Here is a 57671-nt window from a genome sequence, read left to right as displayed (position 1 = left end):
GGAAGTATTGATTGGTTTAGGAGAAGGTTTGTCCAATCAAGGTATGGCTAAAAAGCTAATGGTGACGGAGTTTACCGTTAAGAAACATGTGAGCCAAATTTTAAATAAGCTGTGTGTCAACGATCGTACGCAAGCAGCCTTGTTAGCGCAATCCAAAGGATTAGTCAGCGGTTTTCAGTGAGTCTTCGCAGCCATATGGTTCGAAAGTATACCATCGCTTTATTACATATGGGTATGAGTGGATACACGAAATAGACCCAAAAATTATAATTTCGAGTAATATCATAATTTTGGGAATTCATTTAGTATTTGACTATAACCAATTAAATGACAAAAAGCGGCATTCTTCATTCCATTTGGTAGAGTGCTTCAGCTAGCTTGCAGGCTAGTTATCACCGTCGAATAGTGATTGTAGAGTGCTCTGTATAAAAGGAGTGATTGAATGTCGTTTCGATAGGTGGGGATGAGGAGAATAAAACGCTTTCATTACAAACATCTTAACTGAAAGTTTGCTTAAAAGCAATACTGTATTTCTTGATTTATCAACTATTTTTTCGGGAGGGAACCATGGAGAAATCGATCTTGGATTACTTTGTACTCATTCGCAAAAAGCTGTGGATGATTGCGTTGTTCGTTCTTCTCTCGTGCCTGACAACCTTCTATGTCAGCAAAACATTTGTTGAGCCTGTTTATAAGGCAAATACACAAGTTTTGGTAAGCAGTACGTTTAAGAGTGAAGAGAAAATAGATCTGAATGACGTATCGATGAACATGAATTTAGTTGAGAGCTACAAGGAAATCATTAAATCGGATCAGATCATTCAGAAGCTTCTGACGGACCATCCGGAATTCGGAATGACGCAGAAAGAACTGTTGAAGAACTTGAAGGTAAGCTCAACGGATAAAACGCAAATTATTAAAATCGAGTTGGAAGATCCGAGCTATGAGAAAGCCGTCACGATGACGAAAACACTTGCGGATACATTCATGACCGAAGTGCCGTCCTTGATGAATATGAACAATGTCAAAATACTTTCCAGCTCAGATCCAGCTGTGAAGCCTTTGCCGGCGAACGCTAGTATCGTAATTAACCTGGCGTTGAGCTTTGTTTTATCGGCAATGGCAGCTATTGGTGTGTTTTTCTTTTTTGAAAATATCAATGATACGATTCGCTCTGAAAAAGAGGCAGAGTTCATTGTGGGCCTTCCCGTTCTTGCTTCCATCGGAACGATAAAGAAGGGCAAAGCAGCCAAATCTTCCAAAGCGCTAAGCAGAGAGGTAGGGGAACAGAAGTATGTTACAGCTAAGTAATGTGCTGGTGACGGAATTAGATCCGATTTCACCGGTTTCCGAATCTTATCGCTCTTTACGAACGGCGGTGCGCTTTAAGAAGGTTGTACCCGCTGATCAAGGGCTGGGAATGGTGCTGATGATTGCATCGCCGAAGTCGCAAGAAGGCAAGACGACGACGCTGGCGAATCTGGCCGTAACGTATGCTCAGGAAGGGAAGTCTGTTGTGATCATTGACAGCAACTTGCGCCAGCCGGGCTTGCATAAGCTGTTTGGTATAAATAATACAAAAGGCTTGCTCCATTTTTTCCAAAAAGGGTTTGCTGTTGATGAAGTAATTACACCGACGGGAATCGTGGGCCTTGATCTCATTGTTGCCGGCGGTCAACCGGTTAATCCGTCGGAGCTGGTAGGCTCCTCCCAGATGTTGAATCTGATGAATCAACTGAAGCAGCGATATGAGGTTATTCTAATCGATTCACCGTCAACGCTTGATTATACAGATGCAAGTTTGCTCTCGGAGTACAGTGATGGCGTACTGCTGGTCACAAGGAACGGTAAAACAAAGCGGGAATGGGCGAAACAAGCGAGAACACAGCTCGAACAATCAGGAGCCCGCATGTTAGGTATGGTTTTCAACCAATAATTGAATATGTACGCTTAGGAGGATGAGAAGGATGAAGACGGTCAAGAAAGCAATTATTCCGGCTGCGGGGTTAGGAACGAGATTTCTTCCCGCTACGAAAGCGATGCCCAAAGAGATGCTCCCAATCATCAACAAACCAACTATTCAATACATCGTGGAAGAAGCCATCGAATCCGGCATCGAGGATATCATTATTGTCACCGGTAAAGGAAAGAGAGCGATCGAAGATCATTTCGATAATGCTTTCGAGCTTGAGAACAAGCTGATGGAAACGGGGAAGCTGGAGCTCTTGAAAGAAGTTCAGCGTTCAGCCAAAGTAGAAATTCATTATATTCGTCAAAAAGAACCTAAGGGACTGGGGCATGCGGTCTGGTGTGCAAGAAGGTTCATCGGAAATGAACCCTTCGCTGTACTGCTGGGCGATGATATTGTCACAGGGAAGGTCCCCTGCTTAAAACAACTCATTCAGCAATATGAATTATCAGAAAATTCCGTCATCGGAGTCCAAACCGTACCGCCGGAATTAACGAATCGTTACGGTATCATTGATCCTGGCGAGCAAGATAATCGCCTCTATCAAGTGAAAGACTTTATTGAAAAACCTAAATTAGGTACAGCACCTTCCAATCTTGCCATCATGGGGAGATATGTGTTCTCTCCTAAGATCTTTGAATTTTTGGAGCTTCAGGAAAAAGGCGCCGGCGGCGAAATTCAGCTGACAGACGCAATTCAGAAGCTTAATAAAATAGAACGTGTTCTTGCTTATCATTTTGACGGTATCCGTTATGATGTGGGCGAACGACTTGGTTATATTCTTACCACAATGGCTTTCGCACTTGAGAGCAAAGATCTTCGGTTAGATGTGCTCGATGCGATGGCTTCACTGCTTATTAAGGAGAAATATGCCCCTATTTTAGAACATTTGGGAGGTGAAGATTATGAGCTTGCGAGAACTGCAGGAGGAATATGAGTACTACTATCCGGCTGCTACGAGATTGCAGGAAAGAAAGAACGTAACTTCCTATTCCGTTATGAAGCGTGCGCTAGATATTGTTCTCTCCTTAGCTGGTCTTATTTTCTTGATGCCTTTGTTTATCGTAGTGGCAGTTTGGATCAAGCTGGAAGATCCGGACGGTTCCGTTTTCTTCAAGCAAAATAGGGTTGGCAAAGATGAAACGTTGTTCCCAATGTATAAATTCCGCTCGATGGTCGCTAACGCAGAAGCATTGAAGCAGCAGTTAATGAGCCAAAATGAAGTCGAAGGCGCGATGTTCAAAATGAAAAATGATCCTCGCGTGACTCGTGTCGGCCGAATTCTTCGCAAAACAAGCATTGATGAGCTGCCGCAATTGTGGAACGTACTCATCGGTGATATGAGCTTGGTTGGTCCTAGACCGGCTTTGCCAAGTGAAGTGAAAGAGTACACCACCTATGACAAGAAACGCTTGGCTGTAACACCTGGCTGCACAGGGTTATGGCAAGTAAGCGGCAGAAGCAATCTAAGCTTTGAACAAATGGTTGAGCTTGATTTAACTTATATTCGTAATCGAAGTGTTTTCTATGATTTGAAAATTATCATGAAAACCGTATCCGTACTTCTCGGTTCCAAAGACGCTTTTTAAAAAAAGTAGAAAAGGAGTACCGCAATGGTGCATGATCAGCCAAAACCAAGGGTATCAATTGTCATCTGTACCTATAATCGCGCGGATTTGCTTCAGATCACACTGGACGCACTGCCTGCATTAACTGCAATAGATATGGCTGAGATTCTTATTGTGGATAACAATTCCACAGATCACACGCGAGAAATCTCCGAGTCATTTGTCCTTCGTCAAGCCGGGGTGTTGCGGGTTCGCTATCTATTTGAACAAACGCAAGGACTGTCGGCTGCGCGCAATAGAGGGATACAGGAAGCAAAGGGCGATATTATTGCGTATCTCGATGATGATGCGGTTCCTTGTTTGGCGTGGATACGCACGATTGTGGACACCTTTGATCATCGGCATGATGTGTATGCCATAGGTGGCATGATTCGTCCGAAGTTCGAAAGCGAGAGACCGGCATGGCTGATCAAATCGCTCGAACTTCCGTATACGATTGTAGATCGGGGAGAAGACGTTCATGAATATCCGATAAATAAGCATCCCTTCGGAGCGAATATGGCTGTTCGCAAATCGTTTCATGATACTTATTTGTTTCCAACCGACCTTGGAAGAAAAGGAACGCTCTTGCTGTCCGGTGAGGAGTCTTGGCTCTTCGAGCAGATGCAACAGGAAAGAAAGACGATTCTTTATCATCCTTCCATGGTCGTGGATCACTTCATCCCCGACAATCGCTTAACGAAAGAATGGATCAAGCAGCGTTATTATTATCAAGGTATTACGAATGGCTCCATGCACAAAGGATTTATGAGTAAAGCATCGCTTCTCGTTAATGTTGCTTGCAGAGTAGTTTACATAGCTGTAAATGCTTTGTTTGCACATACGGAAGGTGAAAAATTGCTCATTGCTTGTCGGATGCAAAGTATAAAAGGCACATTGCTCACGATGCGTAGTCGTGTGAAAATGCGCTTGACAGGGTGATGATACGGATGACGCCGGTTTTTCCAATACAGCTCAAAAAACCGATGTACTATGCTGCGTTCTATGTCCTGCTTGCAGTGATCATGGGGGTAGCGGCTGTTTATCAGCCTATCATCAGTATGTTGGGGTTGGCCGTACTTTTCATGTGCATATATGCCATTTACCAACCGGAAAAAATGAGTTACCTGGTCCTGCTCTCAACCGCCATATCCATCAACTACATTGTGGAGGCGAATTTCCCAGGGCTGGAGATCCTTTCCCTTTACAAGCTAGGGATTCTCATTCTATTAGTTCCCAGCATGCTGCAAAATGGACTTCGCATGAAGTTCATTTACCCAATAGTAGCAATTGCGGGCATGTTGTTCATTACACTCTTTTTCTCAGAATGGCATCCGAGATTGACGCTTTCCATCACCTTGAAAGCCTTCATCGGACTCGCGCTTCCTTTCTTTTTTCTCATGATCAAATGGAAAAAGGAAACAGCGGAAAAGCATATCCGGATCATCTGTTTGCTTCCAGTGGTAAGTGTAGTGACCGGGGCAGTCCTTCAGCTGGTTCATTTGTATTCCTTTCTCAATGTAGAGTTCACGGGAGCCATCCGAGTACAAGGGGCGAATATCGCACCTCATTTGGCGATGTTAGCTTTTCTTGGGATCACCGTCGCTTTAATTGAAACCAAACGGAATCCGCTGAATGCTAAGTTCTTGTATTGTACATTGGCTGCCAACTTTGCGATTCTGATCGCTACGGGAACCCGAGGGCCTATACTCGCCATGCTAGCGATGGCCGGGTACTATTTCTTCGATATGGTGAAGCAGTATATCAAAGGGAAGCTCATCTTATTGATTCCGTTGGTCTGTTCCTTGGCTTTAATTGGTGGAGCCGTGTATCTCCAGTGGGACAATATGACGAAACGCTCCTTCGAGCGACAGACGGGCACGGGCATCGATTTATCCGGAAGGACGGAGGCGTGGAACTACTTTCTAAAGGGAGTGAAAGATTCCCCGATGACAGGAAGAGGCCTAGGCGCAGTTACTGTCGCGAACGACGGCAGTTTGTACGTCGGTTTTGTGGTTCCGCATAACGAATATATCCGCTTCTACTATGATTCCGGTTATATTGGCTGCATCCTGCTGTTTCTATCGCTGCTTGTGTTATTTCGAATGATTTATCGTGTCATTCCACAGCGAATTAAAATTTATTATGCCGCATTCATTCTGGCATTCTTTCTGTATTCCATGTCGGATAATACATTATCCACGATTCAATTCATCATTCCTTTTTGCTGGTATTTGAATGGTTTGTATATTCTCTCGACGACAAATTCGAAAAAAGAAGAGTTGATCTGATGAGTAGAGTGACTATGTTCGATGTTCATTTTGATAATTATGACTTTCTGGACTTGCTTGCTTATATGGATGACGTCATTCGCCAGAATAATCATTCTTACATTTTAACCTGCAATGTCGATCATTTAATTAAGCTCAGAAAAGATGCTGAGTTTCAAAAGGTATATTCAGACGCGGGTGCGATTGTGGCGGATGGCATGCCCATTATATGGGCATCGAAGATGCTTCGCAAACCGCTCAAACAAAAGGTGTCCGGCTCTGATTTGTTCGCAAAATTAGGGGAAGCCTTCGCGGAACGCCAATATAAGCTCTTTTTCTTAGGGTCAGCGGTCGGGATTCCGGAACAAGCGGTTAAGAATCTGAAGCTCGTTTTTCCGAATTTGAACATCGTGGGCTGTTACTCACCTTCTTATGGCTTCGAGAAGAAAAAGGATGAGAATGAGCGTATAGTTCAAATGCTGATTGATACGCAGCCAGATATCGTGTTTGTTGGCGTTGGTGCGCCGAAACAAGAAAAGTGGATTTATCAAAACTATCTCCAATATAAAGTGCCGATTTCAATTGGTGTAGGTGCAACCTTCGATTTCCTTTCGGGCACTGTCAAGCGAGCTCCGAACATTATGCAGAGAACAGGGTTTGAATGGTTTTGGCGGCTTGTGCAAGAACCTCGGCGGCTGTGGAAGCGTTACTTGGTACACGATGCGATGTTTGCCGTCCTGCTATGGCGCGAGGTTGTTAAGCAGTTCAAGCTGAAACGGGAGGGGACGGGAGTCAATAGTGGATGATTTCAGCAAAATGAGTAAACCCCCTTTGATCATGACACAGACGGGTCGCATGACGTTATTATTCACTGCAATGGCTTTAGCCGCCTCTGTCGTCATTGGTTATTCAAGTGCAACTCTGGATCCTGATCTAAGTATGCAAATTGCAATCTTGTCAATGCTGCTATTTCCTGCTTTTGTATTGGCCTTATTCGATTCACGGCGATTAATTCCCTATATTCTGCTGGTCTGGGTCATTTGTCCGGAGATCCGGCGCATACAGGATTGGATGGAAGGAACGTACCATTCGGTTTCGCTGCTAAGTATTGCACCTTTGTTAACAAGTGCCGTGCTTATTATTCCTATATTGGCTAAGTTTCACCAGATGGAATCTCGCATCTACAAGCTGCTCATTTATATAGCCATCGTACTGCTGTATGGCTGCCTGATTGGTGTAACAAAGAATGGGAGCGGGACCTTTTACGATTTAGCAAACTATGTGATTCCGTTATTGTTAATCCCTTATGCGGCTTTAAGTGAATTCGACAATAAGGCGTTGGACCGTTTAATTGTTGCTTTCTCAAACACGGCCATCTTGGTAGCTGTCTATGGCATTATTCAGTACATCGTCGTGCCTCCCTGGGATGCATTTTGGATGAATCATGTGGAAATGACCTCGATTGGCCACCCTTTTCCTTTGGAAATCAGAGTGTTCTCTACGCTGAATTCGCCTGGACCTGCGGGGATGTATATGGGGACTGCGCTTGCACCGATGATTTTAGAAAAAAAATGGCGGGGACCGTTAGGCTGGATCGGTATTATCCTGGTTACGGTTGGACTCCTTGTCACGTTAGTTCGTTCTGCCTGGGTAATGCTTTTCATCGATATCGCGATTTATACAGCTGTATCAGCCGGCAGACAGAAGTGGAAGTTGATCGCTCAATTAACAGCCGTTATTGCAGCGATGTATGTCATCATCCCGAAGCTGCCAGGAGCACAGGGTCTGATTGCGCGATTAGATACGATGACAGCCATTCAGGATGACCACTCTTATAATGAGAGATTAGATTTCTTCCATACCGTTTTTCCGATGATGTTCTCAAAACCGCAAGGATTAGGGCTAGGAAGTATCGGTGTCGGCACCAAGCTGAGCAACGGTGGGGCTTTAGGGGAATATGGCATTTTCGATAATGGATTTGTTGCGATTTTTCTAACCTTTGGCATTCTTGGTGGTTTATTGTTCCTATGGGCTTTGTGGCTTGTCACCCGTTATCTGTTATCTCAGAAACACCAACCGGGCGGCATAACGGCTTACGGTAAGTTAGGGCTCTCGGCTCTGCAAGGTAGTATCGTTTGTCTTGTTTTTGAAAATGGGTACACAGGGTTGAAAGGTTTTCTATTATGGATGGTCGTAGGCATTGGAATTATGGCGCATCGAACGATCGTTCAAGAGAGGAGGCAAATTTCGGATGCAGCAGCCAGTCAACTTGAAATTAGTCCGCATAAAGCCTCTGTTCGGCTTCATTAAAGCTTTTTTTTCAAGCAAAAGTCATTTGTCATCTTCCGTTAAAACGATGTTTTTCAGTGTGCTTATCTTGGTCATTAATATGCTAACCGGTATTTTGACAGCGCGATTTCTTGGGCCATCTGGCCGAGGAGAGCAGGCCGCTATGGTGTTATGGTCACAATTCTTAGCTTTTAGTTTCTCATTTGGTATACCTTCCGCCATTATTTACAACGTGAAAAAGAACATGAAGGATTCCGCCAAGCTTTATTCGACCGCTGTTCTCATGGGTTTGACAGCAGGCATGCTTGCGATGTGCATAGGGATACTGGTTTTACCCTATTGGCTCCGTTCGTATTCCGACAGTGTGGTCCTATTCTCGCAATGGTCCATGGTTATCGTACCTCTCATCGTATTGTCCCAGATTAATAATGCGATGATGCAGGTAAGAGGCGAGTACAAACTATTTAATCGTCTGCGATTTCTTATTCCGCTGAGTACGCTCATCGGCCTTGCTCTGCTAATCCTGACTAAAACCATGACTCCTTACACGTCAGCTGTAGCTTATCTCGCTCCGGCGGTTCCCTTTTACATATGGACCACTGTTCGTTTGCTAAGACAGTATCAATGGGTGATCAAGGATGTATTCAGCTCCTTTAAGACTTTAATCAGATATGGGATTGGATCCTACGGCAACGATTTGATGGGCAATGTTTCCTACTACATCGATCAAATTGTGATAATCGGTCTGCTGAATCCTACTGAGCTTGGCCTCTATGCCGTAGCAGTAAGCCTTTCTCGGGTCGTTAATATTTTCTCAACCTCGATTATCGTGGTGTTGTTCCCTAAAGCATCCGGGCTGCCGAAGGATAAAGTGGTGGATATGACGTTCCGTGTATACAGGATCAGCACTTGCGTGGCCTTGTTATGCTCCCTGATCATCATGCTGGTTGCTCCTTTCGTCATGCCGCTTTTGTATGGCCCTGATTTTAGAGAAGCTATCAGTGTGTTTCGCATGCTGCTCCTTGAAGTGTCCATTTCAGGTGGAACCATGGTTTTAGCGCAAGCGTTCATGGCTTTAGGCAAACCCAAGATCGTTACCATTCTGCAAGGAATCGGGCTGCTGGTTGTCATCCCACTACTGACAGTGCTTATTCCGAAGTTTGGACTCGCCGGTGCGGGAATGGCCATTTTGTCATCGGGTATTCTGCGATTTATCTTTATTTTAATCAATGTCAAATTCACCTTGAAAACGAAACTTCCAAGATTACTGTTGAATAAAGAGGATATCCGTTGGTTGCTTTCAGCAATAACAGCATATAAGGCCAAATAATTGGACATTGGGGGAGGGGCGAACGAAATGAGTCGCTATCGTGATGCTGTGGGAGTGAATCGAATTTCTGTTGTCATCATTGCGCAAGACGATGAATCGAGAATAGCGAATGCGATCGCCTCCTGCAAGCCTTTTGCAGACGAAATTGTTGTAGTCGATGGCGGGAGCAAGGACGGTACCGTTCGAGTGTCCGAGCAATTAGGCTGCAAAGTCTATGTGAACGCATGGCCAGGTTATGCGAAACAGCGTATCTATGGCAGTGATCGTGCCACCTATGACTGGATATTCGTAATCGACACGGATGAGGTGGTCAATGAGCAATTATCAACCTCCATTCAGATGCTGAAAGGCGAGTTATCCGATCCAAGCAAAGCCTATTCCGTTCTGCGGATTGGAGACTTTCTAGGTCGCTGGATGGGGAAAGGCGAGAAGCTGGTCCGATTGTATAACCGTACACAAATTCAGTACAAGGAAAGTCTAGTACATGAAACACCGAATGTGGAGAATGAGAATGTGCTATTTATACCAGGTGTCTTATGGCATTATGGTTTCCGCAGCATTCATGACCATATTCAGCGGTTTAATAAATATACCGATCTAGAGGCAGAAGGCGCAGTGGCTATGGGAAAAAGATTTAGTCTACTGCGCATGCTCGTTCGACCTCCTTTGCGTTTTGTTCAAAAATATATCGTTCATGGCTTGTATAAAAAGGGAATTCCCGGGCTTGCCGTAGCGCTATTCTGGGGAATCTACGAGTTCCTGGTCTGCATGAAGCAGTATGAGCTTGGATTAGCTCGTAAACGTGTAAAGAAGTCCCATGATGGGCCGATTAAGGAGGGGAAAGCTTATGCAACGATACAATGATTTACGGATCTTGTGCACCGGAATGGGCTGGCCCTCAGCTCAGCCAGGTGGGTTAAACACTTATTTCAAGCATATTTGCGAAAGCTTGGATACGCATCATGAACTTGAAGCACTGGTATGCAGTGCCAATAAGCCGGAAGTGACAAGCGGTCTTCGTGTCACCAATGTGGCCGGCACGAATTTGAAGTTGAGCAAACGGCGTGATGCTTTTCGCATGCAAGCCACAGAAATCATGAACGGGCAGCATGTTGACATCGTGTATGCGCACTTTGCTCCTTACAGTCTGGGCGTGGCAATGGAGGCGAAAGCCCGAAATATTCCGGTTGTGATGACTTTTCACGGCCCGTGGAGTGAGGAAATAAGGCTTGAGGGGAAAGGTTTGAAGCATAGATTCAAAACCATGATCGCGAAAAACTGGGAAATGAAAGCATACCAATTGGCGGATGCCTTCATCGTGTTAAGTGAAACTTTTCGCGATATTCTTCACCGCCAGTACGGCGTCCCGCTGGCCAAGATACACATCATTCCCGGCGGGGCGGACGTAGCCCGGTTCAGGCCGGCAGTGAACCGCTCCGTAATTAGAGCGAAGCTGGGGCTGCCGGAAGGGAAAACCGTCGTGTTGACTTTGCGAAGGTTGGTCAACCGAATGGGGCTGCTTCAGCTGCTAGAAGCTTGGAAAGAAGTTGTGCGCTCGAAGCCGGATGCCGTGCTGTTTATAGGCGGTAAGGGTCCGCTGAAGGCTGAGCTGGAAAGCCGAATTGCCGAGTATGGGCTTCAGTCTAGCGTAAGATTGCTGGGTTACATCCCCGACAGTGAGCTTGCGGACTATTATCAGGCAGCCGATCTGTTCGTTGTTCCTTCGCAAGCGCTAGAGGGCTTCGGATTAATCACCGTAGAAGCAATGGCAGCAGGGGTTCCGGTTATGGCGACTCCGATTGGCGGGAACCGTGAAATTCTTGAGAAATACCGGCCTGATATGCTGTTCTCGGGAACCAGCAGTAGTGACATTGCCTCAGGATTAACGCGTATATTGAAGCATCCTGAGTTATGGCCTACAAGTGAGCAGTGCAGGAATCATGTGTTGGAGCATTATACATGGAAGAGAGTTTCCGAGCAGGTGAACGAAGTATTTCGTTCTGTGATTGATCTTGATCGCCATGCTTACGTCAGGAATCAATCGGCTGCAGCTAAGAAGAGAGGAGGACGTGAACAAGATGAGAGTAGCTTATCTGGATCATACCGCTAGATGGAGCGGGGGAGAAGTCGCACTGTACAATCTCATTACGAACTTTGGCAAGGAGATTGATCCGCTCGTCATTGTGGCTGAAGAGGGAGCGCTGGTTGATCGGTTAAGAGCGAAAGGGATTGATGTTCGCGTTTTACCTTTAAGCGATAAGGTGCGCAATCGGAATCGAAATGCCGTGAATTTTCAGGCGGTATCGGCGGCATTGGAACTATGGAGTTATGGAAAAAGGGTAGCTAAATTACTGAAAGCGGAGAAGGTTGCCTGTGTACATACGAATTCTTTAAAATCAGCTTTTTATGGAGCAGTAGCTGCTAAATGGGCAGGAATTCCACTCATCTGGCATATTCGGGATCATATTGGCGTTCCCTATTTGAAGCCGATTGTTGCCCAAGCGATTCGCCTGATGTCCCGATTGCTGCCTAATGGCGTTATTGCAAATTCCAATTCTACGTTGAGTGCTTTGAACTTGCCGAAGTCCAAGAAAACATTAGTCGTGTATTCGGCCTTCGCCAATTCCAAAGCCAAAAGCCTGGCACTAGTCGAGAAAACATGGCGAAAGCCGTACGTAGTCTTATTGGTTGGCCGGCTGGCGGAATGGAAGGGCCAGCATATTCTGCTCGAAGCGGCGAAATCCTTTCTGCCGGATGAGCAGGTTCATTTCTGGTTAGCCGGGGATGCCCTGTTCGGCGAAGATGCGTATAAGAAGCAGCTGCTGCAGCAAATTGCCGACAATCAACTGAACAATGTCACCTTGCTAGGTCATGTTGAAGATATTCAGGGGTTGATGCAGAAAGCTGATCTATTGGTTCATACCTCCATCACACCTGAGCCTTTCGGTCAGGTCATTGTCGAGGGCATGGCAGCCGGTTTGCCGGTTATTGCTTCCAATGAAGGCGGCCCAACGGAAACCGTTGTGCATGGTGAAACGGGGCTTCTCATTACACCAGGGAAACCAGCCGTACTGGCGGATGCCATCCGCTATCTGCTCGAGCATCCTGAGGAGAGACGCCGAATGAGCGAGAATGGCATCAAGCGTGTGGAGCAACACTTTGTTATCGAACGAACCGTTACCCAAATCACTCATTACTATGCAGGTTTCATCGCTAACTCTTGATGACCGCTTAGTGTGTAAAGGATGGATCAAATGAAAATAGCAATTGCGCATGATTATTTGGTTCAAATGGGCGGAGCCGAAAGAGTTGTTGAAGTCTTTCACCAAATGTACCCGAGTGCTCCCATTTATACGACCATGTTTAGCAACAATCGTCTGCTCGATGAACTGAGGGATGCGGATATACGAGCCTCTTGGATGCAGAAAATGCCAGGAGGAAAGAGCCATTTTAAAGAAATGCTGCCTCTTTATCCGTTTGCGATTAAGGATTTTGACTTCCGAGAATTTGATATTGTGCTCAGTTCAAGCAGCGCATTCATGAAGAGTATTCAGGTACCGAAGAACACGTTCCATCTGTGTTACTGCCATACCCCCATGCGTTTCGCCTGGGATTATGACACTTATATGGAGAGACAAACCAAATCGAGCGTGATGAAACGTCTCTTGAAAATTTATATCGATCAGCTTAAGCAATGGGATCAAAAAACGTCAGCAAATGTAAATCAGTTTATTGCGAACTCTTCGGTTGTGAAAAGTCGTATCCGCAATTACTATCATCGCGATTCCGATGTCATTTTTCCACCGATTAATACAACTCGCTTTCACAGCTCTGCGAATATTGATAATTATTATTTGATCGTATCTAGACTTGTGTCTTATAAACGTATTGATTTGGCAGTAGAAGCATTTAATCGGAATGGTCTGCCTTTGCATATCGTAGGGGAAGGCCCCGACCTGATGAGACTGAAGGCAATGGCTAAAGGAAATGTTCGTTTTCTGGGGAGGTTGGATGACGGTTCAGTAACCAAAATGATGGCAGAGTGTCGCGCCTTAATCTTTCCCGGCGAGGAGGATTTCGGGATTACTCCGCTGGAGGCGAATGCGGCAGGAAGACCCGTTGTCGCCTATCAGGCTGGCGGTGCGCTAGACACCATAGTGCCTCATGTGAATGGTGTGTTTTTCAAACGGCAGGAGGTAGAGGATCTGCTGCTCGCTATCCAGGAAGTGGAGAATCATGCCTGGGATGTGAGCCGAATTATCCAACATGCCCAGAAATTTGATGAAAAAACATTTATGGAGAAATTGAAAATCTACATGGCTAAAGCTTATCAACAATTCAGAGAGGGGAATTAATCGTATGGATATTGCAGTAATTGGAACAGGCTATGTGGGATTAGTTTCCGGGGTGTGCTTCGCTGAGGTGGGAAATAATGTGATCTGTGTGGATCAGGATAAAACGAAAATTGACAAGCTGCAGAATTTCATTTCTCCCATTTATGAGCCTGGCATTGAAGAACTCATGGAGAAAAATATCCATGCTGGCCGGTTAGCTTTTACAACGGATTTGGCTCACGCCATCAGCCAGTCTGAACTCATTATTATTGCCGTGGGCACACCGTCCTTGCCGAATGGCGAGGCTAATCTGTCCTACATTGAGCAAGCGTCTATGGAAATCGGTAAAGCTATGAACGGGTATAAAATCATTGCAACGAAAAGCACCGTTCCGGTAGGTACGAATGAGCATATTCAAATGATTATTGCGATGAATACGCAGCACGCCTTCGATGTCGTATCCATTCCTGAGTTTCTGCGCGAAGGTTCGGCTATTGATGATACCCTTCATCCGGATCGCATTGTCCTTGGACTCGATAATCCAAGCTTGGCTGAGCCGCTTACCGATCTCCACCGTGCCTTCACGGATCAAATCTTCGTCACAAGCATCCGGAGCGCCGAGATGATCAAATACGCTTCGAATGCCTTTCTCGCGACAAAAATTTCATTTATCAATGAAATATCCAATATTTGCGAGAAGGTAGGCGCTGATGTCACGGAAGTGGCCAAAGGGATGGGGAAAGATAAGCGAATTGGTTCATCCTTCCTGAATGCCGGTATCGGCTACGGAGGTTCTTGCTTCCCGAAAGACACGGACGCTTTGATTCAAATTGCTGGCAATGTCGATTATGAGTTTCAATTGCTCAAGTCCGTCGTGGAAGTGAATAAGTCGCAGCGCTACAAGGTGATTTCCAAGCTGGAAGCCTCCCTTGGACTGCTCAGCGGCAAAGTGGTGGGCATTTGGGGGTTATCTTTCAAGCCTAATACGGACGATATTCGTTATGCGCCGTCAATTGAAATTGTTGAAACGCTGATCCGAGCAGGAGCAACGCTGAAGCTGTATGATCCTATTGCGATGGATAAATTCAGGGAGCGTATTGATCACCCTTCGATTCAGTGGTGCGAGAATGCGATGGAAGCAGCAGTGGGCGCTGATGCGATTTGCTTGCTAACAGATTGGGAGGAATTCAAAACGATCTCCTTGTCCAAACTTATTTTTATCATGGATCAGCCGATTCTCATTGATGGCCGCAACGTGTACAGCCAAGAACAAATTCAAGGAACGGGGCTCAAATATTATTCCGTTGGGCGACCTGATTTGATTGGTGTATCCAGACCGAAAGCACTGACTAGATAATTTGCTTGTATCCCAAATAAATCAAATGGAGCGTGGTTTTCATGAAATTGGTACTTCTTTCAGGCGGTTCCGGTAAGCGACTTTGGCCATTGTCCAATGATTCCAGATCCAAGCAGTTCTTAAAGGTACTTGAGGATGATAAAGGCAAAGATGAATCCATGGTGCAACGTGTATGGAGACAACTGCAGAATACAGGCCTTGGCGAAGATGCGTACTTAGCGACGAATCGCTCGCAGGTCGAGATGATTATTAGCCAACTTGGCGGAGAAGCTCCGCTTATTATCGAGCCTGAGCGCAGAGATACATTCCCTGCCATCGCGTTAGCTGCTGCTTACATGTATGATGTGGAAAGTTTACCTTTGAACACAGTGATTACGGTGCTGCCGGTAGATCCGTATGTGGATGAGGCATTTTTCCAGAAAATTAAACAATTAGAGGACGTTCTGCACGAAACGGATGCGAATTTAGCGCTAATGGGTGTCGTTCCGACGGTTCCGTCCGAGAAATATGGTTATATTGTTCCTTCTGAAGAACGCCGGGAAGGGACAGAAGCGGTAGCGGTCCAATATTTCTTCGAGAAGCCTAACCGGGAACAAGCAGCTGTTTTAATTGATCAAAAAGCACTTTGGAATTGTGGCGTCTTTGCATTCCGGCTGGGCTATCTCATCGAGGTCATGATGGATAAAGGAATTCCGATTCAATACGAGGAAATGCTCAGAAATTATCATAAATTAACGAAAATCAGCTTCGACTATGAAGTTGTTGAGAAAGAAGCAAGTTGTGTCGTTGTCCCTTATGATGGTTTTTGGAAAGATTTGGGAACTTGGAATACGTTGACGGAAGAAATGGGGCGTTCCCAAATCGGAACAGGTATCGTAACGACGGATTGCGAGAATACTCATCTGATTAACGAGCTCGACATCCCTGTCACCGTTATCGGCATTCATGACGCTGTTGTAGCCGTGAGCCCGGATGGCATTCTGGTGACAAACAAGTCGGAGAGCCCTCGCATTAAAGAAGTCATGAATACAATCGAGCATCGCCCGATGTATGAAGAACGTAGATGGGGACGATATCGTGTTATTGATTATGTCAAATATGCCGAAGATAATGAGGTGCTTACGAAACGTATTCTCGTTCATGCCGGTAAAAATATCAGCTATCAGCTGCATTACAAACGTTCTGAAGTATGGACCATCGTGAGCGGCGTAGCGGATATTATCATTAATGATAAGCTCTATCAGGTGAAACCGGGTGATGTTGTGCGAATTCCGGAGGGGACCAGACACAGCATACGGGCAATTACGGATGTTGAATTTATCGAGGTACAAAGCGGATCCGACTTAGTCGAAGAGGATATCGTTAGGATTTGTATGGACTGGAAGGACATTCCCCTTCATCAATTTATTTAAGTTTTGTTTTGAAACAAAGAACCGCCTTCTATTCGATTTCGGGAATGGAAGGCGATTCCTTGTTTGAAGGCATAAAAATTACAAATATAACCATTTCATGGTGAAAAGGATGCGTCATGACAAAGAAGATGATTCAAATTTTAGGAAAGGCAGGTGTACGTAAGAAAGTGGTTTCCTTATTATTCTTACTCTCCTTGGTAGCTCCGAATTTCTTGTTTCAACCGCAAGCAGCGGCGTCCGCGACTTCTGTTCCAGTCAACACGCAGGCAACGATAGAAGCGAAGGCGGTGCTGCAGAAGCTGTATGTCGTTTCGGGTGTCAGCACGATTAGCGGGCAGCATGATTACCTTGAAAGTCCAGATGAATGGACGAATCAAGTGAAAGGGTGGACAGGAAAATTTCCTGCGCTTCATGGTTATGAATTCGGTGCCGTTTTGGCTCAAAACGAAAGCCAATTGGCGCAGCAAAGGCAAAAGGTCGTCAACAGCGCAATCGCTTGGAATAAGGCCGGCGGCCTGGTTACCATCTCTTATCATCAAAGCATTCCTGGCACCTGCCTCTGCTGGTCGAATGTGCAGCGGAATATGAGCCAAGCGGAATTTGATAAATACGTCACCCCAGGCACTCCCCAGTATGCGAAATTGATTGATGATCTGGATAAAACAGCGGTTAACCTGGAGAAATTGAAAGAAGCGGGCGTACCTGTCTTGTGGCGTCCCTATCACGAAATGAACGGGGACTGGTTCTGGTGGGGCAAGAAGGATAACTTCTCCGCACTGTGGACGATAATGTACGATCGCTTCGTGCATGTGCATAAGCTCAATAATTTGCTTTGGGTGTGGAGCCCTAACGCGCCGAATGCGAATGCCGACCCTTTCACGGCCACCTATCCAGGGGGAAGCAAAGTGGATGTTCTCGCGGTCGATATCTATGATAATGATTACAATCCGGATTATTATAAAAGTATCACCCAATTGGCAGGCGGCAAGCCTGTGGCGATCGGGGAGAATGGCGAACTGCCAAGTGCTGATGTATTGAAAGATCAGCCCCGCTGGGCTTATTTTATGACGTGGGGCAAGATGCTGACCGAAAATAACAAAAAAGATGAGATTAAATCGTTCTACTCGCATTCGAAAATATTGAGCAGAGAATCTTTCCTGCCAATCAAACAGCCGCAGATTCAGCCAATTTCGGCCCCGGATACTAAAAATGGGCTGCGAGCGGAATATTTCGATAATAAGGATTTGACCGGGCTAAAAGAAACGAAAGTAGATGCCAAGATTGATTTTAATTGGTCGACTTCAGCCCCTCTGCCTTCCATGCAAGCAGATACATTTTCCGTGAGATGGACAGGGAAACTTTTGCCCGCCTATTCGGAAACGTATCAGATATCGACGCTAAGCGATGACGGCATTCGCGTCTGGGTGAACGGCAAGTTGGTTATTGATAGTTGGTTCAATCAAAGTTGGGTGGAACGAACAGGATCAATCGCCCTTACCGCCGGCGTACCTGTTGATTTGAAAGTGGAATATTATGATAACCAGAATGGTGCCGCTGCTAAACTCATGTGGAAGAGTCCTTCCCAACCCAAAGAAATTATTCCAGCAAATGCCCTATTACTACCTTAGAGGTTTGAGAGGTATCTAACATGATGAGATATGTGATTGTGCCATCGGCCTTGTTGATCTTACTGATCCTGATCTCGGCTTCGACTAATTACGGTGCATCTGCAAGAACAGAGATGGTAAAGGTGATGACAGAATCCAATCAGATTGGCAATCCAATCTGGACATTAGGCAAACCCGATGATTCTGATTTGGAATTTGGAAAAGAAAGCGCAGCTCCGATCAGTTATACCGTATCTTCGGGCGAACAGCAGCAAGAGACTTGGAGCTCGGTGCCGCAAGGTCTCAATAAATCGTTGAATCCAACCTTGTCGATCAACTATGCCTTAGCTGAAATACCCGAGTATGGGGTTCATTTCCGAGTGAAAATTCTAGATGCGCATAAATCCGTTCCTCAGATGGCGGTGTTTTCCAATAACCTGCTTTCGGGCATCATTCAAATCGCCGGTGTCGGAGGGACGACTAGCGCTTATGAGTATAAAAAATTGTATGAGCTATATATTCCCAAGGAGCAGCTGCAGCTCGGAAATAATGTATTAAAGCTGTCCGCCGAAGGATGCTTGTCATGCAAAGCGGATGAGAACAAATTTCTATGGTGGAAATGGGACTATCTCTCGCTTGATGCACTAGCTGCCCCTGCCGAAGAGCCTATCCATGGGCGATATGTGGAATCGGGCACCAAGGTCAGCAATTTGTCCTTTTACTATGACCAAGGAGCGGTTCGACACCTTCCCTATGTTTTAAAATGGCTGGGCATTGCCTATAGCGGCAATGTGATGCGTGTGGATTGCGCGACTGATGTCAAAGAGGGATGTTCCGCCATTAAGCCTTATTATGAAACACTTCGTGACTACAACACGCAAGCGGTAGCTCTTCATTTGCATACAGGAAATATTAAGCTAAATGATGATGGCACACTGCCGGCCGATGCAGAAAATAAGTTGTCGGACTATGTGAAGCAGTATGGTTCCATGTTTCAATATTATGAGATTGATAACGAACCAGGCTTATTTAATCGATCCAAAAGCGTGAATCTGGCCATAGCCAAATGGCTCAAAACCAATTTGCCTGAGCTTGCTCCACATGTGAAAACGGTCGCTCCGGGCTGGGCTTATGCACCACCATACAGCATGAGAACTTGTCGGAATCAGAACACATCCGGCATGCTGCGCTGTGGAGATCCTGACGGATGGGAAAGTGATCCGAATCAGCGAATGGAACTTGAAGAGATGACGGATTTAACCAATGGACATGCGTATGGGACCTCTTATGTGAATAATAAAGATGGAAGCTTTCTGGAGAACATGCGGACCTTCGGAGGGGCTGAGGATGGTTTGCAGAAGCTCATGCTTAATACGGAGTACGGCACTTCCGATAGCCATAAAGATCCCGTTGAATATGGCGCGGCGGAGCCCCATGCGGCTGTCTTTGATCGCATCATGAGAGCTCATATCGGATATGCCGATATGTTCATGCAGCATGCGGCCTTTTATCCGGAATATGCGTTGTTCGAACCGGGCATTGATTTGAATACGCAGAACCCCGCACAGATGCAAATTCATAAGAATTCGTCGGAAGAGGATACGCGAGTCGGGGTGATGCGGCGCTTAAATTTGGCGTATGCGACGCATGGCAAGCCGTTGGTGTACGAAATAAGCAATAAACCGGAGCTATCGGATAAACTGGTTTATTTCCGGGGCGTGGATACCTCGACATTACCTGCACTTCCTGGTTCAGGAGGGAAATCGGATAAGATTTTGCTCAATTTTGTGAATTTCGAATCGAGTCCGCAAACGATACAGGTTAAGGTTACGATGCCGGAGGCTGCGATATACGAAGGTGAAAGGTTTGGAGCGGGTGATACGTATGAGTCGGCACGATCCTATTTGAGCGGGTTGCAAGCCGATCCCGAACTGAATTTTAAAGAAACGTTAGGCCCGGGTGAGGCTGTGCAGTACATCTTGTCGCGAGCAGACGGAGTGAGGAAAGTGGCACCAACGTGGATTCAGGCGAAACCGGCTCAGCATCATGCGATTGAGCTCAGCTGGAAAGAGTCGGAAGTAGCACAAAGTTATGATATATTGCGCAAATCTGGCGGGAGTGAGAGCAGTTACGAGGTGATAGCCGAGCAAGTGCAGGGGACTGAGTTTGTAGATACGAGTACAGTCATAGGGAACCAATACGAGTATCAGATTAAACTCTCAGGTACTAACGAAGTTTCACAACCGGCGTCAGCTACCGCAACAGACAGTGTGGCGCTGGATCGCAAGGACTGGGAAGTTACCAGCAGTTCCGGAAAACCTCAAGGGGCGATTGACGGTAATATCTACAGTCGATGGGATACGGGGGTCGCGCAAGCTCCCGGGCAATTCTATCAAGTGGATATGAAAACGCCGACCACGATCAACCGAATACGGCTTCGGAGCGAAGGGTCCCCGAATGATTATCCAAGGAAATATGAGGTATATGTTTCTACCGATGGGTATACGTGGTCTCAGCCGATTGCAACAGGTAGCGGTTCAAGCATACTGGACATTAATTTTAGTCCAACGTATGCACGATTCGTCAAGATCATCCAGACAATGAAGGCAGGGAATTACTGGTCCATTCATGATCTGCAGATTTATGGCTAGACATCGAGGAATACGCTTACCCTTTGCGGGTGGAAGCTACGATGAGAAACAAAATTAAGATGAGCAACCAGATGACTTGAACCATATTATCCTCGCCTTTTGTTATAATAAATCAAGTTTAACAAGAATTCTTGTAATTTTCTGTCTTAAAACAAACAAAAATGTTGGATTTATGCTAAATATTACATTAGTAATCATTAAAAAGTCCTATTTACATGTCGTTTTTTGATGAAAGTCCTCACTTTGTGGGGGCTTTTTTTATCTACATTTAACAATCCTTCTGTAACATTTAGATATTGGAAATTTTTGAACAAAGGTTAATATCTAAAGGAGAGAAGATTCTTGAATATGAGACTGCCTCAAATTACAGTGGGTAAGAAAATGTATGTCAGTTTTATTGTGCTATTATTGCTTACTTCTGTTGCAGGATGGATGAGTCTAACGAATATGAAGTCGATTCAGAACAAAAGTGATGAAATCAGTCAGATATGGATGCCTGGCGTTGAAGCTGTTAATACGATCAGTTATTTAACGGAAAATGTACACGGATTAGAAATGCAGCTTTTCATCTTAATGGATCCAGCTCAGCTGCAAAGCACACAAACACAAGCCAGTGCAGGGATTAGCAATGTAGACGAGCAGATTAAACAATTTGGAGAAGGGCTGACGGATGAGCAGGAGAAGCGGAATTTCGAAGCCTTCCAAAACCAATGGACGACTTACAAAGGCTATCATGAGAAGTTCTTGGAACTTAGTAAAAAAGCCAATTTGAGTAAAGGCTCCGGCAACATGGAGAAAGAAGTGGAAACGCTCATTTCAGATTCGAATAAAGTTTTTGTGAACATGCAGAAATATCTGGAGGTTCTTGTAAAAATCAAACATGAAGGCGCTGTGGCTGCCTCAGAAAGCAGTTCGGTCATTTATCGTTCTGGACAAATGAACCTGATTTATATTTTTGGTTCTGCCGTCTTGATCGGTCTGATTCTGGCTTTCTTCATTACACGTAATATTTCCAAGCCAGTGCGGCTTGTCTCCCAAGCTCTTCAGACGGTGTCCTTGGGAAGCTTATCTGAACAAGATGTGAAAGTGAGAAATAAAGATGAAATTGGTGAACTTGTCGGTTCGTTAAACCGAATGAAGACGAATGTCCGGGACATCTTGCTGCAAATCCGCAACGCCTCTTCTTCGGTTGCTGACTCGTCCAAAGAGCTTCTTGATCACGCAGAGCAAACGTCGCATGCGTCCAACCAAGTGGCGGAGGTCATGCAATTGGTAGCTTCCGGAGCAGAAATTCAAGTCCGGAATTACGAAGATACGCATACAGCGATGACGGAGATGAGCATTGGTATTGGGCGAATCGCGGAAGCTTCGTCCGAGGTATCAGATATCTCCATGGAAGCATTCCGAGAGGCAAAGCAAGGCGAACAAGACCTTCAAGCGCTCATTACGAGCATGAACGGTATGAGTGATACGGTCATCAGGGCGAACACCGTTATTCGAAATTTGGAGAATCATTCTCAAGAAATTCATAATATGATTGGCCTGATGGGCAATATAGCGAAGCAAACCAACCTGCTCGCTTTGAATGCGGCGATTGAAGCGGTTCGTGCAGGAGAAGCAGGCAAAGGATTTACGGTTGTTGCCGGGGAAGTGCGCAAGCTATCGGAGCAATCCGCGCAATTTGCCAATCAAATTACCGAATTGATCGGCCAGGTTTTGGACAATACCGGAGTTGCTGTTCAAACGATGCATGATTGCCTGCAGGAAGTGGATATGGGCAAAGAAATGGCACATACGGCGGAGACTTCCTTTCATCGTATTTTCTTGGCTTCCGAGAAAGTGGCTGTTCGCATACAAGAGGTTGCGGCATCCGCTCAAGAACTGGCCGCCACTTCGGAAGAAGTGTCCGCTTCAGTCGCAGAAACGAGCTCTCACGCTAGAAATTCATCTGCCTACGCTCAACAGGTGGCCGAAACTTCTGAGCAACAGATGACGTCGCTGAATGATATCACAAGGTCTGCCGGTATGCTGAACGGCATCGCCGAACAATTGCATACGGCCGTTGGGAAGTTTGAGCTGTGATGCACCTAGTAACCAATCCAAGCCCAATCACCGTCACGGCTCCTCGCTCTTATGTCTATGCTGCACTTTATGCAACATAAAATGGCATTACACACTACTATACCGCTCTTCATTGCACAAACTGCAATGGAATCAAGCTAAATAGCGCAAAAACCGCTTTATTCTGTTTCCTGCGTTGCACTTTATACAATGGGGAAGGAGGTAACGGCCTACCTGAGGCCTTAATGTTGCGCAAAGTGCAACATAGAGAAGCGTTTGCCGTGGTGTAGGGCTGTAATTGAAGCCTACCCAATGACACACAGTCGTTTATCCTTAATTGTTCGGATGCAAGCAAAAGTCTGCAAAATCATGCTATACTAGACTCTGTAAAAAGGAGGTCGACTATGGCTAGGAACAAAGAGTTTGAAGTGAATGCCGTGCTGCGAAAAGCGATGCATATCTTTTGGGAGCAGGGCTACGAGAAAACTTCCATGCAAGATTTGGTCACACATATGGGGATACATCGAAGGAGTATCTATGATACTTTCGGAGACAAACATCGTTTATATATGAAGGCAGTAGAGAAGTACGGGGAAATGCTGGAAAGTTCCGTTCATCAAAAAGTAGAGGCTCCTACCCCGATGAAACAAGCTATCCGGCGAATGTTTGAGCACGCCATTGTGGCCGCAGACGATCGTCCTAAAGGGTGTTTGATCGTGAATACGGCGGTTGAACTAGCTGTTTGTGATGAAGAAGCCGCGGCGAAAGTGAATCAAAGTTTTGTTAAAACCGAGGACAAACTATACGACTTGGTATTGCGCGGCAAGGAAACGGGAGAAATCGGAAGTCATCACGATGCACGGAGAATTTCGGAGTTCTTGAACAACGCCTTTATCGGATTATGTGTGTTGGCCAAAACAACAAACGATAAAGAAAAACTGGAAGGTATCATTGATACATCGCTAGCTATATTGGATTGAAAGAACGAAGAAGGAGCCTCGCGGCAAGCGGGCTCCTTCTTCTTTGATTATAACATTTTGGCCAAACCCTCGAACTTCACTTCCCAAGAGCCATCTTGTGGAAATCCGGGTGCATGGGTTTCCGGCCCGTTCTTCCAACCCGCCGCCATCATGGCAACAGCGCTTAACAGGCCCCCGTTGCCAGGGAGGTATACCGTTAATGGTTTTCGCTGGTAGTTATGGCCATTCGGGAGGAAGGTGTTGGTAACCTTATCGATCAACAAGGTGTCTACGGCTAAGTGTCCTTCGCCGAGTCTTGCCGAAGTCATAGCTACGAGCGGATAGTCCCATCCCCATGTCGCATCCCAGTCCCAGACTTTAATGACTTCGTGCAGGGTCCTAAGCATCGTTTCACGATCCGCCATATGGCCGGGGAGAATACCGAGCGGAGCCAGCATCGTAGGGTGATCTTTGGTGCTGCTGCCACCAGTAAATGTATCGGGAGCTGTCTCCGCAGCAACATATAAACCGTCCACCACGGGAAGCTTGGACAAATGGTTCAGGACATGCTCCCACTTCTCTACCTTCGGGAGTCCTAGCCTTTTCCGCCATGCAACGGCTGTTGATAATCCGAATGCCCAGTAGGACAATTCGAAAGTCGGATTCATTGTCGTTGCATGATCATAAATTTCCTGCGCTGGAGCAACTGGCGGACCTAACACATACCGCAGCTGTTCGTTATCCCATTCTGCAAAAGAGGCCATGAAGGCTGCACTTTCGAAGACGAGATCCGCGTACTTCTGGAGCGTCTCTTGGGTGCCCCTAATTTGATAGATGAGCTCAGCATAATAGATAGGATGCGGCTGCTGCCAAATGAGGAACGGCTCAATGTAACAAGGACCGTTAACGCCATCCGGAGCCACGCATTTCGGCCATCTTGCCCCTTCATAGCCTTGAGAAGCAGCGAGCTTTCGGGCTTGATCCAGGATGCTGATGTACCATTCCAGACTGTTCGTCAGGCTGTCCACCCGATTCCAAAGTGCGAAGTGAACGGAATGCCACCAGTGCATTTCCAGATGAAATTTGCCGGCCCAGCTGTTATGGGTAAGTCCTGACTCTGCCGGCGGCAGGCTTCCGGATGATTGAATAGCGGTCAAATACTGAGACAGCACAATTCTACGCTCAAGCTCGAGCGCGCGCGAATCTTTGCTACCTGCCAGCTCGATGGCTCCGCCGGAGGTCCAAAAGCTGCGCCAATGCTGCTCAGCGCTGGCTCGCACAGCTTCAAAGGCCGGCAAATCAGACTCATCAGATTTGGGAGTAAATCGGAACCGGAACTCGAATTCATCGTGATCGGATGATGGTGTTAGAAGAAGCAAGTGGTTGTCTTGCTCGTCTTGAACGAGGCTTCCGCTGGACCAAGCGGCAGCAAACGCGTACGCATCCTGATCCAGCTTCCGGTCAATGTGGACGGAATGGCTGCTGCCGGTCGCGATTTCCGTTGCGTGTTGGCCGCTTTTTCCCCAATCAACACCTGCGAACTTCCATGTGCCGTAAGGGAAATGAAAGGCAATTTGGAGACGTCCTTGGCGGATCAAATCCGATTTCACGCGAACGGCGATCAAATCCTGCGTGGGGTGACAGCAGGTAGTCACGCTGCTTTTTGCTTCGCCGATTGAGAATTGGCTTTCAATGACTCCGCCCCATAGATGAAGCATTTGTTCAATTTCTTTCAAATCGTCAGCGGCGGCTTCCTCGCCTGAGGGCAGCGTGAAACGGAAGCCAACTTGTCCAAGATGTAATTTGTGCGGATTAAACTTCAGCCATTTATATTCATCGGTAATTTGGCCGGGCGCCATATAGGGAAACCCGATCTCTCTCCCGCCAAAGGTAGGAAAAGAGGTTCGAGGGAACTTATCCACATGGTACATCTCTGGATTTGGATGCGTATGCCACGCCCAATTGGAGAAGTTGCCAAGCGGAACACCCCCATCTGCGTATAGGCTCGGGAATGTTTGCAAGCCGGTTGCGTCAACCGTGAAGGCATAATTCCCATTGCCGACGGAGAGGGAAGAGAATTTATCAAAGCTGGTAATAAGCGGATTATGGCGCTCAACTAAAGCCTTTCGATCGATCATGGCATCACCCCATTGGGAAAAAGTAGTTTCATTTTAAACCTCACATTCAAACAGATAGCTGCCTGAGCCTAAGCATATGACGGCATCCCCGCCTTCCCCGTCTTCGCCGCCTTCAAGCATGACTTCCTGTATAGCGTCTGCATCCTTTAGCGGAATTCCGCTTTCGAGGAGAGTATCTATGGTGACTGAAGGAAGGTGGACATCCGCCAAACAATTTGCTGGAATGGTGATCTCTAGTTTGAGCCTAAGCTCAACCGAATTCCGTCGCCATGCGACTCGCAGCTTTCCGGATGGCAGACGATAATCTGCGGCTACTTCATTCAAATCACCCAGTAAGGCCGGCTTGATAGTCAGCTTATAGCTTTCAAATTCGGGGCAATACCGATATTGCATGCCTGCCAAGCCGCTGTAGAGCCATTCTTCCAAATGTCCGAGCATAAAATGGTTCTGCGACTTGCCGACGGTAGGTCCGTCCCAAGCTTCCGTCAACGATGTCGCGCCGTTTGCGATTTGATAGCCGTAACTCGGGTGATCCGTCTTTTGGCTCATGTTATAAATCATGTCGCTGCGACCATTCTGAGAAAGGGCAAGCAGTACATAGCGATGGCCTATATCGCCTGCCGTCGTATGATACCCGCGTAAGGTAATATCATGGATAAGCCCAGCTAAAATGGTTTCTTTATACGGCTCGTGGGCTAACCCTAGAACAAGCGGCATCGCCTGGGAGCTTTGACTGCCAGTGGCATATTGCTGCGTTTGGTCATCGAAAAAAGCCTGATTAAACGCAGATTTGATGTCGTCGCGCAGTTGTGTATAGTGGAGAGCGTCATCGCTGCGATTCAAGAGCTTTGCGATTTGTGCAAACACATCGACGATATGGTAAAACATAGCGGTTTCGGTATGCGCAACCGGCGTATTTTGAACAAATCCAGGCGGATTGTCGCCGACATCGTACCAGTCCCCGAGCCCGGTATGGATAATCAGCTGATCCGAGCTCGCTTTTAAATAGTCGATATAGGCTTTCATTCCTTCATAATGCTCAGTCAAAATCCGATGATTGCCGTAAAATTGCAGCAAATTCCAGCCTGTGAGGATATAGGTGGCGCCCCAGGAGACAGAATCCCGGAAGCAGCGCCATTGGTCGGAAAAAACTACATATTCCGGAGCCGTTGTCGGGACCATCCCGTTTGGCAGCTGGGCGTCCCGGATGTCCTCCATCGTCTTGATGAACAATGGCTCAACATCGTAATTCCATGCTACGGAAGGGCCCATCAAATGAATTTGCTCGAGCCAACCGAGCTTTTCCCGATGCGGGCAGTCGGTAAAAATGCTTTTCATGTTGCTGCGTATCGCTTGGTTAATGATCTCATGCGTGCGGTTTAGCAGCTTATTTGAGCTGACGAAGTTTCCGCATACGTTTACGTCCGGATAAATCATTTGACCTTCCAGCTGAATAAGTACTGGAATGTCGGAACCGCAGACAGCCGCATTCGCATCCGCATCTGCTGAAACTGGAACGACGTCCTCGAGCTGCACATAACGAAACCCGGTATAGCTGAAACGAGGCGACCAAGTTTCCCCCTCAGCATCCCCGCTCAACGTATAAGTGAATTTGGTGGGAGAACCGGTCCATTTCTGATTGATTGTGCCGTTATCCTTCAGCAATTCGGCAGGGGACATCGTTATTTTGGCGCCTTGAGGGCCTTGAACCCGGAGGTTCATCCAACCGGAAAAGTTTTTGCCGAAATCAGCCACGTATACACCGGGAAGCGGTTGAGTGATCTGTACGGGCTGGTAAGTTTCCATCACTTTTAATGGAGAAGTCGCTTGTGACTTAAGCTTTCCTGCAGGTGCTGGCACTTCGACCGCCGGGTTCCAAGCATCGTTCCCGGTAAAACTTGGAAAATCCCAACCCGCTTGGCGACGATTAGCGTCGTAATCTTCGCCTCCGTATATACACGAAAAGGTGATAGGTCCCGGCGCGGAATCCCAGTGGCGATCGCTAAGAATCCGAGTTTGGGTGCCATCCGTATGGGTGATTTCCAACTGAACGAGGCACCTTGGGGTGCCGAAGGAATGCTTGAATTTGCTGTAGCGGCCGCCCGTCACATGGAAGAAACCGTTCCCGAGCATCACTCCAATGGCATTGCCGCCTTCATGAAGCTGCTCCGTTACATCGTAGACGCAGTAGAGACAAGTTTTGTCATAGTTGGTCCAGCCCGGCTCCAGGACGTTGTCGCTGACTTTCTCCCCGTTAAGGCGCAGCTCAAACTGGCCTAACCCGCAGATGTAGGCGCGAGCTTGCGCCACAGGTTTGTTGAGATGGAATTCCCATCGCAAGAGAGGGAGGGCGGGGCGTTCAAGGGGCTCCTCTGCAAAGCGAGCGATCCAAGTCGCAGACCAATCCTCAGCATGGAGCAGTCCCATTTCCCACCAGGAGACAGAGCTTTCCGTCATGTGGCCATTCGCATCCCACACCTGTACCTTCCAATAATAGCGTTGCCTGGACTGAAGTGGCGGCCCTTCGTACAAGATATGAACGTTTTTCCTGCTAAAACGCTGTTCGCTGTCCCACACAATTTCGCTTCGTCTATCATCTTCAGCATCAAAAACAAGGATTCGATAGGCTGTTTGCATTTGCAAACGAACCGGCGAATCGGCAAAACTCCAGCCGAAGGCCGGCTGGAGGACATCAACCCCGAGTGGGCGACGCTTGCTTTCTACGAACAATTCAGCCACTTGCATCCGTGCTCGCCCCCTTGGTCATCGTTGGGTGTCTATCGGCTGTGAGGTTGCGACGCTGATGGTCCGAAACTCTTTACCGTAGTTTTTGGTCGGATCGCCTTCTTGATATCGTCTGCATGAGCAGTAGAAATGGTAGAGATTACCTTCATGCATAACGACAGAGGGCTTATGGGCGAAAATAGCATCAATGCTGCCTTCTTCCCCAACTCGAATGATGGGTTCAGGATATTTCTCCCAAGTTAACAGATCACGGGAAAGAGCAATTCCTTCCTGCGCTTGTTTGTAATTATAGCCAAAGTAATACATGACCCACTGGTCTCGTTCCGGATCATGCAGCACGCAAGGATCGCTGACAAATCCGGAATCCCATCCATCCGGGGTAACCTGCAGAACCGGATTTTGTTCGTAGCGATGCCACTCTTTCAAATTAGTGGAGAAAGCAACGCCTGTTTGCTCGATCCACCGGCCTTTATTTGTGTTTTTGGCATTGTAATACAAATAGAACGTACCTTCATGCTCAATCAGGCACTCTTTGTAGAGCCCGCCCTTTTCCCAGTCTGCGCCTTCTTCCGGGGTTAAGATGGGATCCGGGCATCGATGCCACTCCAGCAGCTGCTCATCTTCGGTCCAGGCGATGCCAATTTTGGCCGAGCCTTCTTCATAACCTGCATGGGGATAGGCGTGGTAGACTAACCAATATTTGTTGTTCCATTTTTTCAATACAGGGGGAGCATCGAGGCGATTTTCCTTCAATATCCATGTGCCGGCAACATTAATGGAATCCCAGGCCGAGTCGTCGTTTCTTTTTAAAATAACACTTAGATGCTCCCAGTTGATAAGATCATGGCTTGTCGCCAAAGCCGTCTGGTAGCCGATTCCGTCAAACCCCACATACATCATGTAGAATTTGCCGCTATGTTGAAAGACGAACGGACAATCGACGGCTCGCTCATCGAAATGGCCAGGCAACCCTGAACCAACAAGCACGGGACTTCCCAATTTATGTGGTGTGAGATAAGGCTGTATATGCAACGTGACACACTCCTTATGATAAAAATCCAAAAATCTAAAGTTCATTTCCCAATTCCCTTTTCAGATTACAATTAAGCGCTTACTTGTTGTGTGGGGTATTGTACCTGATATATAGGTCAAAGCGATCTTCAGCGCTTGGCAGCATTGACATCATGAATAGCCGAGCGTAGGATGAGGGGGAAATTTAGGCCATACAGCTTGAGAGGAGGGGCTTGAGTGAAGGACAATCACGGTTTCAATCCGTTTATGTTCGAGACAGCCCGCAGTATTGTTGCCGGACAACACACGATTGCCGAACTGGTTCCAAGGATAAAACGGCAAGGAGATTTCAAACACGTGGTGATCGTAACGCAACCTTCGATAAAGACGATGGGGGTCATTGATCGAATTGAGACCGAGCTGTCGCATGCGGGAATAAGCACCAGGTGCTATACCGATGTGAAACCGGAACCAACGGTTGATAACATTCAACAAGTGTACAGCCGCATCGCCTCTGAACCTGTCGATTTGTTCATTGGCATTGGCGGCGGGAGTGTGCTGGATGCAACGAAATTGTTTTCCGTCCTGATGACAGATCCCGTGGACGTAATGAGTCTTATCGGCATTGACCGCGTATCGAAACCAGGGATACCTACGGTGTTAATTCCAACAACGTCAGGAACGGGTTCAGAAGTGACACCGAACGCGATTGTAACGATTCCTGAACAGGAGTTAAAAGTTGGCATTATCAGCAGGCATTTGCTCCCCATGCTAGTAATTATCGATCCAGCGCTAACCGTTAGCCTGCCGCCAAACATCACGGCTGCAACCGGTATGGATGCGTTTACTCATGCGTTGGAATCTTATATCTCCACAAAAGCTAATCCCATAAGCGATATGTTCGCCCTTGAATCGATTCGTTTACTTTCTGGCAGTTTGCTGCAAGCCTACCATCACGGATCCGATCTCCAAGCTAGAGAGAATGTGCTTCTAGGATCGATGTATGGCGGGATGGCACTTAGTTCGGCTGGAACAGCAGCCGTTCATGCACTGGCTTATCCGCTTGGAGGAAAATTCAACATTACGCACGGTGTAGCGAATTCAATGCTGCTGCCGCATGTCATGACGTTTAATATGGATGCCATCGAGAGAAGACTTGGTCATGTTGCTTGCGCGATGGGCCTTCAGATTGGAACAGAGGGCGGTAAGGCGGTCTCGGAGGCCGTTATTCGGCTTATCTTCGAATGGGCCTCCGAAATGGACATCCCGCAAAATTTGCGTGCATTTGGTGTAACCGATGAGGATATCGGTGAGCTGGCCGTTGCTGCATCGAAGGTAACGAGGCTTTTACATAACAATCCGAAACCGATGAACATAGATGATATGCAAGCTGTTTACCGCCAATTGCTTCCATAACGAGTGGGACAAAGAAGGAGAAATGTGATGAATCATTTATTGCGACCGTCAGGTATCATTCCCGCTATGGTGACGCCTTTTGATGCTGATCAGCAGATTGATGAAGCTGCATTGCGGCAATTAACCCGCAGATTGATTGATGCGGATGTGCACGGCTTGTTTTGCCTCGGTACGAATGGGGAGTTCTTCTCCATGTCTTTCGAGGAAAAACTGCGAGTCGCCGAAATCGTCCTGGAGGAAACACAGGGGAAATTACCGGTGTATGTGGGGGCTGGCTGCACAAGTACGAAGGAATCTATTGAACTGGCTGTACGTCTGGAGAATATGGGGGCAGATGCGCTGTCCGTGATTACGCCGTATTTTCTGACCTATACCCAGCAGGAACTGCTGACTCATTTTCGCAAGATTGCGGAAGCGACAGAGCTTCCCGTACTGCTGTATAACATTCCGGCAAGGACGGGGAACTCGCTTCAACCCCAAACCGTGAAGGAACTAAGCAAAGTGCCTAACATTGTCGGGATCAAGGACAGCAGCGGCAGTTTTGATACCATTTTGCAATATATGGAGGCAGCTGGTCCGGACTTTTCCGTTTTGGCAGGTACGGATTCACTCATTTTGCCGACCTTGATGGCTGGAGGGCGCGGAGCTATTGCAGCGACAGCCAATGTGTTTCCAGAAGTTGTGAAAAGCATTTACGATTTGTGGCACCAAGGGGAGCTGGAACAAGCAGAATTACAGCAGCGCAAGCTGCGAGCTTTGCGCAACGCGTTTTCGATGGGGACGCTCCCTTCTGTACTGAAGGAAGCGATGAATATGATCGGATTACCTGCGGGACAACCGCGCCTGCCTGTACAATCGCTGAATTCATCAGCGAAAGAGGAGCTCCGGCGGGTGATGGACACTTATTTGGTGGAAAGGAACTGAGACAATGGCAATGAACATACCTAAAGGTGTTTGGCCCACGATGGTAACACCTTTCACGAATACAGGCAAAGTGGACTATGCCGCATTGGAGCAGCTGATAGAATGGTACATTGACCAAGGCGTGCATGGCCTATTTGCCGTGTGTCAATCCAGTGAGATGTTTTATTTGACTCTGGAGGAGAGAGTGAGCCTTGCTCAATTCGTCACGAGCCTAGCTGCCGGTCGGGTTTCGGTTATCGCATCGGGGCATATCTCCGAGCAGTTCGAGGAGCAGGTAGAGGAATTGCAGCGGATCGCGGAGACCGGGGTTCAGGCCGTTGTGCTAGTCAGCAACCGTCTGGCGGGTCCGGATGAATCTGACGAGATCTGGTTTGAGCGTGTTCTACAGCTGATTGATCGAGTCCCGAATGTGCCAATGGGCATTTATGAATGTCCGTATCCATACAAAAGGCTGCTGAGTCCGCAGCTGCTCAAACAATGTGCAGATACGGGAAGATTTGCGTTTCTTAAGGACACCAGCTGCGATGTGCAGCAAATTGCCGCAAAGCTTGAAGCGGTGAAAGGCAGCTCACTTCAACTGTTTAATGCCAATTCCGCAACGCTGCTTGCTTCCCTGCGATTGGGTGCCTCCGGCTTTAGCGGCGTTATGGCAAACTTTCATCCTGATCTCTATGTGCGGCTAACCGAATGTTGGGACTCGGAGCCAGCCATCGCGGAGATGCTGCAGTCGTTCGTTGGAGCCGCATCGCTGATTGAGCTGCAGATGTATCCTGTGAATGCGAAGTATCATCTAAGCAAAAGGGGTCTTCCGGTTTCCTTGCATTGCCGTTCTAAGGATGCAGGCGCTTTTCGAGAAAATCATAAGCTGGAAGTGGAGCAGTTGGATGCCGTGTATCGGATGCTAAAGAAGCTGCTTGTCTAACATATTTTAAAGAGGAGGAAGCATTGTGCCGTTTAAAAAGAAAGATCGCATTGTGTTTATCGGGGATAGCATTACGGATAAAGGGCGTAAAAAAGATCCGCTGAAGCTGGGTTCGGGTTATGTACGAATGATTCATGATTACCTGACAGCGGTTTATCCGCAGCTTAGTCTGAAAATTATTAATGAAGGCGTTTCCGGCAATCGCGTCATCGATTTGGAGAAACGGTGGACGCTCGATGTGATCGATCATCAACCTCAATGGGTATCCGTTTCTATTGGGATTAATGATGTGTGGCGCCAATTGGACTCTCCGATGGGCGAGCAGGTATACCCGGACAAATTCGAGGAAATCTACCGGAATTTGCTGGATCAAACGAAGCAGATCCTGGATTGCCGATTGATCCTCATGCAGCCTACGGTCATTAAGGAGTACCCGGATGCCACGGGCAACCGGCTTCTGAAGCCGTATGTGGACATCGTGAATCGGTTGGCTGAGCAGTATGACGCCATCCTGGTTCCGACGCATCTGGCTTTTATTGATTTTCTTAAGCTGGAGACGGGCCAGGATTTGACGACGGACGGTGTGCATATGAATTCGCTCGGGGATACACTGATGGCAACGACGTGGTTGAAGGCTGTTGAGAGTCGTTGAGGGTCATTGAGGGGAGCTGAGCCCTAGGGAAAGGGAACTGGTGTCCTCTATTTGGTCAAAAACGAGGTTTTTTCAATCTTAGGGGAACTACAAGGTCTTATTTGCCTTTCATGGACGACATTTTGCGTGAAATCACCAAAATAGCGAACTGTAGTTCCCCTCACCGCTGAAAACAGCACATTTTTAGAAAAATAGTAGGTTGTAGTTCCCTAATAACCATGCAGAAGAGTACTCGCTCGCTTCGCGCCACCTATATATGTGATGAATTCAGCCTATAATGGGCCGCTTGCTTTCTTGTAAACTGATCATGAGCTCAAATTCCTGCAACTGGAAAGTATCGTCTGATCAGGCGTTAATCGTGGACGTAGACAGGTCGGTTCCGCGGACTTTCCAATCTTATTACGGAAGTACAAGGGGGTAAATGCAATGACATACAAAATAGAACCAACAAACGGTGACAGCGGATGGTTCACGCATGACAGGTTCGGCTTGTTCATTCATTGGGGGCTATACTCGCTAGCTGCCAGGCATGAATGGCTGCAATCCAGAGAGAGATTAAGCGGAGAGAAATATCGCAATAAATATTTTAATAGATTTGATCCGGATTTGTACGATCCGGAATTGTGGGCGCAGCTTTCTTATGATGCTGGAATGAAGTACGCCGTAGTAACGACCAAGCATCACGAAGGGTTCTGCTTATGGGACAGCAAGCTGACCGATTATAAAGCGCCGAACACCCCGGCTGGCCGAGATTTGATCAGGCCGATGACGGAGGCTTTCCGTGAGCGTGGCATGAAGGTAGGCTTTTACCATTCCCTGATTGATTGGCATCACCCGCATTACACGATCGACACGAAGCACCCCTTGCGGTTCGATGAAGAGGCTATCGCTGAAAGTGCGAAAAAGGATTTTGCGCAATATCGCGACTATTTGTTTGGACAAACGAAAGAATTGTTAACTGAATATGGCGATGTGGATCTGTTGTTTTACGATTTTTCCTTCCCGGAGGAGAACGGATTGCCAGGCAAAGGCAAGGAAGATTGGAACAGCAAGGAGCTGATCAAGCTGATTCGCCAGTTGCAGCCGAACGTTTTATTGAACGATCGCCTGCAAATCGGTGGGGATATTACGACGCCTGAGCAGTATTTGCCGACCAAATGGGTGCAGATCGACGGTAAACGTGTTGTTTGGGAGACGCCGCATACGTTCAGTGGTTCCTGGGGATATCATCGGGATGAGGAATCATGGAAAAGCGTCGATATGTTGGTCAAAATGCTCATTGATGTGGTCAGCAAAGGAGGCAATTTGCTCCTGAATGTAGGACCGACCGGTCGGGGCGAGTTTGATGAGCGTTCGATCGATCGATTAAAAGGCATCGGCAACTGGATGAGACGTCACAGCCGTTCGATTTATGGCTGCACACAGGCGCCGGAAACCATAGAATGTCCGCAGGATTGCCGACTGACCTACAACCCCGAGACCAATCGCTTATATGTGCATGTGTATAGTTGGCCGTTTAAAAGCATTCACTTGCATGGCTTGGCTGGGCAAGTCGAGTACGCTCAGCTGCTTAACGATGCATCCGAAATTCGTTTCAAGCAAGGCATCGTCCATAGCGGAATCGACAACGGAGCGTACAAAGAGGGCAGAGATGAGAAGACGCTGGTCTTGTCACTTCCAGTGAAAAAACCTGATGTAGCGGTGCCGGTCATTGAATTGTTTTTGAAAGGAGGGGCTTAAACGACAATGGAAATGACTACGAAAGCCGTTACGCTTGGTTATGAACGTAACGCTGCCCCGCGTGTGGAATACGGGATTCAACGATTAAGAGAAGCGCTTCAAAATTCCGGCTATACCGTGCTTGAAGCAGAAGCGCCATGGTCGTTGGAAAACTACCGAGCCGTGCAGGGAATGAAAATTTACATCGGTAATCGCCAAGAATCGGAATTTGTGCAGCAGCTGGAAGCGCGCGACGTTTTGTTATATCACACGGAAGCTCCGGAGGGAGAAGGCTTTTATCTGGCATCTTGCCCAGGTGGCATAACGGTTATTTCCGGGGGAAGCGATTCAGGCGTTCTGTACGGCTGCTTGGAGCTGGCAAGCCGAATCGGTGAAGCTCAGAAGCTGCCAAGTGACAACGCTTATGGGGATAAACCGCGTTTCGCATTGCGTGGTCCGGCCATCGGATTGCAAAAAACGACTGTAGAACCCCCGCGTCAGACGTATGAGTACCCGATTACGACCGATCGGTTTCCGTGGTTTTACGACCGAGCGTTATGGCAGGATTTCCTCCACATGATGGTTGAGCAGCGATGCAACGTCGTTTACTTGTGGTCCGGGCATCCGTTTTCTTCGCTTGTGCAGCTGGAAGATTATCCTGAAGCGCTGGAAGTGACGGAGGAAGAGTTGGCATATAATCGGGAGACGTTCCGCTGGATTACCGAAGAAGCGGACCGCCGAGGCATTTGGGTTGTCCTAAAGTTCTACAACATCCATATTCCGCTGCCTTTTGCGCAGAAACATGACTTGAAGCTTCATCAACCAAAGCCGCTGCCTATCACGAGTGATTACTACAAGAAATCGATCGCTGCCTTTGTGCAATCCTTCCCCAATGCCGGGTTAATGGTCTGCCTTGGCGAAGCGCTGCAAGGTCAAATTTATGGCGTGGAATGGTTTAATGAGACGATTCTTGCAGGATTACTGGAAGGGCTGAAACATTCGAACGTGAAGGAAAAACCTCCGATCATCCTGCGTTCCCATGCCATTGAGCCGCAAAAAGTTATTGAGGCAGCGCTGCCGTTGTACCCGAATTTGTACACGGAAGCCAAATACAACGGGGAATCATTGACTACGTATACACCTCGGGGCAGATGGCAAGAAACGCACAACCGGCTAGGTTCCTTGCAGACGATTCACATTGTCAATGTTCATATCCTGGCGAACTTGGAGCCATTCCGATACGGAGCCCCATCATTTATTCAAAAGTGTATGCAGGCGGCCAAATACCGCTTGAAAGCAAACGGGCTGCATCTGTATCCGTTATTCTTCTGGGATTGGCCGTATGCGCCGGATAAAGCGGAGAAGCGACTGCGTCAGTTGGAGCGCGATTGGATTTGGTTTGCGGCTTGGTTTCGGTATGCGTGGAACCCCGATCGTGATCCCCAGGCGGAGCGGAACTACTGGATCGATACGCTTGGGAAACGTTTCGGCAGCCTAGAGGCAGGTAAAGCGATTTTGGATGCTTATGAAGCTTCAGGAGAATGCGCGCCGAAATTGCTGCGCAGATTCGGCATTACGGAAGGCAATCGCCAAACGATGAGCCTCGGGATGACGATGAGCCAGCTCACCAATCCGGAAAGGCATATGCCTTGGCCGGACCTGTGGGAATCCCAGTCGCCGCAAGGCGAACGGCTGGATGAATTTGTCGTGAAAGAACTGAGTGGTGAACCTCACATTGGCGAGACTCCGACGGATATCATTGCCGATGCGCAGAGACATGCGGAGGATGCGCTGCTGGCAATCCAACAAGCTAGCCATTTCGTCACTAGCAACAGGGAAGAATTTGAAAGACTGGCGAGCGATATGGCAGCCATCCGTCATATGGTGCAGGCCTATGTGCATAAGGTCAAGGCTGCGATCCTTATTTTAACCTATAAGCATTCGGTCAAAGGGGAGTATTTTAACCGGATCGAATTGCTGGAAGCGGCAGCGGTAGAATTGGCACAAGGTTTGGACAGCTACCGCCAACTGACAACGCTTACAGAGGAAACGTATTTGTTTGCTAACTCCATGCAAACGCCGCAGCGGAAGGTGCCGATTCGAGGAGGGCTTGATTACAGGCATTGGAGCGCATGTTTACCTTTCTATGAAGCGGAGCTGGAGGCTTTCCGTCTCCATGTGCAGGAGTTGAAGTCGGGAGTGCTGCCCGAAGCGCTAAAAAATCTAAAAGCACCAATCGTTCGCTACGCAGAAGCACCGTTTAGCTTATTGTCTGAACATGCGGAATTGTACCGTGTGGAAAAAGGCGTCGAGGTTTTCACAGATGGGGATATCCACGTCGTTGGCTGTGCGGAGGAGCTGAATGGTCTTACCGGTGTTCGTTTTAGTCAAAGGCAGGCAGGCCTTCAGGGCTTGGCGATTGATATTGAACTTCATCAGCCTTCGAAAGTGCTGGTCGGTTATTTTAACTCAAAAGATGATCAGTGGCTGCAAGTCCCAAGCTTGGAAGAAAACACGCACGCCGACGATAGAGGCGGCTATGCGCCGATTTTGCGCAAAGGGCTGCGCTTATATGCCTATCCTTCTGTCAATATCCATGCATTCCAATATGAAGCAGGGCGGCATACGCTTGACTTCGGTAAAGGCGCTTTTCTGATCCTAGGTGTTATTCCTATCGATCAGGTGATTCGCCCACGTGATGTTGAACACAAAAACGACGGGATCGATACGTTGGATTGGTTGTACGAATAGACGAACAAGTGGGGGAGATCAAGTGTCAGACAAAAGTACGGCATTATGGTACGCGCAGCCAGCGAAATCTTGGTTCCAGGCACTCCCCGTAGGGAACGGCCGTTTCGGCGGCATGATGTATGGCGGTACGGATCGGGAACGCATACAGATGAACGAGGACACGTTATGGTCCGGGGAACCCAGAGAGACCGTGAACAGGGAAGCGGCCGAATATTTGGACGTCGTGCGTGAAATGATCTTTGCAGGCAAATATGCCGAGGCAGAGGCATTGATTGAACGGCACATGGAAGGGCCGGAGATCGACTCCTACGTGCCGCTTGGCGATTTGGATCTGATTATGGAAGAGGCCGGCGAAGTTTCGAACTACCGAAGGGAATTGAATCTGGCGGAAGGCATCGCTCGTGTGCAGTATTCGCAGAATAACGCTGTCCATACCCGAGAGCTGTTCGTCTCTGCGGTTGACCAGGTCATGGCCATTCGCTTACAGAGTGAACGTAACATCAGCGTCAGCGCAGTATTGAGCAGTCCTTTGCAATATGAAGTTAAAAAAGTGACATGGAATCAATTGATTCTTACCGGACGCAGCCCCGTGCGTATTTTGCCTAATACGGTGAAGTCCTCTGACCCTGTGCATTATGCGGAAGGGAAAGGAATCGGTTTTAACATTCGAATGACCGTAATTACAGACAAAGGCAGGTTGGAGGTTAGTGGCGGACGGATTCGTGTAAGTGGTACAGGGACGGTAACTTTCCTGCTGGCTGCTGAAACCAGCTTCCAAGGTTATGATAAAAACCCTGCGCTATCAGACAAACCGTCGCTACAGCTAGGAGAAGCGAGACTGGCAAAAGCGGCATCGCTCGGGTACGAGCAGTTGAAAGAGCGGCATATCAACGATCATGCCGCACGCTTTTGCAAAGTTTCTCTCGACCTTGGAGGTCAGGAAAGAAATAACCTGCCGACGGATGTCCGCATAGAAGCTATCAAAAACGGTGTGGAAGATCCCGGACTTGCCGCATTATTTTTTCAATATGGCAGATACCTGCTGTTGTCCAGCTCAAGAATCGGCACACAGCCGGCTAATTTGCAAGGGATTTGGAATGACAGCATTCGCCCGCCATGGTGCAGCAGTTGGACGACGAACATCAACGTAGAAATGAACTACTGGCCTGCGGAAGTGGGGAATCTTGCGGAATGCCATTTGCCTTTGTTCGACCTGATCGAGGACTTGCAGCACACAGGCCGAAAAGCTGCCGATGTCCACTACCGCTGCGAGGGCTGGACGGCCCATCATAATATCGATTTATGGCGGACAGCAACTCCTGTTGGAGGATCGCCAAGCTGGGCGTTTTGGCCGATGGCCGGGGCATGGTTATGTCAGCATATTTGGGAGCATTACGCGTACAGTCAAGATGAAATGTTTCTCAAGCGGGCGTATCCAGTGATGAAAGAAGCGGCACGATTTGGTTTGGATTGGTTAGTCGAGGCGAAGGATGGCAGCTTGGTAACATGTCCGTCGACGTCCCCGGAGAACTTCTTTCTTGCACCCGATGGGCAGAAAAGCAGTGTGACACAAGGCGTGACGATGGATATCGCGCTCCTCAGAAATTTATTTGACCACTGTTTGGAAGCGAGTGGCATTTTATCGGATACGGACCACACGTTTATAGGCCGATTGGAGCATGCGTTATTGCGGCTGCCTCCCTACCGGATAGGCAAATATGGTCAGCTTCAGGAGTGGAACGAAGATTTTGAAGAGTTTGAGCCAGGGCATCGTCATGTCGCCCATTTGGTCTCGCTGCATCCGTTGGATCAGATTACTTTACATCAGGAACCCGAGCTTGCCGCTGCTTGCAAAGTCACCCTGGAGAGACGCTTGAACCATGGAGGTGCTCATACGGGGTGGAGCTGTGCATGGATGATTAATCTATGGGCACGGCTTGGAGAGTCCGAGCATGCGCAGCGCTTTGTGAATGAACTGCTCGCCGGGCTTCATCCAAACATGATGAATGCGCACCGGCATCCGAAGGTGAAACAAGATATTTTCCAAATTGACGGAAATTTGGGGGGCGTTTCGGGCATTGCCGAGATGCTGCTGCAGAGCCATGGCAATAACGTCCAATTTCTTCCTTCTCTACCACAGAAATGGATGAATGGTTGTGTGAAAGGACTGCGGGCACGCGGAGGGTTTGAAGTCGAGATCGCGTGGGAGAACGGCAAGCTGCTGCGAGCACGTATCCTCTCGACAGCCGGTAAGGCTTTCCTGCTGCGCACGGCAGAACCGGTATGCGTCTTGCAAAACGGGTATGAAATCCGAATCGAGGACATTGAACCGAATGTCATCGTGTTTGGAACTAAAAAGGGACAGAGCTACGAAATTGTCCCAAGGAGTGATAGGAGATGAGTGAGATTCATCAAGTGAAGGAGTTTATTTTCGAAGACGACAGACCTTTTCTAAGCTGTCACGCCTCTACGCTTGAACAGCTGCCAGGTGGGGATATCCTCGCAGCGTGGTTCGGCGGTACGAAAGAGAAAGCCGGCGACGTCGCGATATGGACGTCCCGCCGAGTGAACGGCCGCTGGACACCACCCGTTAAAGCCGCTGACGAGGAGGACGTTCCGCACTGGAATCCTGTCTTGTTTCGAAGGGCGGACGGCGTCCTGTTCCTGTATTACAAAATCGGCACCTCCATTGCCGAATGGGTAACGATGGTTATGCGCTCGTCGGATGACGGAACCACATGGTCGACACCTCTCCCTTTAGTTGAAGGGGACAAAGGGGGCAGAGGGCCTGTTAAGAATAAGCCTATTGTGCTGCATGACGGCACGCTTGTCGCACCGGCTTCGATCGAACCGGCTTGGGATGCGTTCGTTGATCTGTCCTATGACGGCGGCGAGACATGGATCCGCAGCGAAACGGTGCCTTTCGACCGCTCAGCCATACTGGGAAAAGGGATCATTCAGCCTACGATATGGGAGTCTGAACCAGGAATTGTGCATATGCTTACGCGCAGCACGGAAGGGGCCATCTATCGCAGTGATTCGGTAGACGGGGGGAAAACTTGGTGCCAAGCCTATGCAACGGAGCTTCCGAACAACAATAGCGGCATTGATTTGGTCAAGTTGGACAATGGCCATCTGGCGCTTGTTTATAATCCGACGCGCCCGGAACCCGGGAAGATCAAGGGGCCACGAACACCGCTTGTTCTGCGCTTCTCCAAGGATAACGGTCTTACTTGGGAGAATGAGCTTTTGTTGGATGAAGGAGATAAACAATACTCGTATCCGGCCATTATTGCTAACGGACTAGAACTGTATATCACATATACATGGAAAAGGGAACGGATAGCCTTCCAAAAAATTATTTTGGATATGAGCAGGAATGACCTATATTCTGGGAATAATTACACTACTATTCTACTATGAGTTTGTTATATATTTAATAAGGTTAAAATTGGAAAAATTTTAACTTTGATAGGGGAGGATTCATTCTGACTGCTTATCAAGTAAATGAACAACTGCAAGCAGGAAGGAAAACGCTTCGCACGCATCCCGGCGCTCATCTGCTGGGTTCGACAGGAGCGAGGCTGTGGGCCGATTATTTGGATCCTGTGCCCGGCTTTTCCGGAAGATTTGATTTTATACATAAAGTTAACATTCCCATGCTGTATAGCGTAGAGAATAGTTTGATCAGAAGTTTTGAGCCGTGCCGAACAGAGTGGTATCCCAGCTATTTGCTTATGGCTTATGAGAATCACCGTCTGTCTTTGGTAGAAAAAAAGTTTATTTCATGGAATGACTGCGCCGTTTCTTGCCAGACCTGGACGAACCACAGCAGCGAAGAGCTCGTGCTGAAATTATCCACGTACGGTGATGCGTTCCAGACGCGCAGTGGCCATGTTTTGCAAGGCGAATATCAGATTCCGCATTATAGTTTCGATGTAGCTGGGGCTATAGCTGTAAGCGATCCAGCGCTGTATGAAGAAGTCCGCTTGCAGCCTGGACAGTCAGGTACGTACATCATCGCAGCTTCATTTGGCATTTCAGGGCAAGATGACATCCCTTTGCTCCAAGCTCGGGCGACGGCTTATACGGATGGTGGATGGACAGCCGATCAAATCATTGAAAAGCAAAACGAGGAATATCAGGAGTGGTTTGATAATGCCCCTGTATTTACAAGCAGTGATGCGCTGCTTAACAAAACGTGGATCTATCGCTGGTTTCTGCTTCGGCATAATTTGTCTGACCCGCAATACGGCAATTTGACTTACCCCTTGTTCTATGAGGGAAGATCCCATAAGAAAAGCAAAGAGCCTTTCAGCAAAGGCGGTTGGGAATTCAGTAAACTCATTAACTTGTCCGTACCGCTTCATCTGATGGATGCCAGATGGCATCACGAAGGGCGATATAGTGAAGGTCCCTTGCGCAATATGGCGGAGTCGCCGGGAGAAGGCGGGCAATTCAGCTGTCTTACTGTCGATACAGTTATGCATGCATTTGCTAACTTTACTTGTTGGGCCGCCTACCAGCTATATTTGATACACCGCAATCGGGATATGGTTGTCGAGATGCTACCTGCTTTTAAAAACCAAATCTCAGAAGCCATTCGCGTTAACGGGAGCGGGAACGATCACTTAATGATTGAATATAAGCATACGCGAACGGGAAAAGAGTATCAGCCGAGTTATTGGTATTTTCATAATTACCCTAAGAATCCGAAGGATAAAGAAACATATACGCACCTAAAAAGAGTGGATCGCACCGTATATCACTATTTGAACACGCTTGCAGTAGCGAATATGTGCGAAATCGCCGATGATCCGGAAGCAACGATCTACCACCAGATGGCAGACGGGATTAAGCAGGATATCCTTGAAAAGATGTGGGATGAAGAGACGGAATTTTTCTACGATCTCCATTACCAGACGGACCAAAAGGCGTTCGTGAAAAATATTGTCGGCTTCTATCCGGCTTGGGCGAAAATCATCGACGATTCCTATAAGGGGATGATCGAGCATCTTATGAACGAACGCGAATTTAATTCGAAGTGCCCGTTTCCTTCTGTCTCGATGGATTGTCCGGCTTACTCCAAAGATGGCGGCTGGATGGGCCATTTTGTAAAAGGGCGGAACGGCTGTGTGTGGGATGGTCCTACCTGGCCGTATACGAACTCAATCGCACTGGACGCACTCGCGAAAGAGAGCAAGCGCAGCGGATATCAGTACGATTCCTTCTTCGGCCACTCGCTGCGAGAATACGCGTTTCTGCATTTTATGAAAAGAGATCTCAATCAACCCGGACTTGTTGAGCATTACAACAGCGCGACAGGTGAACCGCTAAGTGATGAGCAGGAATATAATCATTCGTTTTTTATTGATCTGATGATTACGCACGTAGCGGGTTTCACGGTAGAAGCGGATCGCATCATTTTGGATCCACTCGATATCGGTTTAGACTTCTTTGCTCTGGATCGGGTGAAAGTGGCTGGAACGGAGTATCGCATTACGTACAAGAAGCCGAACGTGCCTTCAACTGTTTCTGATCTTGAGGAAGGCTATAGACTTTATGTGGATGGCAAGCTTGTATTTTACAACCAAACACTGGGTCGAATTGAGATTCCTATACAGGAGTTAGAGACTAAGAAGGGGGTAATCCTATCATGAGTAGATTTAACGGTGCTGTTCTGGAAGGTGGAACAGATGCAACGATTCAAGAAGCTTACCTGCCGGTTTTCCACGCAAATGATAATCATGCGGCAAATTTGCTGGAACTGGACAACGGAGATTTATTGTGTGTGTGGTTTTCCGGCAGCGGGGAAGGGAACCCGGATACGAACATCGTCATGTCGAGATTAGCGGCAGGTTCAAAAATTTGGTCGACTCCGGTTAAACTCTCTGACGACCTTGAACGGTCCGAGCAAAATCCGGTTTTGTTTCAAGCGCCGAACGGAAACCTTTGGTTGTTCCACACGTCAAATGAGCCTCACAATCAGAAAACATCAAGGATCGTTTACCGGATCTCCGAGGATCGTGGGGAAACATGGGGGGCTACAGAGGTTCTCTCGGATGGACTGGGGATTTTCTTAAGGCACCCTCCCCTTGCTTTGAAGAACGGGGACTGGCTGTTACCGGCTTATTACTGCCGGCTTGAGGGGCATTATAGTGTGGTTTTAATAAGCTCTGATGAGGGCGCGACGTGGACGGAATATGAGGTACCAGGCAGCATCCATCGTGTGCAAATGAACGTTGTAGAGCTGGACGAAGGCAAGCTGTATGCCATGTTTCGCAGTCGCCAAGCCGACCGAATTTATACAAGCGTTTCACAGGACTACGGAAGAAGCTGGTCGATCCCAGTGAAAAGCGAACTGCCGAATAATAATTCCTCCACTCAGCTCGTTAAGCTGCCTAATGGAGAATTGGCATTAATTTTCAACAATTCAACGATGGAACGAGATCAGTTCCGTTGGGTACAGCGCAAAGGGGAATTTCGCAAGAAACCGCTTCGGACACCGCTGACACTTGCTGTATCGGAGGACGAAGGGCGCACTTGGCCGTATGTCAGAAACGTGCAAATGGCCGATCTGGAATATAAAGATTCGGAAGTCGGGTATTCCTATCCTTCCATTATCACGACTCGCGATCATCACATTCACCTTGCTTTCTCTTATCTGCGTAAAGGAATTAAACACATCCGTATGACGTTAGATTGGGTCAAAGAGGGACAATAACCACGTTGCCAAGACGGAGCTGGGAGCACCTTAACCGTGTTCCCGCTTGCCTTGCTGCAGATTCACATACATGAATACGTAGATCACAAATACTTGTAAGAGAAGGTGACAACTATGAATGGAAGAATCGATCATTTAAGCGGGGACTTATTTTTTGAGAATGATCTGGATATTTTTCTAAATCGTGAATTGGAATCGTTTACAACATTGCAGCATACGCATGATTTCGTAGAAATAAGTTTTGTTGGCGAAGGCTGTGGTTACCACTATATTGACGAAGAAGTGATCTATGTGAAACAGGGGGATCTATTCGTCATTCCGATTGGCACGTCCCATGTATTTCGCCCCTCCTCTCCAAAGCAGGATAAAATGCTCGTCATCTATAATTGCATTTTCCGCGTTGAGCTTCTTGATAAATGGAAGAGTCTGCTGCAGCAAGATTCCGTAACCTACGACGCCATTAGTAATCCAAGTCAATGTGCATCACGCTGGTTGCATTTTCAGGATAAACACGACACCTTTTCTTTGATCGTCCAAAACATGTATCGGGAATATTTGAAAAAGAGTGCCGGCTTTGAAACGGTTTTGATAGCGCTTTTAATCCAAATGTTGGTATTGCTTCAACGTTTTGAGATGGTGAATGAAACGGAAACGGCTTCCTTCCGGATGTTCGATGAAGTTGTGCATTTCATCAAGTCCCGCTATACGCACAATCTGACGGTTCAGGATGTGGCGGATTATTTTTTCCTGAGCGCAAGCCATTTTCAGCGATTATTTAAAAAATCGACAGGCCTGTCGTTTACCCAATATTTGCAAAATGTTCGTATACAAAAATGTTGTGAGCTATTGAAATCGACCGATATCCCGATCTATCAGATTGCCAATCAAGTTGGCTATCAGGATATGAAGTTTTTCCATGCGCTTTTCCGTAAAAAAACAGGGGTAACACCAAGACAATATCGTCAAAACTTCCAAGAACTCGACGAATCCGATATTTCTTGTTAATTTATGGAGCTGGCCATTGATATGGAGCAGCTTTTTTTGTTTTATTTTACACAAAAGAAAAGAACTGAAAGCAGGATTCCCCCTATAACTAAGTAATCATCACCTATAATGCGTTCAAAAGCGGGGTGTATAATAAAAAACAAGCGTATTGAAACCGTTATCAACAAGATGTTGATATGACCTATAGGAGGTACTGTAATGGGGCGAATTCTATTAAATCACGTGGAAAAACGTTTTGGTAAAGAGAGAGCTTATGCGGTCAGAGATTTTAATTTGGAAATTCAGGATGGCGAGTTTATCGTCATGGTCGGGCCTTCCGGCTGTGGGAAATCGACGACGCTCCGGATGATTGCTGGCCTGGAGGACATCACTTCAGGTGAGCTTTACATTGGAGATAAGCTGGTCAATCATTTGCCGCCAAAAGACAGGGATATCGCGATGGTTTTTCAAAACTATGCGTTGTACCCGAACATGAGCGTATATGAAAACATTGCGTTCGGATTACGCTTGCGGAAAATGGCCAAAAACGAAATAGATCAAGCGGTCAAAAGTACGTCAAGGGTATTGGAAATCGAACCGTTCCTGGATCGGAAGCCAAGACAACTGTCCGGCGGACAGCGCCAAAGGGTAGCCCTAGGAAGGGCAATTGTGCGGAATCCTCAAGTTTTCTTAATGGATGAACCGCTATCGAATCTGGATGCGAAGTTAAGAGTTCAGATGCGCACGGAGATTATCGGGCTCCAGAAGCAGCTTGGCGTAACCATGGTGTATGTTACACATGACCAGGTGGAAGCTATGACCATGGGGCATCGCATCGTGGTTATGAAAGACGGCGTGATCCAGCAAGTGGATACCCCTAAGCTGATCTATAACAATCCGCGAAATATGTTCGTGGCTGGATTCATCGGCACACCTCCGATTAATTTTATCGAAGGAAAAATTTTGGAAGGCAGCGAGGGTTCGCTCGAGTTTCACACCAACCGCTATTACCTGCGGATTCCGAAGATTCAAGCCGATATGCTGAGAAAGCACAAGAAGGTCGACAGAAACGTCATCATGGGCATCCGTTGTGAGAATATCCATCTGGATCCAGTGATTCGGGAGGCCAATCCCCATGCGCAAATTACCGGCATTCAGAAATTGAATGAATTAATGGGTGCAGACATGTATTTATATTTGGACATCGGCATGCCCAAACTGCTCATTGCAAGGGCACAGGCCGACCATAACTTTGAAGACGATGAGAAGCTGGTTTTAACCATAGATATGCAGAAAGCACTGTTCTTTGATAAAGAAACCACTGAGAATTTGTGGTACTAGAGCGGTGCAGCGGGAGGGATGGAGTTGAAAGCGTTATTTAGAACACGGGCCGTGATGTCCTTCATGTTAGCCCTCATATGCGTGCTGGGACCTACACTAACGGCACTGGCTGACAACAATGGCACATTGCCCAAAGCAAGTTCCACGTCTGGAGGCGCAGAGGCTGCATCACATGCAGCGAATATAGCGAATACAGCGAAAAATTTGATACCTACGTATACAGAGGTCCTTGAAGGCTGGAAAAAGAATGGCGCCAAAGAATACCATACCGGGAGCATGACGTTATCGGCAGCAAGTTTGTCGGGAAAGTCGGCGAATGCGAACGTTGCGGTTGAGTCGTATGACGGCAAGAATAACGTCCTGGTTTGGAAAGCCAAAGGCGACGAATGGGTCGAATATGATCTGGAGGTTGCACAGGGCGGATTATATACGATTGAGATGTCTTACCATCCGTTTGTGGATTCGAGAGATCGGAAACCGATTGCACTCAGCTTAAGTGTTGACGGCGTTTCCCCCTACCTCGAATCCAAGTCGATTGAGCTGTATCGCCACTGGAAGGATAAAATGCCGATTGTCAAAGATGACAATGGCGATGAAATTCGTCCGGCAGCAAACGATATCTCGAGTTGGCAAACGTGGGAATTGCGTGATATGTCCGGGGCCTATTTAGACCCTCTCCTGTGGAATTTGACTCCTGGGAAGCATAAAATCCGCTTGGCGGGCAGCGATCCAATGGCACTGGAGTCTATTTCTTTTAAAGCGCCTGTCCCTGTTGCGAATTATGAAGCTGTAAAAAAAGAGCAGCCCAAGAATGCCTCTCCTGTAGAAGCTGACCCCATTGTGATTGAAGCAGAGCAAGTCGGTTGGAAAAATGATTCCTCCATTACGCTCGCTTATGATAATGATATTGCCAATAGCCCTTATGTGCGGGGCAAAATTAGCTACAATACGCTGGATGGAAGTCACTGGTCATCGAAAAATCAAGAAATCAGCTGGAGCTTTGATGCTCCTGCCGCCGGTTTCTACAAAATAGCGCTGCGTCAGCAGCAATCGTTAGTTTCCAACCGGTCATCGTTCCGGACGATTATGATTAATGGGAAAGTTCCGTTTTCCGAGTTGAAAGCTTATCGCTTCCCTTATGCAACCGGATGGAAAGGCCGGGAGTTAGCCAATGACGAGGGCGAGCCGTACCAGTTTTATTTGGAAAAAGGAACCAATACCATTTCGATGCGCGTCACGCAGGCACCTCTCATTCCGGCTGCTGCCGAAATGGATAAAGGAATTGCCACATTGGTTAAGCTTTCTACAGATTTGCGTACGTTGACGGGCGGGGTAGATGACAAAAACAGGACCTGGGATCTTAAAAAGGATTTACCTGGATTTGTTGAGCAGCTGCAGGAACTTAATGATAATCTTGCGGCAACCCGAGAACAATTAACCGCGATCAATGGCCGCTCCGACGCTTTGTCCCAAGGATTGGTGACGGTAAGCAAAGATATTGAAACGTTATTAAAGTATCCGGATGAAATTCCTTATGATGCAGGCCGGATGAATTCCATGCAAGGCAAGCTGGCTGATTTAGTCAAACAGCTTAGCTCACAGCCGCTGCAAATTGACCGCATTTTCATCGTTCCAGCTCAAAAGCCTTTTCCAAAAATGGAATCGACGTTTGCGGAAAAGATCCAAGGTTCGATTATTAATTTCTTCAATTCGTTCAGAAGCAAAGAGGTTTCGGAAAAAACGGATGATCAAGTGCTCAATGTGTGGATGAACCGTGGACGGGATTACGTGAATTTGCTGCAAAGCATGGCGAATGAAATGTTTACACCGCAAACAGGCATTAAAGTGAAAATCAACCTGCTGAAGGACGATAAGCTGCTACTCTTGATGAATGCGGCCGGTATGGCGCCTGACGTCGGTATTGGTTTGCCGCATGATACGCCGTTTGATTATGCCATCCGCAATGGGGTATACAACTTAAAACAATTCCCGGATTTCGATGACGTGTATAAGCAATTCGCTCCGGGTGCGTGGATGCCGTACTTCTATGATGGAGGTTATTACGCCGTTCCGGAAACGCAGACGTTCTCCATGATGTTTTACCGGAAAGATATCTTGCAAAATCTAGGGCTTAGCGTTCCGGACACCTGGGATGACATGTACCGCATGCTGCCGGTGCTGCAGCAAAACGGCATGAATTTTACGCCGGTTGAACACAGCATCTTTATGCAAATGCACGGCCTTGAGTACATCAAGCAGGATGGTTCCAGAACAGGCTTCAACAATGACAAAGGCTTCGAAGCGTTCAAAGAGTGGACGGATTTGCAAAACAAATACGGGATCGATCAACGAAGCGATAATTTCGTCCAGCATTTCCGCGATGGTTCCTATCCGATCGGTATTGCCGATTTGAATGGCTATCTCCAATTGACTGTTGCAGCACCTGAACTGAATGGCGTATGGGGCGTAGCACCGATTCCAGGCGTCAAGCAAGCGGATGGCACGGTTGTTAGATGGACGGGAGGCAACGGCGGCGATCAATTTGCTTCAGCCATTTTCAAACACACGAAGAAACCACAGGAAAGCTGGGAATTCCTGAAATGGTGGATGTCGGAAGAGGTACAGGAGAAATACGGCCTCGACTTGGAAACGCTCAATGGGGTTACGTTCCGCTGGTACACATCCAATGTGGATTCCTTCGTTAAACTTCCTTGGAAGGAAGAAGATCTGCAAGCGATTTTGGAACAGTGGAAATGGTTCCGTGAAGTGGCGAAAGTGCCGGGCAGTTACTATATGGAGCGTGAGCTTACGAACGCTTGGACTCGAACCGTTATCAACGGGGAAAACTATCGGACTTCGCTTGAAACCGCTATAAAAGAAGTGGATAGGGAAATCCAGAGGAAGATGCAGGAGTTTCACTATGTTGATGCCAATGGCCAATTAGTGCGATCTTTGAATTTACCCGTGATTACAAAGCCATGGGAAGGAGTGGATAAGTATGTTAAAAAGTGAAGTGCAAGCGCGAGTGCTTCCAAGAACGATTCAACCGGTCAAAATACGAAAAAGTAAGCTGATATCAGCGCTGCAAACGCTTTGGGAATATCGGGTCTCGTATTTATTCATCGCCCCGTTCCTGATCTGTTTTATCATTTTTATTTTGCTACCAGTTTTGTCCGCCTTAGCGCTTAGCTTTACTTATTTCAACGCCATTGAAGCGCCTCGGTTTATTGGCTGGGACAATTTCCGGTATATGCTTTCCCAAGATCTCATTTTGATTAAATATGCGCTTCCCAACACGCTTTCCTTTGCTTTAATTGTAGGCTCCGGCGGCTATGTGTGCGCCTTCATGCTTGCTTGGCTGATCTCGATTCTGCCCGGGGTGTACCGGAAATGGTTCACACTGGCCATGTATACCCCATCCTTGGCAAGTTTGGTTGCGATGAGTATTATTTGGACGCCAATGCTTTCCAGCGACAGAATCGGTTACTTGAACAGTTTTTTATTAAAAATGAGCTTGATTAGCGAACCTGTCCAGTGGGTAACAAGTAAAGAGCACTTAATGACGTCCATGGTTGTCGTCTCTCTTTGGAAAAGTATGGGCATCGGGTTCCTCGGCATGTTAGCGGGTATTCTCAACGTGAATCCCGAATTGTACGAGGCAGGCAGATTGGATGGCATTCGCAGCCGTTTGGAAGAAGTGTGGTACATTACGATTCCTTCCACCAAACCGCAAATGCTGTTCGGCGCCGTCATGGCTATCGTTGGAGCGATACAGCTGTCGTCCATCGGAACGGCGTTGTCCGGCATGAATCCGACGCCGGAATATGCAGGCCATATGATCACAACGCATATTGACGATTATGGTCTAAAACGGTTTGAACTCGGCTATGCGACGGCTTTGACCGTGTGTCTGCTAACCATCGTTTATTTCGCCCAAAAGCTGAGCTGGAAGCTGTTCGGAACGAAGGGAGAAGAATAAATGAAAATTGCAGGGACAATGCGTCAATTGGACGCATGGCGCAGGAGAGTAGGGATTCGGCGGTTGAGTCCGTTCGAGATGTTTGCGGCTGTGCTTCTCGTCGCGCTGAGCATCTTCATGCTGCTGCCGATTGTATACATCATTAACCATGCTTTCAAACCATATCAGGAGCTGTTTATTTATCCGCCGAACATCTTTGTAAGGGAACCGTCGCTGCAGAACTTCGCTGAGCTGCTTGCCACGACCAAAGGGACGGCGGTTCCGGTCTCCCGCTATTTATTCAATAGCATTATCGTCACAGGAATGGCTGTATTTCTGATCACGATGACAAGCGCAATGTGCGCTTACGCCATTTCCAAACATAAGTTTCCAGGGCATAAGCTGGTGTTTGCAACGATTTTGCTGACGCTGGTATTCGTACCGGAAACGGTAGAAATTCCTAAATATTTGATCATCAGCAAGCTGCATATTTTCGATACGTACTGGGGGCACGTTTTACCGCTCGTCGCCGTGCCAACCGGCGTGTTCCTTATGAAGCAATTTATCGACCAACTGCCGGATGAGCTGCTGGATTCTGCACGGATGGACGGAGCTAAGGAGCTTAGACTTTTTATCAGTATCGTTATTCCCATGCTCATGCCCGCAGTTGCGACGATTGCGATTATCGCCTTTGACTCCGCATGGAAAGATGCCAGCACATCGACCTTCTATATGCAGGACGAGACGATGAAAACTTTCCCGTTCTATGTGGAAACATTAACGAGCGGTATGGCGAACAGCGTGGCCCGGCAGGGTGCCGCAGCCGCAGCTGCACTCCTCTTGTTTTTGCCCAACTTGATTATGTTTCTCGTATTTCAAAGTAAGGTTATCGCTACGATGGCTCATTCCGGGATTAAGTAGCCGGCAGTCGTTGCATTGAAAAGGAGGGGATCGCGAGCCTATGGCAATTGAGATGAACATGCGGGAAGTGGAGCAATGGTCACAATTCGAGCTGACATTGAAAGGGCCAACTGAAGGAAATCCGTTTCTGGATGTTAAACTCTCCGCACAATTTCAATACAAAAACTTTATGGTTGAACCAGACGGTTTTTATGATGGTGACGGCACGTACCGGGTTCGTTTCATGCCCGACAGACCTGGCCTTTGGCGGTATGTGACCCGCAGCAGTGAGGAAGCACTTGACGGACAAAGCGGCGAGTTTTTATGCACGCCGCCATCTGCCGGGAATCACGGCGCTGTGCGGGTAAAAGACGAGTATTTATTCGCTTATGAGGATGGAACGCCTTATCTGCCGTTCGGCACGACTTGCTATCATTGGACACACCATGGCAGCAAGGAGTTGGAAGAGCACACCTTGCAGACGTTGAAGGATTCGCCTTTTAATAAAGTCAGAATGTGTTTATTGCCAACCCGGGATATGCAGCCGCCGCTAAGGGTAGCCTTTGCCGGCACTTGCCCTGAGGATATAGACAAAAAGCAATTTAATCCGGCATTCTTCGCACATTTGGAAGACCGTATCCGCGATCTCATGCGGCTTGGCATAGAAGCGGATCTCGTCTTATTCCATCCCTACGACAAAGGATATTGGGGCGTCGATAATATGGACCCGGAAACGGATGCCTTTTATCTGCGCTATGTGATTGCCCGTCTCGCCTCGTTTCGCAATGTGTGGTGGTCACTCTGCAACGAATATGATTTTAATAAATACAAAACGATTGCCGATTGGGACCGACTGCTTCAATTAACTCAGCGATACGATCCGTACCAGCATTTGCGGTCTATTCATAACGGCACGAAGATGTACAAATCTTCAAGTTTATATGATTTTAGCAAGCCTTGGATTACACATCAAAGTATTCAGCATTGGGACGCTGAACTGACGACCTCTTGGCGTGAAGCTGTTGCTAAACCGATTGTCATTGATGAGATTTCCTATGAAGGCAATAGCTCCAGACGTTGGGGCAATATTTCCGGCGAGGAGCTGACACACCGTTTCTGGGAGGGCTTGTCCAGAGGCGGATTTGTCGGACATGGAGAGTCCTTCATTAACCGGGAAACGAGAGCCTGGATTTCTTCCGGAGGCAAGTTGTACGGGGAAAGTACAGAGCGAATTGCTTTTTTGCGAAAAGTAATGGAGGAAGGCCCGGCGGACTGGATGAAAGCAGCGGAAGAAGGCACGTACAAACTGCTATACTTCGGGCGTCATCAGCATGCATACAAAGTCTTGAAACTTAGGCAGGAAATATCCTACCGAATAGAACTTATCGATATTTGGCATATGACGATCACCCCTTTGTCAGGCACGTTCAGCGGGAACTGCAAGGTAGACCTGCCCGGAAAACCTTTTATGGCGCTTCGTATTCAAAAGATTGAATCAAGCAGCTGATGTGGAAGGAGGAGAGAAAGCTGATCTACACAAGGAATGTAGAGCGATGGGGCATTTTTGAGCTTACACTGGAAGGTCCCTCACTGGGGAATCCGTTCACGGACATTCAACTTAGCGCCCGGTTTCGGAAGGGACGGAATGAAGCTTATGCCGAAGGCTTCTATGACGGTAACGGCAAGTATCGGATCCGTTTTATGCCGGAGGAAGAAGGCCAATGGCTCTTCGAGACTTCAAGTTCGATCGCGGGAATGGACCGAGTGAAGGGTGAGTTTGCTTGTACCTCAGCTGTGAATACGAATAACCACGGTCCTGTGAGGGTGAAGGACTCTGTGTATTTCGAATATGCGGACGGTACACGATATACGCCAATCGGAACAACGAGTTATGTGTGGCATCTGCAAGATAAGGAAGTACAGGAGCAAACTTTGCGAACGCTCAGGGATGCGCCTTTTAATAAAATTCGGATGTTGGTTTTCCCGAAGTCGTACCTGTTTAATGATCGGGAGCCCGCTATCTATCCATTCGAAGGTTCGCCCGAATCCGGTTTTGATTATACACGGATCATTCCAGCGTATTTCGCACATTTGGAGAAACGGGTAAAAGATTTAGCTGAATTGGGCATTCAGGCGGAGCTCGTCTTGTTTCATCCCTACGATGAAGGGCGCTGGGGATTTGACCGGATGCCGCAGGAAGCGGATGACCGCTATGTGCGTTATATCGTTTCGCGATTCGCAGCTTATAGCCATGTTTGGTGGTCATTAGCTAATGAATACGATCTAATGACTCATAAAAAATTGGATGACTGGAGCCGACTATTTCGGATTGTCCAGGAGTGCGATTACGGAGGACATCTGCGGTCTATTCATAATTGCCAAACCTGGTATGATTTCGGCACGCCATGGACGACACATGCGAGCATCCAGCATGCCGATGTGAAAGTGGTTTCGGAATGCACCAAACAATACGGCAAGCCGGCCATTATTGACGAGTGCGGTTATGAAGGCAATTTGGATACAAGGTGGGGCAGCTTAACGCCGGAAGAATTGTTATGCCGGGTCTGGGAAGGCACCTGCCGAGGCGGGCATGTGACACATGGGGAAACATACTGGAATACCGAACAAATAATATGGTGGTCACATGGCGGAGAACTGCAAGGAAAAAGCATGCGGAGGATCGAATTTTTAAAAGGAATCATTAATGAAGCTCCTGCTCAATTGGCCTATACGAGCGATAGCTATGATGCTGCGACATTGTCGGTTCGAGGCGAATATTACTTGCAATATTTTGGCCCCCATCGCTTTGCGTATCGTGAATTTTCATTGCCGGAAGGAACCTACCGAGTAGATGTAATTGATACATGGAATATGGTTATTACCCCAGTAGAGGGTGAACATGAAGGGCGTTTTCGAATAAATTTGCCAGGAAAACTCTATTACGCGTTGCGCATACAAAAAGTTTAGGGAGTGTTGCTGATGAAACAAGTGCGAAATTCAGCCAATGGTACAAAGTTGTGGTATGAAAAACCGGCTAGATCTTGGAACGATGCGCTTCCGATCGGCAATGGGCGCCTCGGCGCGATGATATTCGGCAAAGTGAATAATGAGAGATTGCAGCTGAATGAGGACTCCGTTTGGTATGGAGGACCCGTTAACGGGGATAATCCGGAGGGACAGAAGCATTTTCCGATGGTGCGCCAGTTGTTGATGAAAGGGAAGCAGATCGAGGCCGAAGAGCTTGCGCAAATGGGGATGATGTCGATTCCTAAATCCCTGCATCCGTATCAGCCGCTTGGAGATTTTCAAATTTACCATGACGGCGAAAAGAAGATGATTTCCAATTATTATCGGGAATTAGATATTGAACAAGGTATCGCCCAAGTAGGCTATTGCCTGAACGATATTCAGCATTCCAGGGAAATGTTCAGCAGCGCGGTTGACCAAGTGATCGTCATTCGCATCAAGTGCGATCGGCCGGCCAAGTTAAATCTGCGCATGCATTTGAGTCGAAGACCTTTTGATGAAGGCACGCAGAAGATTGCCAACGACACATTGGTGATGAGCGGTGAAAATGGCCGAGGAGGCGTCACGTATTGCGCCGCTGTGAAAACGGTTCCCGACGGCGGGTCGGTGAAAGTGATTGGCGACTTCCTCATTGTTCAGGCAGAAGCGGTAACCATCTATCTCGCGGCGCAGACTTCCTTCCGCCACTCGGACCCGATTGCAATATGCACGCGTCAGTTAGAGCATGCGGCAGGCAAGGGGTTCGATAAAGTCAAGCGAGACCACCTGGCGGATCATACGAGCAGGATACAACGTGTGAAGCTGGAGTTAGGTCGTCCGGAAGAGAGCAAAGAAGCGGATTTGCTGCCGACCGATGCTCGGTTACAACGGTTCAAAGAAGGTGGAAACGACCCTGGGCTGGCGCAATTATATTTCCAATATGGTCGATACTTATTGATGGCCTCTTCTCGTCCCGGATCCAATCCTGCCAATTTGCAAGGGATCTGGAACGAAAGCTTTACACCGCCGTGGGAGAGTAAATATACCATTAATATCAACACGGAGATGAATTATTGGCATGCGGAAGTGTGTAACCTGCCCGAATGCCATGAGCCGTTGTTTGATTTGATCGATCGCATGCGGATCAATGGCAGGAAAACGGCACAGGAAGTGTATGGCTGCAGAGGGTTTGTCGCGCATCATAATACCGATATGTGGGGAGCTACTCAGATTGAGGGTAACTTTATGCCGGGATCGATCTGGCCGATGGGCGCGGCATGGTTAACTCTTCATCTCTGGGAGCATTTCCGTTACGGGCAGGATGAGCGATTCCTTCGCGACCGGGCGTATCCGATCATGAAGGAAGCAGCGGAGTTTTTCTTGGACTATTTGTTTGAAGATGAAAATGGATACCTGATCACCGGACCGTCCACTTCGCCGGAAAATAAGTTTATCGGTGCGGATGGCAGCGTTGGTTGTTTGACCATTGGTCCATCCATGGATACGCAAATCGTCTATTCCTTGTTCCGTGCTTGTATCGATGCCTCTGAGCGTTTGAAAACAGATGAAGGAACAAGGCAAGAATGGGAGCGCAAGCTTCGCAAACTGCCGCCACCGCAAATCGGGAAGCACGGGCAGCTGCAGGAATGGGTGAAGGATTGGGATGAGGTCCATCCGGGACATCGTCATATTTCCCACTTGTTCGCTCTGCACCCTGGTGAAATGATTCATGTTCGCCATACGCCGGAGTGGGCAGATGCTGCCAAACGAACATTGGATCGCCGCCTCGAAGCCGGAAGCGGACATACGGGCTGGAGCCGGGCGTGGATCATTAATTTCTTTGCCCGTTTGGAAGACGGCGAGAAGTCGTACGAGCATCTTCGCATGCTGCTGTCGCATTCCACGTTGCCGAATTTGTTCGACAATCATCCGCCGTTTCAGATCGATGGCAATTTCGGTGGAACCGCCGGCATTGCTGAGATGCTGCTGCAATCACACCGTGGGGAGATCAACCTGCTTCCAGCGCTGCCAAGTGCTTGGGAACGTGGCTCGGTTAGCGGGTTGAGAGCCCGCGGCGGATTCGAAATCGACATGGCGTGGGAAAATGGGGCGATGACGCGCTGCGTTATTCAGGCCAAGTACAGCCAGGCTTGCACCGTTATTTACAAGGGCGGCCAGTTGCCGCTTATCGTAGAATCCGAAGGCGGAGCTGCGGTAGAGGCGGTATTGGAAGAGCAGTCCGGTATGCTTACCTTCCAAGCCGAGACAGGCAAGAAGTATGTGCTATCGCTTGGAAAGCTTGTGGAGAGCGGGAGCTTGAGAGAGGCGACTAATATTTAATGGTTTTTGGGAAGGTCACCCGATGGGTGGCCTTTTTGTTGTTGTGTGGGTGCCCGACCTTCCGCGATCCCGTCGCGCAACGCAATATCCTACAGCCAACTTACGCTAGGCATCATTGAAAGGGAACTATGGTCCCCTATTCCGAGGAAAACGAGCCGTTTCCAAGCTGAGGGGAACTACAGGCTCTTATTTGGACGAATTTTCCAGTTTTCTGCGTGAAAGCGGCCATATAGAGGACCGTAGTTCCCCTCCCTCTGTATTAACGTTTTTCTTACATATACTCGCTCATTCGTA

General features: G+C 47.7%; 41 protein-coding genes (1 of these 41 running past the window's edge). 38 read left to right on the top strand and 3 right to left on the bottom strand.

Translation table 11 applies throughout. The features are described 5' to 3' along the window. The 20 genes from GON05_RS29665 to GON05_RS29570 form a co-directional block, all read left to right on the top strand. A protein-coding gene (locus GON05_RS29665) for a response regulator (RefSeq protein WP_127449718.1) crosses the window boundary here: on the top strand, window positions 1–181 show its end. Its footprint begins 440 nt before the window's first position; the window shows 181 of its 621 coding nt (coding positions 441–621); its start codon lies off the left edge, out of view; its stop codon occupies window positions 179–181. 386 nt (window positions 182–567) lie between these two features. Beyond that, window positions 568–1311 (top strand): YveK family protein, encoded by a 744-nt coding sequence (locus GON05_RS29660; protein WP_157324349.1) that lies wholly within the window; start codon window positions 568–570, stop codon window positions 1309–1311. After that, window positions 1295–1936 carry a CpsD/CapB family tyrosine-protein kinase gene (locus GON05_RS29655; protein ID WP_157324348.1) on the top strand — a complete coding sequence of 214 codons (642 nt, stop codon included), beginning with the start codon at window positions 1295–1297 and terminating at the stop codon, window positions 1934–1936. The genes GON05_RS29660 and GON05_RS29655 overlap by 17 nt, the downstream gene beginning before the upstream one ends. Window positions 1937–1967: 31 nt before the next feature. Then, a complete protein-coding gene (gene galU, locus GON05_RS29650) occupies window positions 1968–2906 on the top strand; it encodes a UTP--glucose-1-phosphate uridylyltransferase GalU (protein ID WP_157324347.1) in 939 nt (312 codons plus the stop codon). Next, on the top strand, window positions 2875–3558 hold the full coding sequence (locus tag GON05_RS29645) for a sugar transferase (RefSeq protein ID WP_157324346.1): 684 nt from the start codon (window positions 2875–2877) through the stop codon (window positions 3556–3558). Before galU ends, GON05_RS29645 begins: the two co-directional genes overlap by 32 nt. A gap of 24 nt (window positions 3559–3582) precedes the next feature. Further along, window positions 3583–4518 carry a glycosyltransferase gene (locus tag GON05_RS29640; RefSeq protein WP_157324344.1) on the top strand — a complete coding sequence of 312 codons (936 nt, stop codon included), beginning with the start codon at window positions 3583–3585 and terminating at the stop codon, window positions 4516–4518. An 8-nt stretch (window positions 4519–4526) separates the two neighbouring features. Continuing rightward, window positions 4527–5867: an O-antigen ligase family protein gene (locus GON05_RS29635; protein ID WP_157324342.1), complete on the top strand. Its 1341-nt coding sequence runs from the start codon at window positions 4527–4529 to the stop codon at window positions 5865–5867. Next, a complete protein-coding gene (locus GON05_RS29630; protein ID WP_127449106.1) occupies window positions 5867–6652 on the top strand; it encodes a WecB/TagA/CpsF family glycosyltransferase in 786 nt (261 codons plus the stop codon). The genes GON05_RS29635 and GON05_RS29630 overlap by 1 nt, the downstream gene beginning before the upstream one ends. A 31-nt stretch (window positions 6653–6683) precedes the next feature. Beyond that, complete coding sequence (locus tag GON05_RS29625; protein ID WP_221435276.1) at window positions 6684–8156, top strand: O-antigen ligase family protein; 1473 nt, start codon at window positions 6684–6686, stop codon at window positions 8154–8156. Next, window positions 8098–9465, top strand: a complete 1368-nt coding sequence (locus GON05_RS29620) for a lipopolysaccharide biosynthesis protein (RefSeq protein WP_157324338.1) — start codon at window positions 8098–8100, stop codon at window positions 9463–9465. The genes GON05_RS29625 and GON05_RS29620 overlap by 59 nt, the downstream gene beginning before the upstream one ends. 27 nt (window positions 9466–9492) lie before the next feature. Next, entirely contained in the window at window positions 9493–10329 is an 837-nt protein-coding gene (locus GON05_RS29615; protein ID WP_127449110.1) for a glycosyltransferase family 2 protein, read from the top strand. Further along, complete coding sequence (locus GON05_RS29610) at window positions 10313–11575, top strand: glycosyltransferase family 4 protein (protein ID WP_246239570.1); 1263 nt, start codon at window positions 10313–10315, stop codon at window positions 11573–11575. Before GON05_RS29615 ends, GON05_RS29610 begins: the two co-directional genes overlap by 17 nt. Continuing rightward, window positions 11544–12689 (top strand): glycosyltransferase family 4 protein, encoded by a 1146-nt coding sequence (locus tag GON05_RS29605; RefSeq protein WP_157324337.1) that lies wholly within the window; start codon window positions 11544–11546, stop codon window positions 12687–12689. Before GON05_RS29610 ends, GON05_RS29605 begins: the two co-directional genes overlap by 32 nt. Before the next feature lie 30 nt (window positions 12690–12719). Next, window positions 12720–13820 (top strand): glycosyltransferase, encoded by a 1101-nt coding sequence (locus GON05_RS29600; RefSeq protein WP_157324335.1) that lies wholly within the window; start codon window positions 12720–12722, stop codon window positions 13818–13820. Window positions 13821–13824: 4 nt separating this feature from the next. Then, on the top strand, window positions 13825–15156 hold the full coding sequence (locus GON05_RS29595) for a UDP-glucose dehydrogenase family protein (RefSeq protein ID WP_157324333.1): 1332 nt from the start codon (window positions 13825–13827) through the stop codon (window positions 15154–15156). Between the two features lie 41 nt (window positions 15157–15197). Then, window positions 15198–16568, top strand: coding sequence for a sugar phosphate nucleotidyltransferase (locus GON05_RS29590; RefSeq protein WP_157324331.1), 1371 nt, complete (start codon window positions 15198–15200; stop codon window positions 16566–16568). Between the two features lie 116 nt (window positions 16569–16684). Beyond that, complete coding sequence (locus GON05_RS29585; RefSeq protein ID WP_157324329.1) at window positions 16685–18196, top strand: glycosyl hydrolase; 1512 nt, start codon at window positions 16685–16687, stop codon at window positions 18194–18196. 20 nt (window positions 18197–18216) lie between these two features. Further along, complete coding sequence (locus GON05_RS29580) at window positions 18217–20826, top strand: discoidin domain-containing protein (protein ID WP_157324328.1); 2610 nt, start codon at window positions 18217–18219, stop codon at window positions 20824–20826. A 348-nt stretch (window positions 20827–21174) separates the two neighbouring features. Next, window positions 21175–22908 carry a methyl-accepting chemotaxis protein gene (locus GON05_RS29575; RefSeq protein WP_246239575.1) on the top strand — a complete coding sequence of 578 codons (1734 nt, stop codon included), beginning with the start codon at window positions 21175–21177 and terminating at the stop codon, window positions 22906–22908. Between the two features lie 383 nt (window positions 22909–23291). Continuing rightward, window positions 23292–23867, top strand: a complete 576-nt coding sequence (locus tag GON05_RS29570; protein ID WP_157324325.1) for a TetR/AcrR family transcriptional regulator — start codon at window positions 23292–23294, stop codon at window positions 23865–23867. Between the two features lie 47 nt (window positions 23868–23914). On the opposite strand, the gene GON05_RS29565 is transcribed toward GON05_RS29570, so the two are convergent. The 3 genes from GON05_RS29565 to GON05_RS29555 are packed head-to-tail and all read right to left on the bottom strand — an operon-like array spanning window position 23915 to window position 29761. Then, window positions 23915–25984, bottom strand: coding sequence for a glycoside hydrolase family 65 (locus tag GON05_RS29565; RefSeq protein WP_157324323.1), 2070 nt, complete (start codon window positions 25982–25984; stop codon window positions 23915–23917). Window positions 25985–26017: 33 nt separating this feature from the next. After that, complete coding sequence (locus tag GON05_RS29560; RefSeq protein WP_157324321.1) at window positions 26018–28729, bottom strand: family 78 glycoside hydrolase catalytic domain; 2712 nt, start codon at window positions 28727–28729, stop codon at window positions 26018–26020. An 18-nt stretch (window positions 28730–28747) separates the two neighbouring features. Next, entirely contained in the window at window positions 28748–29761 is a 1014-nt protein-coding gene (locus tag GON05_RS29555; RefSeq protein ID WP_157324318.1) for a glycoside hydrolase family protein, read from the bottom strand. A gap of 246 nt (window positions 29762–30007) precedes the next feature. Here GON05_RS29555 and GON05_RS29550 point away from each other — a divergent pair, with 246 nt between their 5' ends. From GON05_RS29550 to GON05_RS29465, 18 genes are all read left to right on the top strand, one after another. Then, window positions 30008–31156, top strand: coding sequence for an iron-containing alcohol dehydrogenase (locus GON05_RS29550; RefSeq protein ID WP_157324426.1), 1149 nt, complete (start codon window positions 30008–30010; stop codon window positions 31154–31156). Window positions 31157–31183: 27 nt separating this feature from the next. Further along, the gene (gene dapA / locus GON05_RS29545; RefSeq protein WP_157324316.1) at window positions 31184–32080 is read left to right on the top strand and encodes a 4-hydroxy-tetrahydrodipicolinate synthase; all 897 of its coding nucleotides are present in this window, start codon (window positions 31184–31186) and stop codon (window positions 32078–32080) included. Between the two features lie 4 nt (window positions 32081–32084). Then, complete coding sequence (locus tag GON05_RS29540) at window positions 32085–33002, top strand: dihydrodipicolinate synthase family protein (protein WP_157324314.1); 918 nt, start codon at window positions 32085–32087, stop codon at window positions 33000–33002. 25 nt (window positions 33003–33027) lie between these two features. Then, on the top strand, window positions 33028–33654 hold the full coding sequence (locus tag GON05_RS29535) for an SGNH/GDSL hydrolase family protein (protein WP_181646210.1): 627 nt from the start codon (window positions 33028–33030) through the stop codon (window positions 33652–33654). A gap of 426 nt (window positions 33655–34080) precedes the next feature. After that, entirely contained in the window at window positions 34081–35394 is a 1314-nt protein-coding gene (locus GON05_RS29530; protein WP_157324312.1) for an alpha-L-fucosidase, read from the top strand. Between the two features lie 6 nt (window positions 35395–35400). Then, window positions 35401–38124, top strand: a complete 2724-nt coding sequence (locus GON05_RS29525) for a beta-N-acetylhexosaminidase family protein (RefSeq protein WP_246239569.1) — start codon at window positions 35401–35403, stop codon at window positions 38122–38124. Beyond that, the gene (locus tag GON05_RS29520; protein ID WP_157324422.1) at window positions 38072–40525 is read left to right on the top strand and encodes a glycoside hydrolase family 95 protein; all 2454 of its coding nucleotides are present in this window, start codon (window positions 38072–38074) and stop codon (window positions 40523–40525) included. Before GON05_RS29525 ends, GON05_RS29520 begins: the two co-directional genes overlap by 53 nt. Next, window positions 40522–41547, top strand: a complete 1026-nt coding sequence (locus GON05_RS29515; protein ID WP_157324310.1) for a sialidase family protein — start codon at window positions 40522–40524, stop codon at window positions 41545–41547. The genes GON05_RS29520 and GON05_RS29515 overlap by 4 nt, the downstream gene beginning before the upstream one ends. Window positions 41548–41783: 236 nt before the next feature. Continuing rightward, a complete protein-coding gene (locus tag GON05_RS29510) occupies window positions 41784–43784 on the top strand; it encodes an MGH1-like glycoside hydrolase domain-containing protein (protein WP_246239568.1) in 2001 nt (666 codons plus the stop codon). Further along, window positions 43781–44848 (top strand): sialidase family protein, encoded by a 1068-nt coding sequence (locus tag GON05_RS29505; RefSeq protein WP_157324308.1) that lies wholly within the window; start codon window positions 43781–43783, stop codon window positions 44846–44848. Before GON05_RS29510 ends, GON05_RS29505 begins: the two co-directional genes overlap by 4 nt. A 114-nt stretch (window positions 44849–44962) precedes the next feature. Beyond that, window positions 44963–45853 (top strand): AraC family transcriptional regulator, encoded by an 891-nt coding sequence (locus tag GON05_RS29500; protein WP_157324306.1) that lies wholly within the window; start codon window positions 44963–44965, stop codon window positions 45851–45853. A gap of 198 nt (window positions 45854–46051) precedes the next feature. After that, on the top strand, window positions 46052–47173 hold the full coding sequence (locus GON05_RS29495) for an ABC transporter ATP-binding protein (protein WP_157324304.1): 1122 nt from the start codon (window positions 46052–46054) through the stop codon (window positions 47171–47173). Between the two features lie 63 nt (window positions 47174–47236). After that, window positions 47237–50185 carry an extracellular solute-binding protein gene (locus tag GON05_RS29490; RefSeq protein WP_246239567.1) on the top strand — a complete coding sequence of 983 codons (2949 nt, stop codon included), beginning with the start codon at window positions 47237–47239 and terminating at the stop codon, window positions 50183–50185. After that, entirely contained in the window at window positions 50172–51152 is a 981-nt protein-coding gene (locus GON05_RS29485; protein ID WP_127449149.1) for a carbohydrate ABC transporter permease, read from the top strand. The genes GON05_RS29490 and GON05_RS29485 overlap by 14 nt, the downstream gene beginning before the upstream one ends. Further along, window positions 51153–52052, top strand: a complete 900-nt coding sequence (locus tag GON05_RS29480; RefSeq protein ID WP_157324301.1) for a carbohydrate ABC transporter permease — start codon at window positions 51153–51155, stop codon at window positions 52050–52052. 40 nt (window positions 52053–52092) lie between these two features. After that, window positions 52093–53538 carry a DUF5060 domain-containing protein gene (locus tag GON05_RS29475; RefSeq protein WP_246239566.1) on the top strand — a complete coding sequence of 482 codons (1446 nt, stop codon included), beginning with the start codon at window positions 52093–52095 and terminating at the stop codon, window positions 53536–53538. After that, window positions 53538–54998, top strand: coding sequence for a DUF5605 domain-containing protein (locus GON05_RS29470; protein ID WP_157324299.1), 1461 nt, complete (start codon window positions 53538–53540; stop codon window positions 54996–54998). Before GON05_RS29475 ends, GON05_RS29470 begins: the two co-directional genes overlap by 1 nt. A gap of 12 nt (window positions 54999–55010) precedes the next feature. Continuing rightward, window positions 55011–57377, top strand: coding sequence for a glycoside hydrolase family 95 protein (locus GON05_RS29465; RefSeq protein WP_157324297.1), 2367 nt, complete (start codon window positions 55011–55013; stop codon window positions 57375–57377). Window positions 57378–57671 lie beyond the last annotated feature (294 nt).

This window comes from Paenibacillus anseongensis, assembly GCF_009757995.1.
In the GTDB taxonomy this organism is placed as follows: Bacteria; Bacillota; Bacilli; order Paenibacillales; family NBRC-103111; genus Paenibacillus_E; species Paenibacillus_E chondroitinus.
Note: the sequence above shows the minus strand (reverse complement) of the source record. Positions and strands in the feature narration are given on the sequence as shown.

Excerpts from the sequence above, each read along its gene's own strand:
- GON05_RS29505 (WP_157324308.1), top strand. The coding sequence starts at position 43,781 with ATGAGTAGATTTAACGGTGCTGTTCTGGAAGGTGGAACAGATGCAACG.
- GON05_RS29630 (WP_127449106.1), top strand. The coding sequence starts at position 5,867 with ATGAGTAGAGTGACTATGTTCGATGTTCATTTTGATAATTATGACTTT.
- GON05_RS29625 (WP_221435276.1), top strand. The coding sequence starts at position 6,684 with ATGACACAGACGGGTCGCATGACGTTATTATTCACTGCAATGGCTTTA.
- GON05_RS29640 (WP_157324344.1), top strand. The coding sequence starts at position 3,583 with ATGGTGCATGATCAGCCAAAACCAAGGGTATCAATTGTCATCTGTACC.
- GON05_RS29615 (WP_127449110.1), top strand. The coding sequence starts at position 9,493 with ATGAGTCGCTATCGTGATGCTGTGGGAGTGAATCGAATTTCTGTTGTC.
- GON05_RS29590 (WP_157324331.1), top strand. The coding sequence starts at position 15,198 with ATGAAATTGGTACTTCTTTCAGGCGGTTCCGGTAAGCGACTTTGGCCA.
- GON05_RS29620 (WP_157324338.1), top strand. The coding sequence starts at position 8,098 with ATGCAGCAGCCAGTCAACTTGAAATTAGTCCGCATAAAGCCTCTGTTC.
- GON05_RS29580 (WP_157324328.1), top strand. The coding sequence starts at position 18,217 with ATGATGAGATATGTGATTGTGCCATCGGCCTTGTTGATCTTACTGATC.
- GON05_RS29645 (WP_157324346.1), top strand. The coding sequence starts at position 2,875 with ATGAGCTTGCGAGAACTGCAGGAGGAATATGAGTACTACTATCCGGCT.
- GON05_RS29485 (WP_127449149.1), top strand. The coding sequence starts at position 50,172 with ATGTTAAAAAGTGAAGTGCAAGCGCGAGTGCTTCCAAGAACGATTCAA.
- GON05_RS29470 (WP_157324299.1), top strand. The coding sequence starts at position 53,538 with ATGTGGAAGGAGGAGAGAAAGCTGATCTACACAAGGAATGTAGAGCGA.
- GON05_RS29525 (WP_246239569.1), top strand. The coding sequence starts at position 35,401 with ATGGAAATGACTACGAAAGCCGTTACGCTTGGTTATGAACGTAACGCT.
- GON05_RS29600 (WP_157324335.1), top strand. The coding sequence starts at position 12,720 with ATGAAAATAGCAATTGCGCATGATTATTTGGTTCAAATGGGCGGAGCC.
- GON05_RS29520 (WP_157324422.1), top strand. The coding sequence starts at position 38,072 with ATGTTGAACACAAAAACGACGGGATCGATACGTTGGATTGGTTGTACG.
- GON05_RS29605 (WP_157324337.1), top strand. The coding sequence starts at position 11,544 with ATGAGAGTAGCTTATCTGGATCATACCGCTAGATGGAGCGGGGGAGAA.
- GON05_RS29475 (WP_246239566.1), top strand. The coding sequence starts at position 52,093 with ATGGCAATTGAGATGAACATGCGGGAAGTGGAGCAATGGTCACAATTC.
- GON05_RS29660 (WP_157324349.1), top strand. The coding sequence starts at position 568 with ATGGAGAAATCGATCTTGGATTACTTTGTACTCATTCGCAAAAAGCTG.
- GON05_RS29610 (WP_246239570.1), top strand. The coding sequence starts at position 10,313 with ATGCAACGATACAATGATTTACGGATCTTGTGCACCGGAATGGGCTGG.
- galU (WP_157324347.1), top strand. The coding sequence starts at position 1,968 with ATGAAGACGGTCAAGAAAGCAATTATTCCGGCTGCGGGGTTAGGAACG.
- GON05_RS29480 (WP_157324301.1), top strand. The coding sequence starts at position 51,153 with ATGAAAATTGCAGGGACAATGCGTCAATTGGACGCATGGCGCAGGAGA.
- GON05_RS29540 (WP_157324314.1), top strand. The coding sequence starts at position 32,085 with ATGGCAATGAACATACCTAAAGGTGTTTGGCCCACGATGGTAACACCT.
- GON05_RS29495 (WP_157324304.1), top strand. The coding sequence starts at position 46,052 with ATGGGGCGAATTCTATTAAATCACGTGGAAAAACGTTTTGGTAAAGAG.
- GON05_RS29510 (WP_246239568.1), top strand. The coding sequence starts at position 41,784 with ATGCTGTATAGCGTAGAGAATAGTTTGATCAGAAGTTTTGAGCCGTGC.
- GON05_RS29575 (WP_246239575.1), top strand. The coding sequence starts at position 21,175 with ATGAGACTGCCTCAAATTACAGTGGGTAAGAAAATGTATGTCAGTTTT.
- GON05_RS29585 (WP_157324329.1), top strand. The coding sequence starts at position 16,685 with ATGACAAAGAAGATGATTCAAATTTTAGGAAAGGCAGGTGTACGTAAG.
- GON05_RS29655 (WP_157324348.1), top strand. The coding sequence starts at position 1,295 with ATGTTACAGCTAAGTAATGTGCTGGTGACGGAATTAGATCCGATTTCA.
- GON05_RS29550 (WP_157324426.1), top strand. The coding sequence starts at position 30,008 with ATGTTCGAGACAGCCCGCAGTATTGTTGCCGGACAACACACGATTGCC.
- GON05_RS29570 (WP_157324325.1), top strand. The coding sequence starts at position 23,292 with ATGGCTAGGAACAAAGAGTTTGAAGTGAATGCCGTGCTGCGAAAAGCG.
- GON05_RS29635 (WP_157324342.1), top strand. The coding sequence starts at position 4,527 with ATGACGCCGGTTTTTCCAATACAGCTCAAAAAACCGATGTACTATGCT.
- GON05_RS29530 (WP_157324312.1), top strand. The coding sequence starts at position 34,081 with ATGACATACAAAATAGAACCAACAAACGGTGACAGCGGATGGTTCACG.
- GON05_RS29490 (WP_246239567.1), top strand. The coding sequence starts at position 47,237 with ATGTTAGCCCTCATATGCGTGCTGGGACCTACACTAACGGCACTGGCT.
- GON05_RS29565 (WP_157324323.1), bottom strand. The coding sequence starts at position 25,984 with ATGATCGATCGAAAGGCTTTAGTTGAGCGCCATAATCCGCTTATTACC.
- GON05_RS29595 (WP_157324333.1), top strand. The coding sequence starts at position 13,825 with ATGGATATTGCAGTAATTGGAACAGGCTATGTGGGATTAGTTTCCGGG.
- GON05_RS29560 (WP_157324321.1), bottom strand. The coding sequence starts at position 28,729 with ATGCAAGTGGCTGAATTGTTCGTAGAAAGCAAGCGTCGCCCACTCGGG.
- GON05_RS29515 (WP_157324310.1), top strand. The coding sequence starts at position 40,522 with ATGAGTGAGATTCATCAAGTGAAGGAGTTTATTTTCGAAGACGACAGA.
- dapA (WP_157324316.1), top strand. The coding sequence starts at position 31,184 with ATGAATCATTTATTGCGACCGTCAGGTATCATTCCCGCTATGGTGACG.
- GON05_RS29465 (WP_157324297.1), top strand. The coding sequence starts at position 55,011 with ATGAAACAAGTGCGAAATTCAGCCAATGGTACAAAGTTGTGGTATGAA.
- GON05_RS29500 (WP_157324306.1), top strand. The coding sequence starts at position 44,963 with ATGAATGGAAGAATCGATCATTTAAGCGGGGACTTATTTTTTGAGAAT.